The sequence below is a fragment of the Hymenobacter lucidus genome, assembly GCF_020447265.1.
Classification (GTDB): domain Bacteria; phylum Bacteroidota; class Bacteroidia; order Cytophagales; family Hymenobacteraceae; genus Hymenobacter; species Hymenobacter lucidus.
This window is the reverse complement of the sequence record NZ_JAJADR010000005.1, coordinates 173,015-230,685: the sequence shown is the minus strand read 5'-3', so window position 1 is coordinate 230,685 and position 57,671 is coordinate 173,015. Positions and strand designations below refer to the sequence as shown.

35 protein-coding genes (1 of these 35 cut by a window edge) are annotated in these 57,671 nt (G+C 59.7%); 21 read left to right on the top strand and 14 right to left on the bottom strand.

The features are described 5' to 3' along the window. The 6 genes from LGH74_RS17215 to bglX form a co-directional block, all read left to right on the top strand. On the top strand, positions 1-431 hold the 3' portion of the coding sequence (locus LGH74_RS17215; RefSeq protein ID WP_226177545.1) for a FecR family protein. It extends 586 nt beyond the left edge of the window; only the last 431 of its 1,017 coding nucleotides appear in the window; the start codon falls outside the window, past its left edge; its stop codon occupies positions 429-431. Positions 432-597: 166 nt separating this feature from the next. Further along, complete coding sequence (locus LGH74_RS17210; RefSeq protein WP_226177544.1) at positions 598-3,870, top strand: SusC/RagA family TonB-linked outer membrane protein; 3,273 nt, start codon at positions 598-600, stop codon at positions 3,868-3,870. A gap of 12 nt (positions 3,871-3,882) precedes the next feature. Next, on the top strand, positions 3,883-5,424 hold the full coding sequence (locus LGH74_RS17205) for a RagB/SusD family nutrient uptake outer membrane protein (protein WP_226177543.1): 1,542 nt from the start codon (positions 3,883-3,885) through the stop codon (positions 5,422-5,424). A 162-nt stretch (positions 5,425-5,586) separates the two neighbouring features. Beyond that, entirely contained in the window at positions 5,587-6,948 is a 1,362-nt protein-coding gene (locus tag LGH74_RS17200; RefSeq protein ID WP_226177542.1) for a glucoamylase family protein, read from the top strand. 102 nt (positions 6,949-7,050) lie between these two features. Next, positions 7,051-8,811 (top strand): family 43 glycosylhydrolase, encoded by a 1,761-nt coding sequence (locus LGH74_RS17195; RefSeq protein WP_226177541.1) that lies wholly within the window; start codon positions 7,051-7,053, stop codon positions 8,809-8,811. Between the two features lie 91 nt (positions 8,812-8,902). Next, the gene (gene bglX, locus LGH74_RS17190) at positions 8,903-11,224 is read left to right on the top strand and encodes a beta-glucosidase BglX (protein ID WP_226177540.1); all 2,322 of its coding nucleotides are present in this window, start codon (positions 8,903-8,905) and stop codon (positions 11,222-11,224) included. A gap of 96 nt (positions 11,225-11,320) precedes the next feature. Here bglX and LGH74_RS17185 read toward each other — a convergent pair whose 3' ends face one another. Further along, positions 11,321-12,166, bottom strand: coding sequence for an SdiA-regulated domain-containing protein (locus LGH74_RS17185; protein WP_226177539.1), 846 nt, complete (start codon positions 12,164-12,166; stop codon positions 11,321-11,323). Between the two features lie 250 nt (positions 12,167-12,416). Here LGH74_RS17185 and LGH74_RS17180 point away from each other — a divergent pair, with 250 nt between their 5' ends. Then, on the top strand, positions 12,417-13,262 hold the full coding sequence (locus LGH74_RS17180; protein ID WP_226177537.1) for a phosphatase PAP2 family protein: 846 nt from the start codon (positions 12,417-12,419) through the stop codon (positions 13,260-13,262). A 178-nt stretch (positions 13,263-13,440) separates the two neighbouring features. Here the strand turns inward: LGH74_RS17180 and LGH74_RS17175 are convergent, their stop codons facing one another. Continuing rightward, the gene (locus LGH74_RS17175) at positions 13,441-14,580 is read right to left on the bottom strand and encodes a LacI family DNA-binding transcriptional regulator (RefSeq protein ID WP_226177535.1); all 1,140 of its coding nucleotides are present in this window, start codon (positions 14,578-14,580) and stop codon (positions 13,441-13,443) included. A gap of 365 nt (positions 14,581-14,945) precedes the next feature. On the opposite strand from LGH74_RS17175, the gene uxuA reads away from it, so the two are divergent. The 13 genes from uxuA to LGH74_RS17110 all read left to right on the top strand — a co-directional run bounded on the left by uxuA (position 14,946) and on the right by LGH74_RS17110 (position 41,687). Then, positions 14,946-16,196, top strand: coding sequence for a mannonate dehydratase (uxuA, locus tag LGH74_RS17170; protein ID WP_226177534.1), 1,251 nt, complete (start codon positions 14,946-14,948; stop codon positions 16,194-16,196). An 86-nt stretch (positions 16,197-16,282) separates the two neighbouring features. Then, complete coding sequence (locus LGH74_RS17165) at positions 16,283-18,403, top strand: alpha-glucuronidase family glycosyl hydrolase (protein ID WP_226177533.1); 2,121 nt, start codon at positions 16,283-16,285, stop codon at positions 18,401-18,403. A gap of 36 nt (positions 18,404-18,439) precedes the next feature. Continuing rightward, positions 18,440-19,240, top strand: a complete 801-nt coding sequence (locus LGH74_RS17160) for an SDR family NAD(P)-dependent oxidoreductase (RefSeq protein ID WP_226177804.1) — start codon at positions 18,440-18,442, stop codon at positions 19,238-19,240. Positions 19,241-19,280: 40 nt separating this feature from the next. Beyond that, the gene (locus LGH74_RS17155; protein ID WP_226177532.1) at positions 19,281-22,379 is read left to right on the top strand and encodes a SusC/RagA family TonB-linked outer membrane protein; all 3,099 of its coding nucleotides are present in this window, start codon (positions 19,281-19,283) and stop codon (positions 22,377-22,379) included. Between the two features lie 10 nt (positions 22,380-22,389). Further along, positions 22,390-24,351, top strand: coding sequence for a RagB/SusD family nutrient uptake outer membrane protein (locus LGH74_RS17150; protein ID WP_226177531.1), 1,962 nt, complete (start codon positions 22,390-22,392; stop codon positions 24,349-24,351). A 418-nt stretch (positions 24,352-24,769) separates the two neighbouring features. After that, on the top strand, positions 24,770-26,710 hold the full coding sequence (locus tag LGH74_RS17145; protein WP_226177530.1) for a sialate O-acetylesterase: 1,941 nt from the start codon (positions 24,770-24,772) through the stop codon (positions 26,708-26,710). A 44-nt stretch (positions 26,711-26,754) separates the two neighbouring features. Further along, on the top strand, positions 26,755-29,436 hold the full coding sequence (locus LGH74_RS17140; RefSeq protein WP_226177529.1) for a glycoside hydrolase family 3 C-terminal domain-containing protein: 2,682 nt from the start codon (positions 26,755-26,757) through the stop codon (positions 29,434-29,436). 417 nt (positions 29,437-29,853) lie between these two features. Beyond that, entirely contained in the window at positions 29,854-31,377 is a 1,524-nt protein-coding gene (locus tag LGH74_RS17135; RefSeq protein WP_226177528.1) for a xylulokinase, read from the top strand. Then, the gene (gene xylA, locus LGH74_RS17130; RefSeq protein ID WP_226177527.1) at positions 31,355-32,686 is read left to right on the top strand and encodes a xylose isomerase; all 1,332 of its coding nucleotides are present in this window, start codon (positions 31,355-31,357) and stop codon (positions 32,684-32,686) included. The genes LGH74_RS17135 and xylA overlap by 23 nt, the downstream gene beginning before the upstream one ends. A 408-nt stretch (positions 32,687-33,094) precedes the next feature. Beyond that, positions 33,095-35,938, top strand: coding sequence for a bifunctional transaldolase/phosoglucose isomerase (locus LGH74_RS17125; protein WP_226177525.1), 2,844 nt, complete (start codon positions 33,095-33,097; stop codon positions 35,936-35,938). 94 nt (positions 35,939-36,032) lie between these two features. Next, positions 36,033-37,589 (top strand): alpha-N-arabinofuranosidase, encoded by a 1,557-nt coding sequence (locus tag LGH74_RS17120; RefSeq protein ID WP_226177524.1) that lies wholly within the window; start codon positions 36,033-36,035, stop codon positions 37,587-37,589. Positions 37,590-37,749: 160 nt separating this feature from the next. Beyond that, complete coding sequence (locus tag LGH74_RS17115; protein WP_226177523.1) at positions 37,750-38,841, top strand: endo-1,4-beta-xylanase; 1,092 nt, start codon at positions 37,750-37,752, stop codon at positions 38,839-38,841. Positions 38,842-39,020: 179 nt separating this feature from the next. Next, entirely contained in the window at positions 39,021-41,687 is a 2,667-nt protein-coding gene (locus LGH74_RS17110; protein ID WP_226177522.1) for a glycosyl hydrolase 115 family protein, read from the top strand. Positions 41,688-41,818: 131 nt separating this feature from the next. On the opposite strand, the gene LGH74_RS17105 is transcribed toward LGH74_RS17110, so the two are convergent. From LGH74_RS17105 to argH, 10 genes are all read right to left on the bottom strand, one after another. Beyond that, the gene (locus tag LGH74_RS17105) at positions 41,819-42,448 is read right to left on the bottom strand and encodes a DUF1349 domain-containing protein (RefSeq protein ID WP_226177521.1); all 630 of its coding nucleotides are present in this window, start codon (positions 42,446-42,448) and stop codon (positions 41,819-41,821) included. Positions 42,449-42,607: 159 nt separating this feature from the next. Then, a complete protein-coding gene (locus LGH74_RS17100) occupies positions 42,608-43,675 on the bottom strand; it encodes a hypothetical protein (RefSeq protein ID WP_226177520.1) in 1,068 nt (355 codons plus the stop codon). 78 nt (positions 43,676-43,753) lie between these two features. Continuing rightward, positions 43,754-44,278, bottom strand: coding sequence for a thioesterase family protein (locus tag LGH74_RS17095; RefSeq protein WP_226177519.1), 525 nt, complete (start codon positions 44,276-44,278; stop codon positions 43,754-43,756). Between the two features lie 129 nt (positions 44,279-44,407). Next, positions 44,408-46,642 carry a xanthine dehydrogenase family protein molybdopterin-binding subunit gene (locus tag LGH74_RS17090; RefSeq protein WP_226177518.1) on the bottom strand — a complete coding sequence of 745 codons (2,235 nt, stop codon included), beginning with the start codon at positions 46,640-46,642 and terminating at the stop codon, positions 44,408-44,410. Positions 46,643-46,653: 11 nt separating this feature from the next. After that, on the bottom strand, positions 46,654-47,634 hold the full coding sequence (locus LGH74_RS17085; RefSeq protein WP_226177516.1) for an FAD binding domain-containing protein: 981 nt from the start codon (positions 47,632-47,634) through the stop codon (positions 46,654-46,656). Continuing rightward, complete coding sequence (locus LGH74_RS17080) at positions 47,631-48,257, bottom strand: (2Fe-2S)-binding protein (protein ID WP_431357454.1); 627 nt, start codon at positions 48,255-48,257, stop codon at positions 47,631-47,633. Before LGH74_RS17080 ends, LGH74_RS17085 begins: the two co-directional genes overlap by 4 nt. Before the next feature lie 412 nt (positions 48,258-48,669). Further along, the gene (locus LGH74_RS17075) at positions 48,670-52,005 is read right to left on the bottom strand and encodes a UTP--glucose-1-phosphate uridylyltransferase (RefSeq protein ID WP_226177512.1); all 3,336 of its coding nucleotides are present in this window, start codon (positions 52,003-52,005) and stop codon (positions 48,670-48,672) included. Between the two features lie 114 nt (positions 52,006-52,119). Next, the gene (locus LGH74_RS17070) at positions 52,120-53,064 is read right to left on the bottom strand and encodes a UTP--glucose-1-phosphate uridylyltransferase (protein WP_226177510.1); all 945 of its coding nucleotides are present in this window, start codon (positions 53,062-53,064) and stop codon (positions 52,120-52,122) included. Between the two features lie 220 nt (positions 53,065-53,284). Next, positions 53,285-53,689 carry an Imm50 family immunity protein gene (locus tag LGH74_RS17065; protein ID WP_226177508.1) on the bottom strand — a complete coding sequence of 135 codons (405 nt, stop codon included), beginning with the start codon at positions 53,687-53,689 and terminating at the stop codon, positions 53,285-53,287. Positions 53,690-53,770: 81 nt separating this feature from the next. Next, positions 53,771-55,069: an argininosuccinate lyase gene (gene argH, locus LGH74_RS17060; RefSeq protein ID WP_226177506.1), complete on the bottom strand. Its 1,299-nt coding sequence runs from the start codon at positions 55,067-55,069 to the stop codon at positions 53,771-53,773. 185 nt (positions 55,070-55,254) lie between these two features. Here argH and LGH74_RS17055 point away from each other — a divergent pair, with 185 nt between their 5' ends. Then, entirely contained in the window at positions 55,255-55,719 is a 465-nt protein-coding gene (locus LGH74_RS17055; protein ID WP_226177504.1) for a VOC family protein, read from the top strand. Between the two features lie 2 nt (positions 55,720-55,721). Here LGH74_RS17055 and LGH74_RS17050 read toward each other — a convergent pair whose 3' ends face one another. Together LGH74_RS17050 and argB are read right to left on the bottom strand one after the other, a co-directional pair. Continuing rightward, entirely contained in the window at positions 55,722-56,792 is a 1,071-nt protein-coding gene (locus LGH74_RS17050) for a M20 family metallo-hydrolase (protein WP_226177502.1), read from the bottom strand. After that, positions 56,780-57,562: an acetylglutamate kinase gene (gene argB / locus LGH74_RS17045; protein WP_226177500.1), complete on the bottom strand. Its 783-nt coding sequence runs from the start codon at positions 57,560-57,562 to the stop codon at positions 56,780-56,782. The genes LGH74_RS17050 and argB overlap by 13 nt, the downstream gene beginning before the upstream one ends. Positions 57,563-57,671: the final 109 nt, after the last annotated feature.

Genomic DNA, 57,671 nt, shown 5'->3' with positions numbered 1-57,671 from the left:
GTTTTACGGTGCAGGCATTTGCGGGTCAGAAAGAAGCTTTGGTGCTGGTAAAAACCGGCCGAGTACAAGTTACGCCCCGCGCCTCGACGGCGGCTTCCCCGGCCCAAAGCATCATTGTGCTGCCCAACCAGCAGGCCCTCTACCGCGCCGACCGGCAGCAACTCACCCAAGACCTAGCGGCCCGCCCGGCACTGCTCACGCCGCAGTCGTTCGTGTTTGACGACAAGCCGGTGGCCGAAGTGCTGGCCGTGTTGGAAGCTGCTTATGGCGTGCCAATCAAATACGATAAAGCGGCCTTTGCCAATTGCACCGTCACGCTCACGCTCAGTAATGAGCCGCTCTACGACAAGCTGGATATCCTCTGCAAAATACTGGGGGCCTCCTACGAAAAAGACCACACCCACATTCTGCTACGCCCCGGAAAATGCTAAAACGGTCCTGTTATTAACTGGCTTGCCTATGACACAATATACCTGCAAACGTTTGCGGCTTTCTGCCAAGCGGCCGTAAGGCGGCGCCTGAGCCTGGTTTCGGCTTTCATGGCTGAATGTCGGCTGCTTTTGATGCACTTCTCTCCCCAAACCCCACCACTGCCCTATGATTCTCTTTCTACCACCTTCTCCCGTAACGGGCCACCTGCGGCGAATCGCGCTGCTGGTGCTGCTCAGCCTGGCTGTCGGCAGCCGCGCCCAGGCCCGCTCCACCGATTCGGAGCCGCTGCTCACCCAGCCGGTAACCATTCAGGCCCGGGCCGAAACCGTGAAATCGGTGCTCAGCAAGATTGAAACCCAAACCACGGCCCGGTTTCAGTACAGCAGCCGGCTTATCGGGGCCACGCGCCGCGTGTCGGTCGATATTGTGGAACAGCCCCTGGCTACGGCCCTGCACGCGGTGCTCGACCCATTGCGCATCACCTACGAGCTGATTCCGAGCGGGATTATTCTGAGTCCGGCCGCTGCCGTGGTGGATGCCACCGTGACGGGCCGCGTAGTGGATGAGAAAGGCGCGGGGCTGCCCGGCGTGAACGTGACGGTGAAAGGCGGTAGTACCGGCACCCAGACCGATGCCGACGGCCGCTACACCCTGCAGGTGCCTGACAACGCCACGCTGGTGTTCTCCTTTATCGGCTACACTGCCCAGGAAGTGGCCGTGGCCGGCCGCGCTTCCGTGGACGTGGCCTTGGCCCCCGACACCCAGACGCTGAACGAAGTGGTGGTAGTGGGCTACGGTACCCAGCAGCGCCGCGACGTAACCGGCGCAGTAGCCCGCGTGGATGCCGCCGAAATCGTGAACCAGCCGGTGCAAACGCCCACGCAGGCCCTGCAGGGCAAAACGGCCGGCGTGCAGATTACCTCCGACGGCACGCCCAACGCCCAGCCCAAAGTACGCATCCGGGGCACGGGCACGCTGCTGGCCGGGGCCGAGCCGCTCTACGTGGTCGACGGGGTGCAAACTACCGACATCCGCAACCTGAGCAACGCCGACATTGAAAGCATCGATGTGCTAAAAGACGCCTCGGCCGCCGCCATCTACGGGGTGCGCGGGGCCAACGGCGTCATCATTGTAACCACCAAAAAGGGCAAGCAGGGTAAGCCCGTGCTGAGCTATAACACCACTATCGGCTTCAAGCAGGCCGCGCACCTGGTAAAAATGGCCGATGCCGGCCAGTACACCAACTACCTGCGCGACACGTCGCCCACCACTACCATTCCCGACAACCCGGCCGATACCGACTGGTACGACCAGATCCTACGCCGCTCCTCGTTTCAGAACCACAACCTGGCCGTGTCGGGGGCCAATGAGAACGTGCGCTACTACTTCAGCGGCAACCTCTTGCAGGATAACGGAATTGCCATCGGCAACGAGTTTTCGCGGCTGAGCGTGCGGTCCAACACCGACTTTACCCTCTCGCCCAAGTTCAACGTCAACTCCCAGATTTCCTTTAGCCGGGCCAATACCAAGGACGTGAACTTTGCCACGGCCTTCCAGAACGCCTACCGCGCCGCCCCGGTCATTACGCCCAAGGAGGGCAGCCGCTACGGCAACACCTCGGCCTTTGGTAACGTGGGCAACCCGGTGCTGGACATTGAGAAAAACAACAACCGCTCTTTCGAAAACCGCCTCCAGGGCAACGTCGGACTGGATTTTCGACCCATTGAGGCCCTCACACTGCGCTCGGCCATCAACGTGGATCTAAACTTCAACAACCGGCGCGTATACGACTACCAGTACCGCAACGACGAAGTGACCTTCCTCAAAGCCGGCGGCAACCAGCAGAACACGCTCAGCAACCTGAACGTGACCCAGAATAACAGCACCCGCTACCTCTGGGAAAACACGGCCACGTTCCAGAAAGTATTCGCCGAAAAGCACAACCTGACGCTGCTGGCCGGCACGGTGATGGAAGAAGGCAACAGCAGCTCCCTTTCCGGCGGGCGACGCAACGTGCCCGAAGACCCGAACCAGTGGTACCTGAATACTGGCGACCCGAATACGTCGGTAAACGGGGCGCCCACGCTGGGTAAAGACCGGCGCCTCTCGTACCTGGGCCGCATCAACTACGCCTTCGCCGACAAGTACCTGCTCACAACCAACGTGCGCTACGACGGCACCTCCAAATTCAACGCCGACGAGCGGTGGGGCCTGTTTCCGTCCCTGGGTCTGGGCTGGATTCTGACCGAGGAAACCTTTTTGAAAGAGCAGAAGCTGGTGGATTTTCTGAAGCTGCGGGCCAGCTACGGCCAGCTCGGCAACGACCAGATTGACCCCACGGCGTACATCACCACGGCCGAAACCAACATTCCCTACGTCTTCAACAATCAGCCGGTGCTGGGTGCGGTTATTAGCCAGATCAAGGACCGCAACGTGCGCTGGGAAGTAACGACCGAGTACGACGTGGCCCTGGAATTTGCCACCCTCGCCAACCGCTTGAGCGGCGAGGTGACTTACTACAAGAAGAAAACCACCGACGCGCTGATTCCGGTGAACATCCCCGGCCTGTTTGGTGACCCCGACAACCAGTACATCACCAATGCCGCTGACATCAGCAACGAGGGCCTGGAAGCAGCCCTGAACTGGAAGGCCATGGTGGGGGAGAAGCTCAGCTACAACTTTGGGGTGAATGCCACTTTCAACAAGAACCGTATCGAAAACCTGAACGGCGGCCAGGCCCTGTTTGGCGGGGCCAACAACGTGACACGCTCCGACAACGGCGTGGCGGCCGGCTCGTTCTACGTGCTGCAAACCGTGGGCGTGTTCCAGAACCAGGGCGAAATCGACGCCTATCCGAAATACACGCTCTTCACGCCCCAGCCCGGCGACCTGAAATACGCCGACACCGACGGCAACGGCACCATCGACTTGCGCGACCGGGTATACGCGGGCTCCTACCAGCCGCCCATGTACTTCGGCATCAACGGCGGGCTGAACTACGGCGGGGTGGATTTCTCGTTCGTGTTTTCGGGCAATGTGAACAACGAGGTGTATAACCGGAAAAAGCAGGCCACCGGCGCCATTACCGACAACATCGAAGCCGACTTTGCCGCCAACCGCTGGACATTAGCTAACCCCTCGCAGGACAACCCGGCCGCCATTCGCAACAACACGCCCAACTCCACCTACTTCATCGAGTCGGGCTCCTACATCCGGCTCAATAACCTGGTGCTGGGTTACACGCTGCCCGTGGAGCTGACCAAAAAGGCTTATATCTCCTCGCTGCGGGTGTTTGCCACGGCCCAGAACCTGTTTACCATCACCAACTACTCGGGCTTTACGCCCGAGCTGCCGGGCGGCCCGCTCGATTCCGGCATTGAGGCCACCACGTATCCCACCAGCCGCACCCTCGCGCTGGGACTCAACGTCAATTTCTAAGCTCGCCGCCCCATGAAAGCTACTACCACTTCTCTTGCCCGGCGCATTGCCCTGGCCTCGCTTGGCCTCACGCTCACGGCGGCCGCCGTGGGCTGCAAAGATTTCCTGGACGTCGCGCCCCAGGGCCAGCTCACCGAAGACCAGATCCGGACCGACCCGGCCGCGGCCCAGAAGCTGGTCGACGGGGTGTATAACGTGATGTACCTCGGCGGCTTCGACCCCGACACCCACGGCCTGCAGTTCGTAATTCTGACCGACGTGGCCTCCGACGACTCCGACAAAGGCAGCACGCCCACCGACTACGGTCCGGCCGGCGAGGTCGACAACTTCACGCTCAGCCCCAGCAACGGCATCGTCAACAACGTCTGGAAAGGCTATTTCCAGGGTATCAACCGCGCCAACCAAGCGCTGGATAAGATTCCACTGAGCCCCGCGCCCGAGGCTACCAAGAACCGGCTGATCGGGGAAGTCCGGTTTCTGCGCGGCTACTTCTACTTCAACATGGTGCGCTTCTTCGGCGGCCTGCCCAAGCTGGATAGAGTGCCGGCCACGTCGGAAATCAACAACCCGGCGTTGCAGGCGCGGGCTTCGGCCCAGGAAATCTACCAACTCATCATTGATGATCTGCAGTTTGCCGCCGCCAACCTGCCGCTGAAGGGCGCCACCGAAACCGGCCGGGCCACCAAAGCCGCTGCTCAGGCTATGCTGGCCAAAGTGTATCTGTACCAGAAAAACTACCAGCAGGCCTACGACCTCACCAATGAAATCATTACCGGCAAATCGGGCGCGTATGGGCTCTACCCCACGTATGAGAACATCTGGCGGGAAGCGGGGGCCAACAGCGAGGAGTCGATTTTCGAGATTCAGACGGGCGTAAATGCCTCCTGCAACAACTCGGCGGTGAACCTCTACACCGTGAGCCAGGGCCCCCGGGCCGGCGGCCGGGGCGGCTGGGCGGATCTAGGTTTCGGCTTCAACACGCCCACCCAGCAGCTGGCCGATGCCTACGAGCCCGGTGATAAGCGGCGGGCCGGTAGTATCATCTTCATTACCACGGCCCGCACCGGCACGGTGCTCTGGGACGGGTTCCGGATTCCGAGCAAGGACTCGGTGGAAAACTTCCGCTACAGCTACAAGGCCTACCACAGCCGCACCAAGGAGCGCAACTGCGGCAACAACGACTACCTGCCCAAGAATGTGCGCATCATGCGCTACGCCGAGGTGCTGCTGATAAACGCCGAAGCTGGCCTGCAAACCGGGCAGAGCGGCCCCGCCCTGACCCGTGTAAACGACGTGCGCCGCCGCGCCGGCCTGCCCGCCCTGACCAGTGTAACGCTGCCCGCCATTTGGCAGGAGCGCCGCGTGGAGCTGGCCCTGGAGCACGACCGGTTTTTCGACCTGGTGCGCCAGGAAAGCGTGCAGCCCGGCCGCATCGTACCCATTTTTGCGGCCCAGGGCAAAACCTTCGTCAAGGGTAAGCACGAGCTGTTCCCGATTCCACAGGAGCAGATTGACCTCAGCGGCGGGCAGCTGAAGCAGAACCTGGGGTATTAGTGCCGTTGCGTCTCACCCTTAGCCCCTCTCCGAAAAAGGAGAGGGGAACTAGCTTTTAGTTTTCTAATCAACGCCTGCCCAAGTAAAGCCTGGTTCTAAAAATTAGAGCTAGTTCCCCTCTCCTTTTCGCAGAGGGGCTAGGGGTGAGGTGCACCAAGGCCTATGAAAGCAAAAATCCTCCTTCTCCTGTGCTGGTTGCTGCCGCTCGGTCTGCTGGCCCAGCAAAAAACCGCGCCGGCTAAAGATGCTCCGGCCGCCAAGTTTGACCCAAAGCAGCGGCCCCGCAACCTGACCGATGAGCAGCTGCTGGACCTAGTGCAGAAGCAAACCTTCCGCTATTTCTGGGACTTCGGCCACCCCGTGTCGGGCATGGCGCGGGAGCGGAGCAATGTGGCCTACGACTACGGCAACGAGGTGGTAACGACCGGCGGCACGGGCTTCGGCATTATGGCCATCATCGTGGCGGCCGAGCGGAAGTGGATAACCCGGGAGCAGGCGGCGGCCCGCATCTACAAAATCGTGCGGTTTCTGGAGAAGTCCGACTCGTTTCATGGCGTGTACCCGCACTGGCTCAACGGGGCCACGGGCAAGGTGATTCGCTTCAGCCAGAAAGACGACGGCGGCGACCTGGTGGAAACGTCGTTTCTGTTTGAGGGCCTGATCTGCGCCCGGCAGTATTTCACCCAGGAAAACCAGGCCGAGCGGGACTTACGCAACCACATTCTGTGGATGTGGGAGGGCGTGGAGTGGAACTGGCACCAGCAGGGCGGACAAAACGTGCTCTATTGGCACTGGAGCCCGAACAATGGCTGGAGCATGAACCACCAGATTCACGGCTACAACGAGTGCCTGATAACCTATGTGCTGGCCGCCGCCTCGCCCAAGTACAGTATCGACAAGAAGGTGTATGACCAGGGCTGGGCTACCGGCGACTATTTCCGCAACGGCAAAACGTTCTACAACATCAAGCTGCCGCTGGGCTTCGACTACGGCGGGCCGCTGTTTTTCTCCCACTACACCTTCCTGGGCCTCGACCCGCGCGGCCTCAAAGACCAGTACGCCGACTACTGGGAACAGAACCGCAACCACACCCTCATCAACCACGCCTACTGCCTCGACAACCCCAAGAAGTACAAGGGCTACGGCCCCAACAGCTGGGGCCTCACCGCTTCCGACAGCTACCAGGGCTACGCCGCCCACTCGCCTTCCGAAGACTTAGGCGTGATTTCGCCCACGGCCGCGCTGTCGGCTATGCCCTACACGCCGGAGTTTTCGATGCTGGCTTTACGGCACTTCTACAACGACCTGGGCGACAAAATCTGGAGTGAGTACGGCTTTGTGGATGGCTTCAGTGAGCACCACAACTGGTACGCCAAATCTCACCTGGCCATCGACCAGGGCCCCATCGTGGGCATGATTGAAAACCACCGGTCGGGCTTGCTCTGGAAGCTGTTTATGAGCAGCCCCGACGTGCAGCGCGGCCTCACCAAGCTCGGCTTCGAAAGCCCGCAGATCAAGAAGTAGAAGAACGTCATGTCGAGCCCAAGCGAGACATCTCGCGTGCAATGGCAATCCATCATGCTGAGCTTGTCGAAGCATGGCATTCTTTTTAACAACGACCGGCCTATGCTCCGAATTCTGCTCCTGGGCCTTGCCGCTTGGCTCAGCCTTTCCACGGCCCAGGCCCAGCCCACGCGCCGCGCCGGCCAGCTTACCTACTGCAACCCGTTGAACCTGGACTACGGCTATACGCCTATTCCCGACTTCGCCAAGGCCGGCCGGCACCGCGCCACCGCTGATCCGGTCATCACGCTGTTTAAGGGCGAGTATTACCTGTTCAGCACCAACCAGTGGGGCTACTGGCACAGCCCTGATTTGTACAGCTGGCAGTTTGTGGCGCGCTCCTTCCTCAAGCCCGAGCACAAGGTGTACGATGACCTGTGCGCCCCGGCAGTGTTTGTACTAGGCGACACGCTGCTGGTTTTCGGCTCGACCCACGAGAAGAACTTCCCGATCTGGATGAGCACTAACCCCAAGGCCAACGAGTGGAAGGAAGCCGTGGAGCCCTTCCAGATCGGGGCCTGGGACCCGGCTTTCTTCCTCGGCGATGACGGCAAATTGTACCTGTATTGGGGCAGCTCCAATACGCTGCCGCTCTACGGCCAGCAGATCAGCCGGCGCACCTTCCAGCCGATTGGGCAACCTAAGGAGCTTATACGCTTAGATGACACGAAATTTGGGTGGCAGCGCTTCGGTGAATACCTCGATAACACGTTCCTTGACCCTTTTATGGAGGGGGCCTGGATGGCGAAGCACAACGGCCGCTATTACCTGCAGTACGGCGCGCCCGGCACCGAATTCAGCGGCTACGCCGATGGCGTGCAGGTGGGGGACAAGCCGCTGGGCCCGTTTAGCCCGCAACCGCATAACCCCTTTGCCTACAAGCCCGGCGGCTTTGCCCGGGGCGCAGGCCACGGCAACACGTTTCAGGACACTTGGGGCAATTGGTGGCACCTGTCCACGATGGTCGTATCGGTGAAGAACAACTTCGAGCGGCGGCTGGGGCTCTGGCCGGCGGGCTTCGATGCCGACGGTACGCTCTACAGCAACACCACTTTCGGCGACTATCCGCACTACTTGCCCACGAGTGCTGCCGACCACCTCAAAAGCCGTTTTACGGGCTGGATGCTACTCAATTACCAGAAGCCGGTGCAGGTTTCGTCCACGCTCGGCGGCTATTTGCCCAACTACGCCGTCGATGAAAGCATCAAAACCTATTGGAGCGCGGCCACCGGCAACCCCGGCGAGTTTATCCAGACCGACCTGGGCGCCATGAGCACCGTGCGAGCCATCCAGATCAACTATGCCGACCAGGATGCGGAGTTTCTGGGCAAGCAGACGGGCACGTTTCACCAGTACCGGCTGTGGCATTCCGAGAACGGGCGCAAATGGAAGTTGCTGACGGACAAGAGCCAGAATCAAACCGACGTGCCCCACGACTACATTGAGTTGGCGGAGCCGGTAAAAACCCGTTTCTTGAAGCTGGAAAACCGCCACATGCCCACCGGCAAATTTGCCCTTAGCGGCCTGCGCGTTTTCGGCCTGGGCCCCGGTCCGGCCCCCGCGCCCGTCGCCGACCTGGTGGTGCTGCGCACCGAGAAGGACAAGCGCAGCGCCTGGCTGAAATGGACGGCCGCCCCCGGCGCCTACGCCTATAATATCTACACCGGCATTGCCCCCGATAAGCTCTATTCCTGCATCATGGTGCACGGGCAGAGCGAATACTATTTCAAGGGCATGGACCGGGACCGGCCCTACTACTTCAGCATCGAGGCCCTCAACGAAAACGGCGTGTCGGCCCGCAGCCCGGTGCTGACGGTTAAATGACAACCGCAATGGCCCGCTGCCACTCCTGGGGCACAAGTTGCCGGTCGGGAATTTTTCTGTTTCGCTTCCCAATTCTTCCTTTCCTTTTTCCATGAAACGTACTTTCCGTACCGCCGCGCTATTGTCGCTGGGGTTGCTGCTGAGCCCCGCGCTGCACGCCCAGCAAGCCGCCCGTTCCGCCGCTTCCAGCACAACCGACGACCCCAAAATGCAGCGCTTCATCGACGAGCTGATGAGCAAGATGACACTGGAGGAGAAGATCGGCCAGCTCAATCTGATAACCGTGGGCTTCGACGTGACCGGGCCCGTGGTGAGCAAGGACGTGGACGTGAATATCCGCAAAGGCTCAGTCGGCGGCGTGTTCAACACCTACACGCCCATTGCCGCCCGCAAGCTCCAGGAAATGGCCCTCAAGGAAACCCGCCTGCACATTCCGCTTATGTTTGGCTACGACGTGATTCACGGTCACCGCACCATTTTCCCCATTCCGCTGGGCCTCTCGGCTTCCTGGGATATGACGGCCGTTGAGCGCAGCGCCCGGATTGCGGCCGAGGAATCGGCGGCTGATGGGCTGCACTGGGTGTTTTCGCCCATGGTGGATATTGCCCGCGACCCGCGCTGGGGCCGCGTGGCCGAAGGCGCCGGCGAAGACCCCTACCTGGGCTCCCAGGTGGCCCGGGCCATGGTGCGCGGCTACCAGGGCAATGACCTGACGAAGAACAACACCGTTATGGCCTGCCTCAAGCACTTTGCCCTCTACGGAGCTGCCGAGGCCGGCCGCGACTACAATACCACCGACATGAGCCTGGCGCGCATGTACAACGAGTACCTACCGCCCTACAAAGCCGCCATCGACGCCGGCGTGGGCTCGGTGATGTCGTCGTTCAACGACATCAACGGCATTCCGGCCACCGGCAATAAGTGGCTGCTGACCGACCTGTTGCGCAAGCAGTGGGGCTTCAAGGGCTTCGTGGCTACCGATTACACCGCCATCAACGAGATGGTGGCGCACGGCGTGGGCAACGACGCGCAGGTGTCGGCTATGGCCCTCAACGCCGGTGCCGACCAGGATATGGTGGGCGAAATCTACCTCAAAAACGTGGCCCAGAACCTCAAGGACGGCACCGTGTCGCAGGAAGTTATTGACTTGTCCTGCCGCCGGATTCTGGAAGGAAAATACAAACTTGGCCTGTTTAAGGACCCGTACCGGGGCGTGAGTGAGAAGCGGGCAAAGGCCACGCTGATGAAAAAGGAGTTTCTCGACGACGCCCGCGACATTGCCCGCAAGAGCTTCGTGCTGCTCAAAAATGATAAGCAAACCCTGCCCCTGAAAAAGTCCGGTACCATTGCCCTCGTGGGCCCTTTGGCCACCCGGCAACGCGACCTGATCGGCAACTGGAGCGGCGCCGGCGACTGGAAGCAGGCCGTGTCGGTAGAGCAGGGCATCCGCAACGTGGCGGGCAGCAGCGTGAAAATCGTGACGGCGCAAGGAGCCAACTTCACCGACGACCAGCAGATGATTGACCGCCTCAACGCCCACGGCGGCGAGCTGAACGTGGATAAGCGCCCGGCCGAGGAGATGATTCGGGAAGCGGTGCAGGCCGCCCAGGGCGCCGATGTGGTGGTAGCCGTAGTAGGCGAGTCACAGGGCATGTCGGGGGAGGCGGCCAGCCGCTCGGATATTGGCCTGCCCGGCCCGCAGCTGGAATTGCTCAAGGCCTTGAAGAAAACCGGCAAGCCGCTGGTTGTGGTGCTCATGAACGGCCGGCCGCTAACCCTGAGCTGGGAAAATCAGAACGCCGACGCCATTCTGGAAACCTGGTTTGCGGGTACGCAGGGCGGTAATGCCATTGCCGACGTGCTGTTTGGGGCCTACAATCCATCGGGCAAGATAACGGCCACTTTCCCCCAGACCGTGGGCCAGATTCCGCTTTACTATAACCACAAAAGCACCGGCCGCCCCTTCAACGACCAGCCGCTCGACAAGTACAAGTCGCGCTACCTCGACGTGACCAACGACCCGCTCTACCCATTTGGCTACGGTCTGAGCTACACCACTTTCAGCTTTTCCAAGCCCGAGCTGAGTACTGCCACGCTCAGCCCCAGTGGCACCCTGGATGTGCGCGTAACCGTGAAAAACACCGGCAACTACGATGGCGAGGAAGTGGCCCAGCTCTACATCCGCGACGTGGTGGGCTCGGTGTCGCGGCCGGTACGGGAGCTGAAAAGCTTCCAGAAAATGAAGCTCAAAAAAGGGGAGAGCCGCACGCTTACCTTCCGCCTTACCGCCGAGGATCTGAAATTCTACAACAACGACCTGCAGTTTGTAGCCGAGCCCGGCGACTTCCAGGTGTTCGTGGGCCCCAACTCCCGCGACACCCAGGAAGCCTCGTTCAAGCTGACGGGCAACTAAAGCGAAAAGAGAACGTCGTGCTGGTGAGAGTCAGAACCACAAAACAAAAGGGCGCGCTACTGCGGTAGCGCGCCCTTTTTTATGTCAGGCAATAACTCATTTGTTGGCTGCAATAGGCGAGGCACGGAAAAACTGGATAACGCCGGACTTGCCGTTGTCGCCCATTTCGCTGGCAATGTACAGGTCGCCGTTGGGCGCGAAGGCCAGGCCTTCGGGCTGGGGAAACAGCTTGCGCGGCAGCTTCTGCACGGCCAGCAACCCACCCTCGGTGTCCATTTCGACCAAGGCATTGCCACTGGCCGCCAACACGAATATGTGGCGGGTAAGCGGGTGAATGGCCACCGCCGACGGCGCAAATTTATTGATGGTAGTGCCCTGGCCTTGGCGGCGGTCCAACTCGATGATTTCGGCTACATCCAGTAGGTAAGCGGGCTTTGTTTCGGCCTGGTAGGTGGTGGGGTCGAGGCGGTAGATGGCGCGCTTTTGCTCGGGCTGGCCCACGCCGGCCGCACCTTTGCAGGCTACCAGAATGGTGCCGGTGCGTGCATCGTAGGACAGGCCTTCGGGGTTGTTGGCCGCGGTCAGGCCGGTGCTGTAGCTGGCCGCGCTGCCCTGGTCGGAGTACTTAAAGAGCGTCCCGTCGCTGCTCAGCACCAGCCAGCCGTTTTTCAGTCGTGCCAAATCTTCGTAGTCGCCTTTTTTGCCGAAGCGCAGTGTGGACTCAATCTTTTTGGTCGCCAGATTATAGATATGAATGCTGCCGGTCTGGTCTTCGATGCAGCCCAGGCGCTGGCCGGACAGCAGCGCCACGCCAGAAATTTCCTGTAGCTCCTTAGGCAGGGCGTAGGTGGCCGTGGGCTGCTGCCAATCGTAGGTAGTCGGTGCATCGGCGGGGGCTGCGGCCAGCAAGGCGGTGGCCAGGCCAAGGAGTAAGTGTTTCATAGTGAGGGAAAAAGAGGCGGAAACGTTCATCCTTTCAACGTAGGCAAACGGGCTGGGTTGAGTATTTCCCGCCGCCGGCGCAACCGGGGCCGGGCCGGTTCGCGTAAGCGGCTCAGTCTTATCCGTAGTCGGCATCGAAACGGCACAGGAGCGTTAAAAAGTCTGCCGCCTATTGGCTGCTATTCAGGAGACGACTTTTTGAGAACTTTGCCTCCTGCTCCATTCATCTTCTTTGCCTTTTTCCACGTCTATGCCCATTGCTATTGCCCGTCGAGTTGCCGCTTTGGCACTGTGGTTTGGGGCTTTGTCGCCCGCGCTGGCTCAGGTTACCCCTCCGGTTGCTGCTCCCGCCGCCGATACCACCCACAAGTTTGAGAATCCGAGCGGGGTATCTGCCGTAACAAGGGCGCCCTGGTACAAAAGCAAAATCGTGAAGGCCACGGCCGTTCCGGCTCTGCTTATCACCTACGGCGCGCTGCACGTCAATAACCGCGGGTTTTATACGAATGAGCAGGCCAACCGTGACATTCACCGGCTTTTCCCCACCTACCGCACCAAGCTGGACGATATCCTCATTTTTGCGCCCTACGCCGAGCTGGCCGTCGTTACCCTGGCCGGCGTCGAGTCGCGCAGCGACCGGCTGAACACGCTGCTGGTCGTGCTGAAAAGCGAAGCTATTATGCTGACCACGGTTTTCGCCGTCAAAAACCTCGTGCGCGAAGAGCGGCCCGATAAGGAGGATAAGCTCTCCTTTCCCTCGGGGCACACGGCCCAGGCCTTCCTGGCCGCCAGCATCGTACATACCGAGTTCCGCGACAAAAGTCAGTGGTATGGCGTGGGGGCTTACGCCATTGCAACCAGCGTGGCTGCCCTGCGCATGATTAATACCAAGCACTGGCAGAGCGACGTGATAGCCGGGGCGGGTTTCGGCATCCTGTCGGCGCACCTAGGCTACCTCACCCACCGTAACCGCTGGGGACGGAAGCCAAATCTGCCCAAAGGCATGGGGTTTTCGCCCAGCTGGCAAACCGGCTACACGCCCACTGGCAGCCTGGCCGGCGCGCCGGTACTGCGCTTCACCTGGCAACTGCAGTAGCTGGCTATTTGGGAAGAAAAACAGAACGTCATGTCGATCAACGGGAGACATCTCGCGTGCCATGGTAGTGTAATTACTACTGCACACGAGATGTCTCCCGTTGGTCGACACGACGTTTTTTAGGGATTATAGGCGACTATTTGAAAGTACTCAGCAATAGCAGCCGACTTAAACCGCTCTAAATACTCAGCCGGAACAATGGCCCTTTGCCTTTTAGCGACGACTGCCGGATGACCAGGTCGCCGGACAGCACGTAGGTGCGGGGCTTGAAATTCTCCTTAAGCCGCACCTGGTCCAGAAACAGGCGGGCGGCCTGCTGCCCGATGCGGTAGGGGTGCAGGTCGACGGTGGTCAGGGCTGGCTCAATCATGGAGGCCAGAAACTCGTCGCCGTAGCCCACCACCGCAATGTCCTCCGGAATGCGGATGCCCCGCTTTTTCAGGGCCTGAATCACGTCGAGGGCGTTGGTGTAGTTGACGGCGAAAATGGCATCGGGCGGCTCGGGCAAGGCCAGCCATTGGTCGAGGGCCGCCACGGCCGACTCAGACCGGAAGTTGGTGTGAATGCGCAGCTCGTCCTGGGCCTCCATGCCGTAGTGGTGCAACGCGTTGAGGTAGCCCCCAATGCGCTGCTTGCTGATCAGCAACGACTCGGGACCGGCCAGAATGGCAATGCGCTGGCAGCCTTCCAGAATCAGGTGCTCGGTTACGGCAAAGGCCCCGCCCCAGTCGTCGAGCATCACCTGGGCGCTGTTTACCTCGTTGCACACCCTATCGAAATGCACCACCGGAATGCCCCGGCAGGCGTCGGCGCGCACGTGGTCGAAGTTCTCGGTTTCGCGGGAGTGGCAGATCAGTAGCCCATCGACGCGGCTGGCAATCAGGGCCTGCACGTTGCTCACCTCCGTCTGGTACGACTCCTTCGACTGGCAGATCATGACCCGGTAGCCAGACTCGGCCGCCACCTGCTGAATACCGCTGACGGCAGTGGCAAAAAACGGCCGCTCGATGTCGGGAATCAATACCCCGATGGTGTAGGTTTCGCTGCTTTTCAGGCTCTGAGCCAGTAAGTTGGGTTGGTAGTCGAGCTGGCGGGCCACTTCCAGAATGGCCTGGCGAGTGTTGGGGCTGATGTCGCTATGCCCGTTCAGCGCCCGCGACACGGTGGAAGAAGCCACACCCAGGGCCTTGGCCACGTCGCTGATGGTGGTCTGATGGCGGCGGCGCTCGGGCACCAGCGCCGTTTTTTCCTCCGTGAAGTGGTAGTCGCAGGCCTTGCAGAAGAACCGTTGGCGGCCGCGGATGAAGCCGGCTTTCATGACATCGTCAGCCAGCTTGCATTTAACGCACTTTATCATGGCAAATAGTATTTTTTAACAATAAGCCGGGTGGGATGGTAGCAGAGCGGGTGGCTTACCGTTTCATTATTCGAAGATAATGTACGAAATATTTTTTGTGCTATGCTTGGCTAAAGATACCTATCACAAACGTTTCCGGAAACGTTTTCGGTATTTTTATTTCGAAATCAACGAGTTATGGCGGTTTTTAACTTGTTTTTGATAGGTCTACCTACCTTATCTTTAAGCACTGGATCAGCCTATCCGGCAGGTTTCGGCTTGTATCGTTCAGATGCCCGCAAAGGCTGGAAAGATACTGAAAATTGTATTTTTTGCTCCGCTCTGCTATGCTTCACACCATGCGCTGGTTCGGCCCCCACGACCCGGTTTCGCTCTTCGACATTCGCCAGGCTGGTTGTGCCGGCGTGGTCACGGCTTTGCACCAGCTGCCGGTAGGCGCGGTGTGGCCGGTAGAAGAAATCCAGCGCCGCCAGCAGCTCATCGAAGCCGATAACAACAGTTTCTCGCCCCTGCACTGGGCCGTGGTCGAAAGCCTGCCGGTGCACGAAGACATCAAGAAAGGCCGGCCCTCGCGCGCTGCCTATATAGAGAACTATCAAACGTCGCTGCGCAACCTGGCCGCCTGCGGCATCCGCACGGTGTGCTACAATTTCATGCCCGTGCTCGACTGGTCGCGCACTAATCTGAGCTATCAGCTGCCCGACGGCTCGTTGGCGTTGCGCTTCGTGTGGCAGGATTTTGCCCTCTTCGACCTGTGCATCCTCCAGCGTCCCGGCGCCGAAGCCGACTACGAGCCGGCAGTTGCCGAGGCGGCTCGTCAGCAGTTTGCCCGCATGACGCCCGAGCAGCTGGCCGAACTGACCAACACCGTGCTGCTGGGCCTGCCCGGCTCGGAAGAGGCCTTTGAGCTGGCCGGCTTTCAGGCCCTGCTGGATGAGTACGCCAGCATCGACAGTCAGGCCCTGCGCGACAACCTTTACTATTTCATTCGGGAAGTGGGCCCCGTGGCCGAGGAAGTAGGCATCAACCTCTGCATTCACCCCGACGACCCGCCGTATCCGCTGCTGGGTTTGCCCCGGGTAGTAAGCACCGAAGCCGACCTGGCCCAGCTATTGGCCGCCTACGATGCGCCGGCCAACGGCCTTACGTTCTGCACCGGCTCGTTGGGCGTGCGCCCCGATAACGACCTGGCCGGCGTGGTGCGCCGCTTCGGCTCCCGGATTCATTTCGTGCATCTGCGGGCCACCAAGCGCGAGGAAAACCCGCGCAACTTTCATGAGGCCGACCACCTTACCGGCGACGTGGATATGTACAGCGTAGTGCGGGAACTGGTGCTGGAAGAGCAACGCCGGGCCCAAACCGGGGAAAGCGCGGCTCAGCTGCCCATGCGCCCCGACCACGGCCACCAGATGCTCGACGATCTGAAAAAGAAAACCTACCCCGGCTACTCCGCCATTGGCCGCCTGCGCGGGCTGGCCGAGCTGCGCGGCCTGGAGCACGGCATCCGCCACGGCCTGGCCCACGAGGCCCACCTGGCTGCCACGCTCACCACCGAATTTCCGCTAGTGGCCCGCTAGCACCCGCTTTTCCGCCGCCTGCCTTTTCCGCTCCCTGCCTTTTCCGCTCCCTGCCTTTTCCGCTCCCTACCTTTCCCACCCACCCAATGTCACTCCGCTCACTTCTGCTACTTCTGTTCTTCGTGGGGGCCGCGCACCGCAGCCTGGCTGACGATGGCTACCGGCTGTGGCTAAAGTACGACCTGATTTCGGACGCCGGGCTGCGCAAAGACTACCAGAAAGCGGCTGGGGTTATCGTCAGCCAAGGCAGCTCGCCTATCCTGAAAACGGCCGCCGAGGAATTGCAGCAGGGGTTGCAGGGCATGGTGGGCCAAACGGTATCTATCGTGTCGGCGGCGAAAAAGGGGCAGGGTAGCGTTGTTCTTACCGTGGCAACTACCGCAAACGTTTCCGGAAAGCCGCTTGGCCAGGATGGCTACCACATTTCAACCCAGGACGGCAATATTACTATCACTGGGCAAAGCGAATCGGGGGTGCTGTACGGCGTGTTTGCCCTGCTGCGCCAGCTCCAGACGCGCCAGTCGCTGAAAAATATCGACCTCACGAGCAGCCCCCGGATTCAGTACCGCCTGCTCAACCACTGGGACAACCCCAACGGCACCGTGGAGCGCGGCTACGCGGGCTCCAGCATCTGGAAATGGTACGAGCTGCCCGAGCGCCTCGACCCCCGCTACCAGGACTACGCCCGCGCCAACGCCAGCATTGGCATCAATGGCGTGGTGATCAACAACGTGAATGCCAGTGCCCGCTACCTCACGCCCGAGTACCTCGGCAAAGTAGCCGCGTTGGCTTCGGTGATGCGCCCCTACGGCATTCGGGTGTATCTGTCGGTGCTCTGGGCCGCGCCTAAGGTCATCGGCGGCCTGACGACTTCCGACCCGCTCGACCCCAAGGTGCAGCAGTGGTGGAAAAGCAAAACGGACGAGATTTACAAGGCCATTCCTGACTTCGGCGGCTTTCTGGTGAAGGCCAACTCGGAAGGGGAGCCCGGCCCCCAGGACTACGGCCGCGACCATGCCGACGGGGCCAACATGCTGGCCGACGCGCTGGGCAGTCACGACGGGCTGGTAATGTGGCGCGCCTTTGTATACAAAGCCAATTCCAACGGCGACCGGTTCAAGGAAGCTTACCAGGAATTTAAGCCCCTCGACGGCCGCTTCAAGCCAAAAACGCTGGTGCAGGTCAAGAACGGGCCGATTGACTTCCAGGCCCGGGAGCCGTTTCACCCGCTCTTTGGGGCTATGCCCCGCACGCCGCTGGTGCTGGAAGTGCAGCTCACCCAAGAATACCTGGGCTTTGCCACGCACTTGGTGTACTTGGCGCCCATGTTCAAGGAAACCCTCGACGCCGACACCTACGCTGGTGGTAAAGGCTCGACGGTGGCTAAGGTAATCGACGGCTCGGTGGATAACCACGCCATCAGCGGCATTGCCGGCGTAGCCAACATCGGCTCGGACCGCAACTGGACCGGCCACCCCATGGGGCAGGCCAACTGGTACGCCTTCGGCCGCTTGGCCTGGGACTACACGCTTTCCTCCCAAACTATTGCCGAAGAATGGACTCGGCAAACCTTGACCAACGACGCGCCGGCCGTGCGCACCATTGCTGACGTGATGGTGAAGTCGCACGGCATCTACACGCGCTACACCATGCCGCTGGGGTTGCACCACATCATGGGCCAAACCATTCACTACGGCCCCGAGCCCTGGCTGGCCAGCAGCGCCCGGCCCGACTGGACGGCCGTGTACTACCACAAGGCCGACGCCGTGGGCCTGGGCTTCGACCGCACTGCCAAGGGCAGCAATGCTTTAGCGCTCTACAAGCCCGAAGTGCAGCAGCTGTGGAACGACCCCAAAACCTGCCCGCCCAACTACCTGCTCTGGTTTCACCACGTGCCCTGGACGCAGCCGCTCAGCACCGGCCGCACCCTCTGGAACGAGCTGGCCACCCGCTACTACACCGGCGCCGACTCCGTGACCTGGATGCAGCAACAGTGGGCCGCAGTGAAGCCCCAGGTGGATGCCGAAATGCATGCCGATGTAACGGCCCGGCTGCAAACCCAGCGCAAAGAGGCCCTCTGGTGGCGCGACGCCTGCGTGCTCTACTTCCAAAGCTTCGCCAAGCAGCCCATACCCGCGCCCTTCAGCCCCCCGGAGCGCACCCTGGAAGAAATAAAACGCCTGGTGACCATCTACCAGCTTCGCTAACGAGTTGAATACCCAAATGCCATGAACATGAAAACCATGCCGCTGACCGGCCACGCTGTTCATACCAGCAACCTTACCCACCAGACCAGCTTTTCCTTGGAAGGGCGTCTGGCCCTGATTACCGGCGGCGGCACCGGCATCGGGCTGGAAATAGCCCGCTGCATGGCCGATGCCGGGGCCAGCGTCGTCATCACCGGCCGCCGCGAGGAGGTGCTGAAAGAAGCCGTAGAAGCCCTCGGCGACGCAGCCCACTATATCGTCAACGACATCGGCGACCTGGCTTCCATCGAAGATATGGTGGCCCAGCTCGAAGCCACCCACGGTCCGCTGGATATCGTGGTGAACAATGCTGGTATTAACCTCAAAAAACCCGCTTTGCAGGTAACGGACGAGGAATTTAACAACATCCTGCACACCAACCTGAACTCGGTATTCTCCCTGACCCGGGCCTGCGCCAGCCGCATGGTGCAGCGCCAGCGGGGCGTTATTCTGATGATTTCGTCGATGGCTGCCTACTACGGTATCGATAGGGTAGTGGCCTACGCCGCTTCCAAGTCGGCGGTGGAGGGCATGGTGAAAGTGCTGGCCTCCGAGTTTTCGGGCGACAATGTGCGCGTCAATGCCATTGCGCCCGGCTTTATCGAAACCGAGATGAGCCGCAAGGCCATGAACAACGACCCCGACCGCCGCGACCGGGCCATGCGGCGCACGCCCATGGGCAAGTTCGGCCAGCCCCAGGACATCGGCCACGCCGCCGTGTTTCTGGCTTCCGACGCGGCCCGCTACATCACCGGCGCCTCGCTGCCCGTCGATGGGGGCAACTCCATCGGCTTCTGATTCACTGCACACATTCAACACCATAAAACTCCCACACTCCATGTATCAACCAATACGCAAAACGGCCTTCTGCCTGAGCTGGCCGCTATTCGTGGCCTCCGGGCTGCCCCTGGCTGGTGCGGTGCTGCTGCCTTCGCAGGCCTGGGCCCAAGCCACCCAAACGATTTCGGGCAAAATCACCAGTTCCGACAACGGTGAAACCCTGCCCGGCGTGACCGTACTGCAGAAAGGCACCACCAACGGCGTTTCCTCCAATGCCGACGGTTCCTTCACCCTGAGCGCGCCCATCGGTAGCACGCTGGTGCTGAGTGCGGTAGGCTACGTGAGCAAAGAAATTGTGGTGGAAGGCCCCACGATAAACGTAACGCTGGCCGCCGACGTGAAGGCCCTGAGCGAAGTGGTGGTAGTGGGCTACGGCACGCAGCGAGCCGAAGCGGTAACGGGTTCCGTGGCTTCCATCACTGGCGAGACTTTGCGCGAAGTGCCAGCGGCGAACATTTCCCAAGCCTTACAAGGTCGTTTGCCTGGTGTGGAGTTTGCACAATCTTCGTCCCAGCCGGGTGCTGCCACGCAAATCCGGATTCGCGGAACCCGCTCCCTGGGTGCCAGCAATGATCCGTTGGTGGTATTGGATAACATTCCTTTCCCAGGTTCGATTGGCGACATCAACCCCAACGACATTGAGAGTGTAGTTATCCTGAAAGATGCGTCGGCTACGGCTATCTACGGCTCCCGTGGGGCCAATGGCGTTGTCCTGGTAACGACCAGAAGCGGTAAAAAAGGGCAAAAGGCCCAAATAACGTACGATGGGTTTGTGGGCGCAAAAACGCTTTTCGCCAAATATCCCATGATGAACGGGCCGGAGTTTGTTGCGCTTCGCAAAGCGGCCGGTCTGTATAAGAACGCCCTGGATGAGGCCGACGATGTAAATACCGATTGGCAGGATTTGCTGTATAAAACGGGTATCCAGTCCAACCACAACCTAGGGGTTTCGGGTGGCACGGAGAACGGGCGTTATAATTTCAACGCAGGGTATTACAAGGAAGAAGGCGTAGTTCCTACCCAGCAATATACGCGCTACTCCATGCGGGGCACGCTCGACCAGGGAGTGGGTAACTACATCCGGTTGGGCTTCACGACCAACAATACCTATAGCCTCTCTGAGGGCTCCAACGTGGGTATATATGGCATCCTGAACTCTTCGCCAATTGCCAATCCTTACAATGCGGATGGTAGCTTGAAAAGAACCATCCGAATGCCCTTGGATGAGCAATGGGTATATACCAGAGACATCGTAGAAGACCTGAGCGAGCGGTGGTTGAGTGAAACCAACTCTATTGCCACCTACAACACCCTGTTCGCGGAACTGAAAATGCCGGGCGTCGAGGGATTAAAGTATCGGGTAAACCTGGGGCTAAACTACCGCCAGAGCCAGGGCGGTGCCTACACCGGCCAGGGCATCAACGCGGTGAACCCCACCACGCCCTCTACGGCATCGGTTAGCAACCAGGCTACCAGAGACTGGACCATTGAAAACATTCTGTCCTACGACCGCACCTTTGCGGGCAAGCATAATGTGAATATTATCGGCTTGTATTCGGCCTCGGACAACGTGTTCAACCAGACGCGGCTTGCGGCTCGGGATATTCCTTCCGACGCCTTCCAATACTATAATCTGGGCTTTGCCGCCGGCGAAATCACCGTTAACCCCAACGACCAGCCGTACCGGAAATTCGGTCTGTTGTCGTACATGGGTCGCGTGATGTACTCCTATGATGACCGGTATCTGGTATCGGCTACGGTTCGGGCGGACGGCTCCTCCCGACTTTCCCCCGGGAACAAATGGAAAACCTACCCGGCCGTGTCGGTAGGCTGGAATATAGCCAAAGAGTCGTTTATGCAGGGTATCTCTGCCGTAAACCTGTTGAAATTGCGGGCTGGTTACGGCATAACGTCCAACCAATCTATCAACCCCTATGCTACCCTGGGTCTTTTGGCTACCCGGCCCTACAATTTTGGCCCCACCAATTACCAGACGGGTCTGTTCGTGAGCCAGTTGCCAAACGCTGACCTGGGTTGGGAATTCTCTAAAACCTGGAACTACGGCTTGGATTTCGCCGTCCTGAACAGCCGCATTTCGGGTACCGTTGAGTACTACCTCACCAACACCGAGGATGTTCTGCTGCCGTTGCCATTGCCTTCCACGTCGGGCGTAGATAGCTACACGGCCAATATTGGCACCACCCAAAACAAAGGGGTGGAACTGTCTTTGAACGGGATAATCTTAGACAATCTAAACGGCTGGACCTGGGAAGCGGGTTTCAACCTGTATGCCAACCGCAACAAGATTACCTCGCTGGCCGGTGAGCAGCAGCGGGATGAAAACAACTGGTGGTTTGTGGGCAAGCCGATCAACGTCATCTATGACTACGAGAAAGAAGGATTGTGGCAGGAAGGTGACCCCTACAGAAACATCCTGGAGCCCGGCGGAAACGTGGGCATGATCAAGGTAAAATACACCGGCGGCTACAATGCCGATGGTACTCCTACCCGGGCCATTGGCCCACAAGACCGCCAGGTCTTGGATGCGACCCCGAAATTCCAGGGCGGTTTGAACACCCGGGTTGCGTACAAAGGATTTGACTTGAGTGTGGTAGGTGCCTTCCAAAACGGCGGTATTCTCAACAGTACCCTGTATGGCGCATCGGGCTATCTTAACCTGATGAACGGTCGTCGGGGCAACGTGAAAGTGGATTACTGGACGCCGGAAAATACGGGAGCCAAATATCCCAAACCAGGTGGCCTCACGAGTGGCGACAACCCCAAGTACGCCAGTACGCTGGGCTACTTCGATGCCTCTTACCTGAAGGTGCGCACCATTTCGCTGGGCTACAACTTCGATAATAACGCGTGGCTGAAAAGCACTGGCGTTAGCCGCCTACGGGTGTACGCAACGGCCCAGAACCCCTTTGTAATCTTCTCGCCTTACAAGAAAGAATCGGGCATGGACCCGGAGACCAACTCGTACGCCGACCAGAACGTGGCCGTAACGACCGGCGTTCCGAACCGCCTGCTGACCATTGGTACCAACTCGCCGGCAACCCGCACTTACCTGGTAGGTATGAACTTTACCTTCTAAAAAGAGAAAAATGAAAAGCTTCAACATAAAATTCTTTATCGGGGCGGCCCTCATCTCTCTGACCGCCCCGGGTTGTTCCGACCTTTTAGACGAAGAGCCCAGGAGTATTTACACGCCCGATTTCTTCCAAACGGAACGAGGCGTTGCTGGTGGCCTGACTTCCATGTATGCCCACCTGCGCTACATCTACGGCGATGCTTACTTCTACAACGCTACCCTTACGGGTACCGATGAGGTGACCTACGGTAGGGATGCCGACGAGAACTTCCTGGCCATGGACTTCTCGGGCCGGGCGGCGCTCAACCCCACTAACAGCCGGGCAGATAGATTGTGGTCAGCGGCTTTTCCGAATATCAACACGGCCAACGGTATTATCAAGAATGCCAGCGCAGTAGCAAGCATTTCGCCAGCTCTGGTGGCCGAAGCACGGTTTTTCCGCGCCTTCGATTACTTCATGCTGGTTCAGACCTTTGGCGGGGTGCCGCTGGATTTGGGTGCGGGCGAGCTGGAGTTCAACACCAATGCCTACCGAGCCTCGGTTCGCAATACGGTACCGGAGGTGTATACCAAAGCCATTTTCCCTGATTTGTTGCAGGCCGTTGCGGACTTGCCGGCAACTCCACGGGTAATAGGGGGGGCCACTAAAACAGCTGCCCGCCTGTATCTGGCCAAAGCCTACCTGACCTATGCCTGGTGGCTGGAAAATCCAAACAATATTCCAACCTATCCGGCCGCTACCAGAACCGACCCTGCCGGTCATAACGCCCAGTATTATTATCAGCAGGCGTATGACGTAGCCATGGCGGGCATTGAGAGTCCCGGTCCGTTCCGTTTGCAGCCAACGTACTATGATGTACACCTGGCAACCAATGACCGCAACACGGAAATGCTGCTGTTTGCCGACCACACCGAGTCCAGTGAGCTCTACAATGGCGGTAGCCTTACCTTTGGTAGCGGTGGCGCCCCGGATAACTTTGCCGGCTGGATGATGACCTGGAACTATACCAACATCAGAAGCTCCGGAATAGACGACAAAGGGGTGCGCGGGCCTTTCTCTTCGGTACAACGGGAGGCCGTGCAGCAGCTAGGCCGCCCCTGGAACCGGATGGCGCCTACCATTGGTGCAGTGGAAACCACCTTTGCCGACAAGACCAATGACTCGCGCTATGATGGCACTTTTACCACTGTTTATCGTGGTAACTGGCCGAAAGCAGGTGGCACTCTGCCAAAAGAGCCATTGAACGCCAACAATTTGCCAGTAAATCCAGGTGACCCTATCCTGACTTTCCTGGATGCCGAACCGGCTACTGCCATTACGTACACTAGTGGAGGAGGTCCGAGCAATGTAGGCGCAGGAACGCTGCCCGGCCGAGCCGATTACGTAATTTCTCCGCGTGGCATCAGCAGAATTGTGTATCCGGGCCTTTGGAAGCTTGGTCCTTACCGGACCGATAATGGTTCTGGATTGGGCCAACCCAATGCCGCCAGTACGCGTCCGTTCAACATTGCCAAATTCTCGGAACTGTACTTTGTAGCGGCAGAAGCCGCGGTAAAAGGCGCTACTCCCAAAGCGGGTCAGGGTGCCCGGGAATTGATCAATGTTATTCGGGCCCGCGCTGGTAAGTGGCGTTTCGACAATAACGGCAACACCGCCAAAGTGCAGGACAATAGCGCTGCTATGGTTGCAGCCACTCCGGCCACTATCGACATCAACTATATCCTGGCAGAACGCTCACGTGAGTACTATGCCGAAGGGTACCGCTGGTATGACCTAGTGCGTACTCAAAAATGGAATGAGTTAGCGTCTACCTACCGTATTGGAGGAACCAACTACGGAGACCATACGCCTCAAACCGTTACGCGTACCATTGAGCCGCGTCACTACCTGCGTCCTATTCCGCAGGGTCAGCTTGATCGTCTGGATGTAGCAGCAGATGTAAAGGCGGCTTATCAAAACCCCGGCTACCTATAGCCTGGTGGAAAAGGGGGTGAAAAGAATGGGTGCTCGTAGTGAGCACCCATTCTTTTCACCCCCTTTTTTGACGCATTATCTGCACCAAAAAGTAAATGTCCCATTGGTGCCTTCCGGTGGAACGAGTGCAGAAGTACGTATCTGCTTTTGGTCTTATACAGCGTCGCCTACTGGTGGAAACAGCACCTGCGGTTCCAGAGCGGCTATTGACATTCAGCCTGACCATGCTTTGCAGCCCATGCTGCAGCGAGAAACTGACCATGCGAATAGCAGGATAACGCAGCCCCCTGGTTACCTGCGGTAAGTGTAACCGTTGTCGAAATAGCTGAAGTAAGCTGTGGTTTCGCTCTGAAATCACAGCTTATTTATGAGGGGTGTTATACCCCCGTCTGATCAACTCAATGGCTTTAATAATCTCATGATAAATAATGCGTTAAAGGTTTCGTTGCTGCTGACGATGGTTGCCGCGCAGCCGGCCGAAGCCCAGGTGCGCCTCCCCAAACTGGTGAGCGACGGGATGATTCTGCAGCGCAACGCGCCCGTGGCCGTGTGGGGCTGGGCCGCGCCCGGCGAGAAAATAACCGTGGCGCTGGCCGGCAAAACCGCCACCGCTACCACTGCTGCCGATGGTAAGTGGCGCGCCAGCTTGCCCAGCCTCAAAGCTGGCGGGCCCTACGAAATGACTATTGTGGGCTCCAACCGGATTACGCTCAAGGATGTGCTGGTAGGAGACGTGTGGGTGTGCTCGGGCCAGTCGAATATGGAGCTGCCCATGGCTCGGGTGCGCGACAAGTACCCCGACATTGTGGCCCAGGCTACCAACCCCAACATCCGGCAGTTCAACGTGGACATGCGCTACGCTTTCAACGGGCCGAAAGCCGATTTCCCGGCTGGCCGCTGGGAATCGGCCACGCCCCAGAGCGTGCTCAAATTTACGGCCGTGGGCTACTTTTTTGCCCGGGAGCTATACGAGAAATACCACGTGCCCATCGGCCTGATAAAGTCGGCCGTGGGTGGCTCCCCGGCCGAAGCCTGGTTGAGTACCGATGCTCTGAAAGCCTTTCCGGCCTACGCCCAGGCGGCGGAAAAAGTAAAGGATAGTACATTCGTCAAAACCACTATTGCCCAGGATCAGGCCGCTTCCCGGGCCTGGTACTCGAACGTGCGCCGGCAGGACCAGGGCGTGGCCCGGGGCGCTACCCCCTGGTACGCGCCCACGTACGATGCCAGCGGCTGGCAAACCATGAAGGTGCCCGGCTACTGGGCCGACCAGACGCCGCTCGGGCCGGTAAACGGTGTAGTCTGGTTCCGGAAGGAAGTAGAGGTGCCCACCGCCATGGTGGGCCAGCCGGCCCGCCTCGAGCTGGGCACCATCGTCGACAGCGACTCGGTGTATATCAACGGGCAATTTGCGGGCACCACTGGCTACCAGTACCCGCCCCGCAAATACGACTTGCCGGCCACGCTGCTCAAGCCCGGCCGCAACGTCATTGTGGTGCGCGTTATCAGTAATGGGGGCCGGGGCGGGTTTACTTTCGATAAGCAGTACCGCCTGCTGGCCGGCACCCAGACGTTGGATTTGCGCGGCGACTGGCAGTATAAGCTCGGTACTACCAGTCCGCCGGCGCCGGGCTCCACTACGTTCCAGTACCAGCCCGGCGGCCTGTTTAATGGCATGATTGCGCCCCTGCTGCCCTACAGCGTGAAGGGTGTTATCTGGTTTCAGGGCGAGTCCAACGCCGGCCGGCCCGGCGACTACCAGCAGTTGCTCACGGCCCTGATTGCGGATTGGCGTAAGCACTGGCAGCAGGCTGAAATGCCGTTTCTCTACGCGCAGCTGGCCAACTACATGGCCACCAAAGACCAGCCTGGGGAAAGCAGCTGGGCCGCCCTGCGCGAGGCCCAGCGCCGCACGCTAGCCGTGCCCCGCACCGGCATGGCCGTAACCCTGGACTTAGGCGAGTGGAACGATATTCATCCGCTCAACAAGCAGGACGTGGGCAAACGGCTGGCTTTGGCAGCCCAAAAAGTGGCTTACGGCGACCAGAAAATAGTAGCTTCAGGGCCGCTGTTTCAGAGCATGCAGGTAACCGGCAATAAAGCAACCCTCAGCTTCAGTAGCACTGGCAGCGGCCTGGTTTCGAAGGATGGCAAGCCCCTGCGCTACTTTGCCGTGGCCGGCCCGGATAAGAAATTCGTGTGGGCCCAGGCCCGGATTGAAGGCAACAAAGTCGTGGTTTGGCACGACCAAGTGCCCACCCCGGTAGCCGTGCGCTACGCTTGGGCCGACAACCCCGAAGGCGCTAATCTGGCCAACAAGGAAGGCTTGCCGGCTTCCTCATTCCGCACCGACCAATAGCCCGCCGCGTGCAATATTCCGGCAAAAATCAACGCTTATAACGAATGAAGAACCTTTTTGTCGTGCTAGGTCTGGCGGCGCTGCTGGGCAATACCGCCAGTGGCCCGCCCCATGAGCTGCCGGCCACTACGGCCGTAACTTCTGCCGACCTGCTGTTCCGTAACCCCGACCTGCCCATCGACCAGCGGGTGGAGGACCTCGTGGGCCGCCTTACGCTGCCCGAGAAAGTGTCGCAGATGCTGAACGCCTCGCCGGCCATCGACCGGCTCGGTATTCCGGCTTACAACTGGTGGAACGAAGCGCTGCACGGCGTGGCCCGCACCAGCATGAAAACTACGGTGTTTCCCCAGGCCATCGGCATGGCGGCCACGTTCGATGAGGAAGCTATGCTGCGGATGGCCACCATTACCTCCGATGAGGCCCGGGCCGTGCACCACGAGTACGCCCGGCGCGGCGAGCGGGGCATCTACCAGGGCCTCACGTTCTGGACGCCCAACATCAACATCTTCCGCGACCCACGCTGGGGCCGAGGGCAGGAAACCTACGGCGAAGACCCGTACCTGACCGGGCAGCTGGGCGCGGCGTTGGTGAAGGGCTTTCAGGGCGACGACCCCAAGTACCTGAAGATTACGGCCTGCGCCAAGCACTTCGCCGTGCACAGCGGCCCCGAGCCCTCACGCCACGAATTCAATGCCGTAATCAGCGACTTTGACCTCTGGGACACGTATCTGCCGGCTTTCCGTGACCTGATAGTAGACGCCAAAGTAGCCAGCGTGATGTGCGCCTACAACGCCTACGCCGGCCAGCCCTGCTGCGGTAGTGATAAGCTGATGAACGAAATCCTCTACAACAAGTGGAAGTTCAAGGGCTACGTCACCTCCGACTGCGACGGTATCAACGACTTCTGGCAACACCACAAAACTGACCCCGACGCGGCCACCGCCGCCGCCAACGCCGTGATGCACGGCACTGACCTGGAGTGCGGCACTGGTAAGGGTTTCACTTACAAATCGTTGCTGGAGTCGGTGCAGCGCGGGCTGATAACCGAGCAGCAGATCGACGTGTCGGTGAAGCGGCTCTACAAAATCCGGTTTCAACTGGGTATGTTCGACCCTGTGGAGAAGGTGAAATACGCCCAGATTCCGTTGAGCGTGGTGGAAAGCGCCCCACACCAGGCCCATGCCCTGAAGATGGCGCAGGAGTCCATCGTGCTGCTCAAAAACGACAACAACACGCTGCCGCTGCGCAAGGACCTGAAGAAAATAGTGGTGCTGGGCCCCAATGCCGACAACGAAACGGCCCAGCTCGGCAACTACAACGGCTTTCCGACCAACAATGTGACGCCCCTGGAAGGCATCCGGGCCAAAGTGGGAGCCAACGCCCAGGTGACCTACCTGCAGGGCGTCGACTATGCCAGCAACATTGTGTACGAACCCTTCGACCTGAATAAAAGCTTGGTCTACGAAGGCCAGCCGGGCTTTAAGGCCGAGTATTTCCGGGGCACCAACCTGGAAGGCCCACCGGTAGCCACGCGGCAGGAAGCCGGCCTGGACCGTTACCTGGCCAACGTAAAAATGGAACTCGTGCCGGGTCTGCCCTCGGAAAACGTTTCGGCCCGCTACCGCACCACTTACACGCCCACCAAATCGGAAGAAATAGCCCTGCAGATTACCGGCGACGATGGGTACCGCCTCTTCGTGGACAACAAGCTGGTGCTCGACAACTGGAAGGGTAGGGGCGTTTCTACCAATCAGCACACGCTGCAGGTGGAAGCCGGCAAGAAGCTGGACCTGCGGCTGGAGTACTTGCAAACCGACCGGCGCACCATCCTCAAATTCACCGGCGCCCACGTTATTCCGATGAATGCCGCCAACATCCGGGCCCAGGTGCAGGATGCCGATGCCGTAGTATTTGTAGGCGGTATTTCGCCCCGGCTTGAAGGCGAGGAAATGAAGGTGAACGTGGAAGGCTTCAGCGGTGGCGACCGGACCAGCATTGCCCTGCCCAAAGTGCAGACCGAGCTGCTGAAAGTGCTGCACGCCACGGGCAAGCCAGTGGTGTTTGTGATGATGACCGGCAGTGCCATCGGCTGCCCCTGGGAGGCAGCCAACGTGCCGGCCATCGTGAATAGCTGGTACGGCGGGCAGGCCACCGGCACAGCTCTGGCCGATGTGCTTTTCGGCGACTACAACCCCGCTGGCCGCCTGCCGGTCACGTTCTACTCGTCGGAAAGCCAGTTGCCGCCCTTCGATAACTATGACATGGCCGGCCGCACTTACCGCTATTTCCAGGGTACGCCGCTCTTCCCGTTTGGCCACGGCCTGAGCTACACGACTTTCAAGTACAGCAAGTTGAAAGTGAAAAGCACGGCCCAAACGGGCAAACCAGTGCGGGTAAACGTACGGGTCGCAAATACCGGCACCCGGGCCGGCGACGAGGTGGTGCAGCTCTACGTGCGTCATCCCGATGCCCAGGGCCGCGTAGCCTTGCACGCGCTGGCCGGTTTTCGGCGCGTAAGCCTGAAGCCCGGGGAGAAAAAAACCGTTGAATTCACACTCACTCCCCGACAGTTGTCGGTGCTCGATGACAAAGCCCACCGCGCCACGCAGGCCGGCCGCGTGCAGCTTTTCGTCGGTGGCGGCCAGCCGCTGAGTCAAGCCGTAGCCAACGGCAGCGTGCTACAAGCCGACGTAAAGCTCACCGGCAGCAGCGTGGCTATAGAGTAGGAAGTAAAGCTGAGCTCAGGTGGCCGCCTTGGCGAAGGTGGCCACCTGATATAGTATTCTGAGTAAGAAAGCCTGCTATCAACATAGGCTTGGTCAGGCAATACGTTTCACTATTTGGAGAATAAGCGACAGTTATTACGCTAAAAATAATTCTTTGTCACTTACCTATCACAACCGTTTCCGGAAACGGTTTCGGTATTTTTTATTCGAAATTGAGCTTGGAACGAGGTTTTTATATTGGCTTTCCTATCTCAAGTCGTACTATCTTCGAAGAGAAATCCGGTGAATAAACCGGCTACCGCTCTGAATACTACCCGCCGCCCGGCGGGCACGCAAGGATGCTCATTCTTGCATTTTCCTCATAACAATCCCACCCGGTTTCGCTGCTTACGGTAGCGCAAGCCGTATCCAAGCCCCATGAAATACCTCCTCGGCTACGACATTGGCAGCTCGTCTATCAAAGCGTCGCTGCTCAGCATCGAAACCGGTCGGTGCGTGGCTTCGGTCACTTCGCCGAAGAAGGAGATGGAAATAACCGCCCTGCAGCCCGACTGGGCCGAGCAGCGCCCCGAGCGGTGGTGGCAGGAGGTAGTAAACGCCAGCCTGCAGCTGCGCGCCGACCACGACTTTGACCCGGCCCTGATTGCCGGCATCGGCATCACCTACCAGATGCACGGCCTCGTGCTCGTCGACAAGGACGGCGAGGTGCTACGGCCCGCCATTATCTGGTGCGACAGCCGCGCCGTGGATTACGGCAACCAGGCATTCCAAGACCTGGGCCAGGAATATTGCCTGAGCAACTTCCTGAATTCGCCCGGTAACTTCACGGCTTCCAAGCTGAAATGGGTGCGCGAAAACGAGCCCGATATCTACGAGCGGATTCACAAAATCCAGCTGCCCGGCGACTACATTGCCTTTAAGCTTACCGGTGAGCTCCAGACTACCATTTCGGGCCTGTCGGAGGGTGTGTTCTGGAATTTCAAGCAGCAGGCCATTGCCCAGGAGTTGCTCGACTATTACGGCATCAGTTCTGCCCTGCTGCCCGACGTGGTCGACACCTTCTCGGTGCAGGGCCACCTCATGCCCGAAGCCGCCCGGGAACTGGGCCTCACGGCCGGCACGCCCATCAGCTACCGGGCCGGCGACCAGCCCAACAACGCCTTTTCGCTGAATGTGCTGCAGGCTGGCGAAATAGCCGCCACGGCCGGCACCAGCGGCGTAGTGTACGGCATCAACGAAACCATGACCTCGGATTCCCGCTCCCGGGTCAACTCCTTCGTGCATGTGAACAGCACGCCGGAGCAGCCCAAAAACGGGGTGTTGATGTGCATGAACGGCACGGGCATTCTAAACAGCTGGCTGCGCAAAGTCCTCGGCGACATCAGCTACGACGACATGAACCAGCTGGCTGCGCAGGCACCCGTCGGCTCCGATGGACTCACGTTTTTGCCCTTCGGCAACGGGGCCGAGCGAATTCTGGAAAACCGCCAACTCGAAGCCGAATTGCGGGGCCTCAACTTCAACCAGCACGGCCGGGTGCACGTGGCCCGTGCTGCCCAGGAAGGCATCGTCTTCGCCCTGAACTACGGCGTGGACATTATGCGCGAATCCGGGGTGCAGGTGCGCAAGGTGCGGGCCGGCAATGCCAACATGTTTCTGAGCCCAATTTTTCGCGAAGCCTTCGTGAATAGCGCCGGCGTGGAACTGGAGCTGCTGAACACCGACGCGGCCCAGGGCGCGGCCCGCGGCGCGGGTGTCGGGGCCGGCGTGTATGCCAGTACCAATGAGGCTTTCACCGGCCTGGAGCGGATTCTGACGCTGGAACCCACGGCCCGGCTGCAGGAGCAATATCAGACTGCCTATGCCCGCTGGCAAGGCATTTTAACCCAAATCGTACCCTTACCAACCACCCCTCGGCATGTCATCCAACACGCTTTCTAAAACCGAGTATTTCACCGGCATCGACACCATCCGCTTCGAAGGACGCGAGTCGGACAACCCGTTGGCCTTTAAGTGGTACGACGAAAACCGCGTAGTAGCCGGCAAAACCATGAAGGAACACCTGCGCTTCGCGGTTTCCTACTGGCACACCTTCACCGGCACCGGCGGTGACCCGTTCGGCCCCGGCACCAAGCAGTTCGCCTGGGACTCGCACCACGAAATTATCGGCCGCGCCAAAGACAAGATGGACGCCGCCTTCGAGTTCTTCACCAAGCTCGGCACGCCCTACTACTGCTTCCACGACATTGACCTCGTGGACGAAGGCAACTCGCTGGCCGAGTACGAGCGCAACCTGGCGACCATTGTCGACTACGCCAAGAAACACCAGGCCGCTACCGGCGTAAAGCTGCTCTGGGGCACGGCCAACGTGTTTTCGAACCCGCGCTACATGAACGGGGCCAGCACCAATCCCGACTTCCAGGTGGTAGCCCACGCCGCCACCCAGGTAAAAAACGCCATTGACGCTACCATTGCCCTGAACGGTGAGAACTACGTGTTCTGGGGTGGCCGCGAAGGCTACATGACGCTGCTCAATACCAACATGAAGCGCGAGCAGGAGCACATGGGCCGCTTCCTGACCATGGCCCGCGACTACGCCCGCCAGCAGGGCTTCACCGGCAAGTTCTTCATTGAGCCCAAGCCCGCCGAGCCCACCAAGCACCAGTATGACTTCGACGCGGCCACCGTCATCGGCTTTTTAAAGCAGCACGGCCTGGAAAACGACTTCATGCTCAATCTGGAAGTAAACCACGCCACGCTGGCCGGCCACACTTTCGAGCACGAATTACAGGTAGCGGCTGACGCCAATATGCTGGGCTCAATGGACGCCAACCGCGGCGACTACCAGAACGGCTGGGACACCGACCAGTTTCCCAACAACCTCAACGAGCTGACCGAGTCGATGCTCATCATCCTCGAAGCCGGGGGCTTCAAGCATGGCGGCATCAATTTCGACGCCAAAACCCGCCGCAACTCGACCGATCTGGAGGACATCTTCATTGCTCACATTGCCGGCATGGACACCTTTGCCCGGGCTCTGGTGACGGCCGATGCCATCCTGGAAAAGTCGGCTTACCGCAAGTTCCGGCAGGAGCGCTACGCCTCGTTTGATTCGGGTGCCGGCGCCGCCTTCGAGAAAGGCCAGCTGACGCTGGAAGACCTGCGCAAAATAGCCCACGAATCGGGTGAGCCAATGCCGAAAAGCGGCAAGCAGGAGTGGCTCGAAAGCATCATCAACCAGTACATCTAACAGCAAAAAAAGGTGAGTGAGGAAAGCCGGCCGTGCAGGTGCTGCAACGCCTGCCGGCCGACCGGACTTTTCGCCTCAATCCATTTTACTGATGGCCCGGCGCAAGCCTGACCGTCAGCATGTGTGAGAGAAGAGGAAGCAGAAAGAGGCGCACCAGCGCGTAATCCGAATCGAGGGAGAGCTTTTCGGATTGCGTTGGCGGACTGGCTGTCCGCCGGCTGGCGCGCCTCACTGTTGGCTTTTCAGCACTTAGAAACCAGGGTGAGGCCTTCAATTTGGGCCATTTCCCGGATTGCTACCGTAAAATATCTGGTAGAAAATCAGGGATTTATAGCAAAATAAACCGGCTCAGTGGGAGCGCAAAGAAGGAGTTTCCTGATCTTTGGAACGACTTCTAACTGAAACCCTATGAATCCATTAGTTGACATCCGTCAATTCGACCAAAGCATCTGGCTGGACTTTATCCGTCGCAAGATCCTGATCAACGGCGAGTTGCAGCGGCGTATCACCGATGAGGCCCTGCGCGGCGTAACCTCCAACCCAGCCATTTTCGAGAAGGCCATCGGCGGCTCCGACGACTACGACGCGGCCATCCGCAGCCTGGCCCTGCAGGGCAAAACCACCGACGAAATCTACACCGCTCTGGCCGTAGCCGACGTACAGCACGCCTGCGACCTGTTCCGCCCGCTCTACGACCAGGCCAACAACGCCTCCGACGGCTACGTGAGCCTGGAAGTGTCGCCCGCTTTGGTCAACGATACCGAGGGCACGATTGAGGAAGGCATCCGGTTCTGGAAAACCGTGAACCGGCCCAACGTGATGATTAAGGTGCCGGCCACGCTCGAAGGTTTGCCCGCCATTCGTCGCCTCATTGCCGAGGGCATCAACGTCAACGTGACGCTGATTTTTGGCCTGGAGCGCTACCGCCTCGTAGCTGAGTCCTTTATTGCGGGCCTCGAAGACCGAGTGAAAGCCGGCCTGCCTATCACGAACATCGATTCCGTCGCCAGCTTCTTCCTCTCACGCATCGACGTGCTGCTTGACCCGATGCTGGAGAAAATTGCCACCGAAGGTGGTGAGAAAGGCGAACTAGCACAATCGATGGTGGGCGAAGTGGCCTTGGCCAGCGCTAAGCAGGCCTACCAGATCTATAAGGAGATTTTCGCCGGTCCGCGCTGGGAAGCCCTGGCTGCTCAGGGTGCCGATACGCAGCGCCTGTTGTGGGCCAGCACTGGCAACAAAAACCCCAAGTACGACGACCTGAAGTACGTGGAAAACCTCATCGGCCCCAAAACGGTGAATACGGTGCCGGTGGAAACGCTCGACATTTTCCGCGCCAAAGGCCAGCCTACCAACCGCCTCGAAGAAGGCCTCGACAAAGCCGCCGAGGTACTGCGCCGCCTGCCCGAGCTGGGTATCACCCTGGAGGAGCAAACCAACTTCCTGGAAGTGGACGGAGCCAAGAAATTCAACGAGCCCTTCGGCAAGCTGATGGACTCCATCGAGAAGAAGCGCCTGACTTCGCTCGACACCACCGTAGCGCCGGCCACCATGCAACTGGGCCAGTACCAGGCTGCTGTGGATGCCAAAATTGCGGAGCTGAACGCCAAGAGCTTCACCACCGGTTTCTGGGATAAGCAGGCCGATTTGTGGGTGCAGGACGAAGCCGGCCAAAGCAGCATCCGCTCGTTTATGGGCTGGCTGCGCGTGGCTGAAACAATGGTAGGCGCGGTGCCCGAAATCGAGCAGTTCGTAAACGAAGTAAAAGCTGCGGGCTTCAAGCACGTGGTGGTAATGGGCATGGGCGGCAGCACAATGGCGCCGATTGTGTTCAAATCCTCGTTCCCGATGGGTGAGAATGGCCTGCCGATGTCGGTGCTCGACACCACGGACCCCGGCACCGTGCGCCAGATCGAAGAATCGGTGCCGCTGGCGGAAACGCTGTTTATCGTGGCCAGCAAGTCGGGCACGACGGCTGAGCCGCTGGCTTTCGGCGACTATTTCTACGACCGTCTGAAGCAGATTAAGGGCGACAAGGCCGGCGAGAATTTCGTAGCCATTACCGACCCGGGTTCCAAGTTCGTAACGGCCGCCACCGAGCAGGGCTACCGCCGCATCTTCCTGAACTTCGCCGAAGTCGGCGGCCGTTTCTCGGCTTTGTCGTACTTCGGATTGGTGCCCGCCGCTTTGTATGGCCTGCCCATCGGTGAAATTCTGGAGCGCGCCATCCGCATGATGCGCGCCAACGGTGCCTACGGCGCCGTGGAGCAGAATCCGGGTCTGGAACTGGGCGTAGCCCTGGGCGTACTGGCCCAGCAGGGCCGCGACAAACTCACGCTGATTGTGCCCGATTCCCTGGCCGATCTGGGCTTGTGGCTGGAGCAGCTTATTGCCGAAAGCACCGGTAAGGAAGGCAAAGGCATTCTGCCTGTGGCCGGTGAGCCGGCCCGGGAGCCGGAAGTCTACGGTCAGGATCGGGTGTTCGTGTACGTGGGCTACGAAAACGACGCCGACACCGACAATACGGCCAAAATTGCTGCTCTGCAGGCGGCTGGTCACCCCGTCATCAGCGTACGGATGCACGATGCCCTGGACCTCGGCGCCGAGTTCTTCCGCTGGGAAGTGGCTACGGCCGTGGCCAGCGCCGTGCTTGAAATCAACCCCTTCGACCAGCCCAACGTACAGGCCGCCAAAACCGCTACCGACAGCCTGATGAAGGTGGTGCAGGAAAAAGGCAGCCTGCCCGCCGGGGAAGCCGCGAAAGTGACGGAAAACGGCGTGTCGTACTTCTCCGCCGTATCGGGCGGCAGCGCGGCCGAAGTAATCCAGAACTTCTTCGGTCAGGCCAAGGCCGGTGACTTCCTCAACATTCAGGCCTACCTGACGGAATCCGAAGAGTTGAACAAGGGCTTGGCTGAACTGCGCACTCAGGTGCAGGAGCAACTGCACCTAGCCACTACTTCGGGCTACGGGCCGCGCTTTCTGCACTCTACGGGCCAGTACCACAAGGGCGGCCCCGACAAGGGTTTGTTCGTGCAGTTCACCGTGGACCATCCGCAGGACCTGGCGCTGCCCGGCCGTTCGTACTCCTTCGGCACGTTCAAGAACGCCCAGGCTGCCGGTGACTTGCAGGCCCTGCACGACTACAACCGCCGCACGCTGCGCATCCACCTCGGCGACAATGCCGAGCAGGGCCTGCGCACGGTGCTGAGTGCGTTGCAGTCGGCCCCGCTGACGGCTACTACCGCGTAAGAATACGCCCGGGCGGCTGGTTGGGAGGCCGGCCGCCCGGGTTGTTTTTGCGCTTTCTGACCTTTCCCCATCGAAAAATCCCCCAATCCTCTCGATGTTAAACTTAAAGCGCCTCGTGGCGGCAGCTGGCTTCGTGCTGGCCGCTAACCTGACTTTTGCCCAAACGGTAAGCCTGACCGTGCAGCCCGGAGACCCGAAGCTGCGAATCAGCAAAGACATTTACGGGCACTTCGCCGAGCATCTGGGCCGCTGCGTCTACGACGGTATCTGGGTTGACCCGGGCTTGAACGTGCCCAAGCAGGGCCGCATCCGGATGGATATCGTGGAGGCCCTGCGCAAAATCAAAGTGGCCAACCTACGCTGGCCCGGCGGCTGCTACGCCGACGCCTACCACTGGCGCGACGGAGTAGGCCCCACCGCCCAACGCCCCCGCACCATCAATACCTGGTGGGGCGACGCGGTGGAGGACAACTCCTTCGGCACTCACGAATTTCTGGAGCTCTGCAAGCTGCTGGGCACCGAGCCCTACCTGGCCGCCAACGTCGGCAGCGGCACGGTGCAGGAAATGGCGAACTGGATGGAGTATCTGAACTCCAACGCCGACACGCCGCTCACCCAGCAGCGCAAGCAGAACGGCCACCCCGAGCCCTACGGTGTGACTATGTGGGGCATCGGCAACGAAAGCTGGGGCTGCGGCGGCAACATGACCGTGGACTACTACACCGACGTGTACAAGCGCTACGCCACCTTTGCCCACAACTACCCGGGCAGCCCCAAGCTGAAGCGCATCGTGAGCGGGGCCAACGGCGACGACGCCAATTGGACCGAGACGTGCATGAAGAAGATTCCGCTGGACCAGATGTGGGGCCTCACCCTGCACCAGTACACGTTGCCCACCGGCAGCTGGAGCGGCAGCAAAGGCGCGGCCACCGGCTTCGACGAAGCCCAGTACTTCAACACGATGAAGAACTGCCTGAAAATGGAAGCTGTGGTAACCAAGCACGCGGCTATTATGGACAAGTACGACAAGGACAAAAAGGTAGCCTTGCTCGTGGATGAGTGGGGCGTGTGGACCGACGTGGAACCCGGCACTAACCCGGGGTTTCTGTACCAGCAGAACTCCCTGCGCGACGCGCTGGTGGCCGGCACTACGCTCAATATCTTCAACAACCACTGCGACCGGGTGCGCGGAGCCAACCTAGCCCAGGCCGTCAACGTGCTGCAGGCCCTGGTGCTCACCGACAAGGAGCGGATGCTGCTAACGCCCACCTACCACGTCTTCGACCTCTATCAGGTGCACCAGGATGCGCAGTATCTGCCCCTGCAGTTTACCAGCCCGGAGTACACGCTGAACGGTGACAAGCTGCCGGCCCTGAATGCTTCGGCTTCGAAAGACGCCAGCGGCGCGGTGCATATTTCCCTGGTCAACCTTGACACAAAAAAGGCCCAGAAGCTAGAAACCGCGCTGCCCGGCGTGACGTGGAAAACCGTGTCGGGCCGCATTCTGACTTCGGCCAAAGTCAACGACTACAACACCTTCGATAACCCCAATAAGGTGAAGCTGGCTGGCTTCTCGGGCGCTAAAAAGCGCGGTGGAAATCTGGCCGTGGAGCTGCCACCGCAGTCGGTGGTGGTGCTGGAGCTGCGGTAACCCCACCCAACCCCTCCCCTCCGGGAGAGGGGCTTATTTTACTTTGGCAGCAACATCCTTAGAAGTCATTGTAATGGTGACGTAAGCCCCTCTCCCAGCGGGGAGGGGTTGGGGTGGGGCTATGCTCACCTGGCATCCGAACTTGATAAAATCAATCCAAATGAAACTCACCTTCACCTTCCGCAAACTCACCGCTGCCGGCCTGCTGCTCACGGGCCTGGCCGTGCTCAGCAGTCAGCAGAAAGCCCCCGAAAAGGGCCTGAAAGATTATTACAAGGACTACTTTCTGGTAGGCGTGGCTGTGTCGCCGGCGGGCCTGAAGGGCGCGGAAGGGGAGCTGATTAAGCAGCACTTCAACAGCATTACGCCGGAAAACGCCATGAAGATGGGCCCGATTCATCCGGAGGAAAACCGTTATGAGTGGAAGGCCTCCGACGAAATCGTGCAGTTTGCCCAGGATAATAAGCTGCGGGTGCGGGGCCACAACCTGCTCTGGCACGAGCAAACGCCCAAGTGGCTCTTCAAGGATGCCAACGGCAAGCAGGTGAGCAAGGAAGTACTGCTCAAGCGCCTGCACGACCATATTTTCACTGTCGTGAAGCGCTACAAGGGCAAAATCTACGCCTGGGACGTGGTGAACGAAGCGATTTCCGACAACCCCCAGGAATTTCTGCGCAACTCGGAGTGGTACCAGATCTGCGGGGAGGATTTCATTGCCAAAGCCTTTGAGTACGCCCACGAAGCCGATCCTAAAGCGGTACTTTTCTACAACGACTACAACACTGAGCGGCCCGAGAAGCGGGAGCGAATCTTTAAGCTACTTAAGAAGCTCAAGGATGCTAAAGTGCCCATCGATGCCGTGGGCCTGCAGGGCCACTGGTCGTTGCAGGAACCCACGGAAGCTGAGCTGCGCCAGGCTCTGGACCAGTATTCGTCGTTGGGCCTGAAGGTGCAGATTACCGAGCTTGACGTGTCGATTTACCCTTGGGAAAAGGAAAAGCGTGAGAAGCGCCCCGGCGAGTCGGATGCCTACACGCCCGAGCTGGAGCAGAAGCAGGCCGAGCAATACAAAATGTTCTTCAAAGTGTTCCGCGACTACAAGAAGGTGCTAACCGGCGTCACGTTCTGGAACATCTCCGACAAGTACACCTGGCTGGATACGTACCCCGTGGCCGGCCGCAAAAACTACCCGCTGCTCTTCGATCAGAACCAGAAGCCCAAAAAGGCTTACTGGGAAGTGGTGAAGTTCTAGCTATCCATGTAAACAGGGTGTCTTTCCGAGCAGAGCGAAGAAGCTCGCGGGCCAATGTTCGCAAACTAACTGTTGTGCTTCGGCTCCGCTCAGTATGGTAGTTACTATTGCCCGCGAGATGTCTCGCGAAGGCTCGACATGACGGTCAAATACGCCGCCCGCTTTTCCACCCGATTCCAATGAAACTCTTGTCTTCTCATCCTGCCCGCACCGCTGGCCGAGTCTGGCTGGTGCTGCTGGCAATGCTGACCGCCTTCACGGCTCAGGCCCAAAAAACAGCTGGCCAGTTCACGCCTACCTACGTCTCGGCTGATAAAGGCAAGAACGGCTTTCCGCTGGCCGCCGCCGGCAAAACGGCGGCGCTATACGCCAGTAACTCGGACTGGCCGGGCGTGCTGCGGGCCGCCCGGGATTTGCAGGCCGACATCAACCGCGTGACCAAGCTGACGCCGACATTCACGACCGACAAAGCGCCCACAGGCAAGGAGGTCGTACTGATTGGCACAATTGGTAAAAGTCCGCTGATTGATGGGCTGGTGAAGGCCGGAAAGCTCGACGTGGCGCAGGTGGCGGGCAAGTGGGAAACCTTCGTGCTGCAGGTGGTGGAAAAGCCGCTGCCGGGCGTGGAGCGGGCCCTAGTTATTGCCGGCAGCGACAAGCGCGGCACCATTTACGGCATTTACGACCTGTCGCAGCAGATCGGGGTGTCGCCGTGGTACTGGTGGGCCGATGTGCCCACCAAGCCGCAAAAGGCGCTCTACGTAGCGTCCGGCCGCCATTCGCAGGGCACGCCCCAGGTGAAGTACCGGGGTATTTTCCTCAACGACGAAGCGCCGGCGCTGACGGGTTGGGCCAAGGAGAAGTTCGGTGGTATCAACTCGAAGATGTACGTGCACGTGTTTGAGCTGATTTTGCGGCTCAAGGGCAATTACCTCTGGCCCGCTATGTGGGGCAACGCCTTTAACGACGACGACAAGCAGAGCCCGGTGCTGGCCGATGAATACGGCATCGTGATGGGCACCTCGCACCACGAGCCCATGGTTCGGTCGCAGCAGGAGTGGAAGCGCTTTGGCTCCGGCCCCTGGAACTACCAGACCAACGAAAAGACCCTCCAGGACTTCTGGCGGCAGGGTATCAAGAACATGGGCACCAAGGAAAGCATCGTGACGCTGGCCATGCGCGGCGACGGCGACGAGCCCATGAGTGAGGGCAGCAACATTACCCTCCTCGAAAAAATAGTGGCCGACCAGCGCAAAATCATTGCCGAGGAAACCGGCAAGCCCGCCGAGCAGACGCCCCAGCTTTGGGCCCTCTACAAGGAAGTGCAGGACTACTACGACAAAGGTATGCGCGTGCCCGACGATGTGACGCTGCTGCTCTGCGACGACAACTGGGGCAACATCCGCAAGCTGCCCAAAGTGGGGGAGAAGCCCCGTGCCGGTGGTTACGGCATCTATTACCACTTCGACTACGTGGGCGGTCCGCGCAACTACAAGTGGCTCAATACGAACCCGCTGCCGCGTATCTGGGAACAAATGCATCTGGCCCACGAGTACGGCGCCAACCAGATCTGGATTGTGAACGTGGGGGATTTGAAGCCCATGGAATTCCCCATCAGCTTCTTTCTGGACTACGCCTGGAACCCCGACCGAATCGGGGCCGAGCAAGTGGACGACTACTCGCGCAACTGGGCCGCCCGGCAGTTTGGCCCCAAACACGCGGCCGGCATTGCCGATATTCTGGCCAAATACGCCAAGTACAACGCCCGCCGCAAGCCCGAGTTGCTCGATGCCAACACTTATAGCCTGACCAATTACCAGGAGTGGGCCACCGTGGTAGCCGACTATAATCAGCTTCTGACCCGGGCCGAGGCCATCAACCAGCAGCTGCCCGCCGAATACCGCGACGCCTACTACCAGCTGGTGCTGCACCCAGTGCAGGCCTGCGCCAATTTGAACGAGCTGTACTACACGGTGGCCCAGAACCGCGAAGCCGCCAAAAACGGTCAGGCTACTGCCAACGCCCTGGCCGAAAAAGCCAAGGAACTCTACGCCAAAGACGCCGAAATAACCCGGCGCTACCACGCCCTGGCCAGTGGTAAGTGGAACCACATGATGGACCAGACCCACATTGGCTACACCTACTGGCAGCAGCCCGAGCAGAATGCCATGCCTGCCGTACAGACTCTGACTCAGCCCACCACTGCTACGGAACCAAGCCCGCCGACGCCCGCCAAAAAGCCGCAGTCAGTAGCCAAGGGACCGGGCTTTATCGAAGCCGATGGTTACGTTTCTATCGAAGCAGAGCACTACACCAAAGCCGTGGATGGCGGCGCTGTGAAGTGGCACACCATTCCCGACCTGGGCCGCACGCTCTCGGGCGTCACCACTTTTCCCACCACTGCCCCCAGTCAGAACCCGGCCAGTAGCTCGGCACATCTGGAGTACCAGGTGCAGCTTATGGGCAGCGGCTCCGTAACGGTACAGGCGTACCTGGCTCCGACCCTGAATTTCCTTGGCGGGCAGGGCCTGCGCTACGCCGTATCGTTCGATGATGAAGCCCCGCAAATTATCAACCTTCACACCGGGCTGGTGGCGGACAATGGCAACCGGCCCTGGGAAAAAGCAGTAGCTGAGAATATCCTCGTCAAAACCTCCAAGCATACTTTAGCCAAGCCCGGCGCCCACGTCCTCAAGTTCTGGCGCGTAGACCCTGGCGTTGTGCTCGAAAAGCTGGTGGTAGACCTGGGCGGCGTGCAGCCCAGCTACCTGGGGCCCCCGGAAAGCGCCTCGGGCACGGCAGCGCCCAAAGCCGCTGAGTCCAAAGGCAGCGTGGGACAACGCTAGTACAGCCTTTGCAGCCGTCATCCTTCGCTCAGGCTCAGAATGCCGGCTTTTGATAAGCTACTTATGCCTTTGGGGAAACAGTAGCTCACGAGCACAAAAAAGGCGCCGCATCGGGCGCCTTTTTTGTGCTTTTACTTCGTGCCGGCCGGCACGGGGCTGATAGTAAACTCCTCGAATTCCACTGGAAAACCCTTGCCGTCGGGAGCAGCGCACATCAAGCCAATCTGAACCTTTTTACCGGGGGTGGGTGGAAAGTAGGCCAGGCGCAGCATCTTGAAATCCTTATTGTCAAATGAATACTGAATTTCCACGTAGTCGCCCTTGCGAAGCAGCGTGAGCCACACGGCCTTGGGGCTGTCCTGGCGGGGTACTACCGACCAATCCGACACCTCCCGCGTCACCACAGCACTGACGTTTTGCACGCCCTTCACGTACTCGATACCGGTCTTAATCCAGTTCTTCTCATCCAGCCGAATCATCAAACCCGCTTGGTCATAGAGCTCCTGGTACTGGCCTACCACTTTGACTTTCGCCACGAAGTCGCCTTCCCGTTCCTGATAGTAAAAGTGGCCATTGTCGCGGATGAAGCCGTAGTGCGTCACGCGCCAGAAGTCGGTGCCGCCGTCCACTTGCACCCGCACTTTGCTGGCTGTAACAGTGGACTGCTTCGGAGCGTTTTGCCAGTGCATCGTTGTAAAAGTTTGGGCTGAGGCCGTAAGAATACCCAAAGTGAGGGCAGTGGAGAGAAGTAGCTTTTTCATCTAAAACCAGGAAGTACCAAGTCGTAATTGCAGCAAAGGCACCTTTGCTGACCAGAGCCACATCGAACCGTTGGGCAGGTTGCCCGAAAGCAGACCGGCCAAAAACGAGCCGCTCAGGGTTCATCTTTGGCCGGTCAAGTACAAGTAAATGCTAGAGTTCTAACTGCGGTCCGCGTCGTTGTCGCGGCCGGCGTTGCGGCGGGGTGCGCTGTAGTCGGCACCGTCTTCGTGTGGTGGTACGGGCGCGTTGTTCTGCGCGTCACGGCTATAGTCGTCCTTAGTTGGGGAGTTGGCCCCGGCGGTTGGGTTCATGGGCGTGTTGGGGTCGTTGTAGGAGCCGCCTTTCGAGCCGATTCCCTCACCGCTATTACCCTGGTAGCTGGCTTCGCCCTCAGTACGAGTATAACCGGTCCGGAAATCGGAGCCATTGGCCGTAGCGGGTTCCTGATTAGGGCCGGGCTCGTTCAGGCCGTTTAGCTCGCCGGTGCGGCCGTGCACCGTGGGCTGCGGATTGTAGGTGGTGCCTAGCTGCTCGTCGCGCGCATTGCCTTGCGAGGGAATGTAGTCGTAGCCGGGGCTTTGATTACGCTCCGGGCCGGGGGCGGCGGAGGTGCTGGCGTTGCTGCCCACTAGGGAAGAATGACCGTAGTCGTCGCTGAAACCCGAATCCGGGGCTTTGGGCGAGGCATTGTCGTTGCGGTACTGCGGGTCTACGGTAGTGCCGGCCAGGGGCGTGGCGGGCTCGTGCCCGAAGCTGCTGCCCTGCGGGTTGTACTCGTCAGTACCGGTGTTGTTTTCGGAGCGGCCACCGATGTAGCCGCCGGAGCTCACCGGCTGGGTGCCCAGCTGCGCGCCGTACACGTCGTCGGCCCGGTATTGGTTGCCGTGGCCGCCGTGGGTGCCGCCCGTGCCCTGAGGGCCAAACTCGCCGCGGCCGGGGCTGGCCAGTTGGTTTTCGAGCCGGTCCGCGTCGTGGTAAATGTTCTGCACGCTGTTGCCGAAGTTGCCGCCCCAATCCGCTTTCGGGGTTTCATCCGCCGGAGTTGGATTGCGGCGTACGGCTTGCCGGTCGGCTTCTTTGTTTTCCTGCTCGTCGCCGGGCTGGGCGTTCAAAGCGCCCTGGCCCACGCTCATTTCCGAGTCGGCCAGAGACTGGCTCGACGTGCTCGGGTTGGCCTGGTGCTTTTTATCGTCGGTATTGGCGGTAGTATCCTGTTCAGTAGCCATGATGCAGTGGGTTTTAGGGGCCGGCAACAAGTGCCGGCCCTAAAACCATACGCACCTCCTACGGCAGAGTTTTCGCGCTCAAGCCGCTCGTAGGTCGCGCATGTTCCGGCTCCAGGCCTGCACCCATTCCGGCAGCTCCGGCGACTCAGTTGGTTCACCAGCGTGGCGCAGCACTTCTACCGGGTCGGCGGTGCCGCCCTTGCGCTTCACGAAGCGCAGACTCACCACGGCCGTGGCAATTACCTCTTCACCGCGTACAAACCGCTGCTGCAGATACAGCAGCCGATGGTCCCAGCCCAGCGCCTGGGTTTCGATTTCGAAGCTCTGAAATGGCTCCAGTGAGCGGCTGAACTGAATGGTTTCGGCCGCTACCACGGCCATTGGGGCAAAGTCCTTGATTTTGGCCAGCAGCCCCGAGCGAATTAAAATATCCATCCGGGCCAGGTCGCACAGAATCAGGTACTGCCCGTTGTTCATGTGGCGCAGCACGTCGAGGTCGGTGGGCCATACCCGGAAGCGGGTGCGGCACGGGCCCAGTACCGCCACCTTGGGCTGAAAACGGGCCGTGAGCAGCAGCCAGAGCAGGCGAAAATAAAGCTTCATAATCGGGTAAAAATACGCCCCGACCAGTTTGCGAAACGGTCGGGGCGTAGCGGGTTTTACTGGTAGTTAGAACGACGTCGGCAAAACGTCATTTGTATCGGAATGACGTTCTAATGAAAAAAACGCGCCTCAGATCAGCTTATCGGGCGTAATCGGCAATTCCCGCACCCGCTTGCCGGTGGCGTTGAACACGGCGTTGGCAATGGCCGGGGCCACGCCGATGGTGGCAATTTCGCCAATGCCTTTCGTGCCCAGCGCGTTTACGTGTGGGTCGGGCTGGTTCACGAAAGCCACCTGCACGTCGGGCGAGTCGGCATGCACGGGTACGTGGTAGTCAGCAAAGTCCTTGGTGACGTAGCGCCCGAACCGGTCGTCGATGTGGGCCGCTTCCATCAGGGCCATACCGATGCCGCCCACCGCGCCGCCTTTCATCTGGTTGCCGGCAGTTTTCTCGTTGATGATCGTACCCGCGTCGGCACAGGAAACCAGCTTGCTCACCCGCACCTCGCCGGTCAACTCATGTACCCGCACCTCGGCAAAATGCACCGAAAACGAGTACATCGAGTACTTCTGGCCTTCCCCGCCAGGCTTGGCTTCCACGGTCACGGCTTTGTCGCCGCCCTGCTTTATCAGGTCGGCATAGGAAACTTTGGCCGCCGCGTTGCTGCTCAGCGTGAGGTAGCCATCGGCCAGCGTCACGTCTTCTTTTTTGGCCGAGGCAAAGGCCGCGTTGCCGGCGCCGGCCAGGGTGCGTAACTTATCTTTCAAAGCCAGACAGGCTTCCTGCGTAGCCGGGCCCACGCTGTTCACGGTGGAGGAGCCGCCCTGGGTGCCTGCCTTCGGAAACGAGGAGTTGCCCAGCTCAAAGCGGATTCTTTTCGGGTCAATGCCCAGCGCGTCGGCCGCAATCTGGGTCATGGCCGTGCCAGTGCCAGGGCCGATATCGGTGGTAGCGCACTGCAACAGCACGGTGCCATCGGGCAGCAGCTGGGCACCCACGGTAGCCGCGCCCCGGTGCGCCCCGAAAGTGCCCACGCCCATGCCGTAACCAATCAGCCACTCTCCGTCGCGCAGGCTGCCGGGCTTGAGCTGCCGCTTGTTCCAGCCCACGCGCTCAGCGCCCAGCTGGTAGCATTCCTTGAGGAACTTGGTGCTCCAGGGCTTGCCGTTTTCGGGGTCTTTATCGGTGTAGTTGCGCAGCCGGAACTCCAGCGGGTCGAGGTTCAGCATAAATGCCATTTCGTCCATGGCCGATTCCAGGGCAAACGCGCCGGTAGCTTCGCCGGGCCCACGCATCCAGATGGGGGAGCCGATGTCGAGGGCGGCCAGGCGGTAGCGCGTCGTCACATTCGGCGACTGGTACATCATGCGCGTCTGGGCTAGCGTCGATTCGGTGAACTCCTCGTAGGTGGACGTCTGCCCGATGCTTTCGTGGGTAATGGCCGTTATTTTGCCGTCGGGGGTGGCGCTCATGCCCAGCTTTTGCCAGGTGTAGGGTCGGTAGCCCACCATCGTAAACATCTGCTCCCGGGTCAGCATCAGCTTCACGGGCCGGTTTACCACTTTGGCCGCAATGATGGCCGCCGACTCGTGGGGCCAGCTGTGCAGGGCGTTGCCAAACGCGCCGCCCACGAAGGTGGCAATGACTTTCACGTTTTCTTCGGGCAGATTCCACTCCCGGGCGAAGTCGCGCCGGGTGGCCATCGTGCCCTGGGTCTTGTCGTAAATCGTGAGCCGGTCGGGGGCTTCCCAGTGGGCCGTAATGGCCTGTAATTCCATCGGATGATGCACTTCCGTGGGAATCACATACTCACTTTCCAGCTTGATGGCGCCCGTTTTGTAGGCATCGGCCTGGCCCCGCTGGTAGTCGTTCATCGGGTGCTTCGGGTTCTTCTTGGCCGCCGTGGGCAAAAAGGCTTCCGAAGCACTGGCTTCGAGATTGGTTTTGTGCTTTTCCGGGGCGTACTGAGCCTTTACAAGCCGGGCCGCAAACCGGGCCCGCTCCCACGAGTCGGCCACGACCACCGCAATCGGCTGGTCGTTGAAGCGGATTTTATCGTCCTTGAAAATCTTGATGGGCCCACCCGCCGTGGCCGGCTGGCTGGGGTCTTTGCCGGCCGTGTCGAAGCCGGGCACCTTGGGCGAATTGAAGTGGCTGATGACGGCCAGCACGCCCGGTGCCTTCTCGGCGGCCTTGGCGTCGATGCTCGTGATGCGGCCCCGGGCAATGGTGCTGCCCACCAGCACGGCGTAGGCTATGTTGGGCAGCTCGTACTCGGCCGAATACTTAGCCGCGCCGGTTACCTTCAGGTGGCCGTCCACGCGGTTCATGGGGGCCCCGATCTGCTTGTCTTGTGCTTTCATAGGAATCGGAATTAAGCAGCTGCCGCCGTTTTCAGGGCCTGAATAATGGTGTTGGGAGCCAGCTTGAGCTTGTAGGCATTGTGCTTGAATGCCTTGGCACCCTGCATGGCCACGGCCGCCGCCTGCCGGAAGGTTTCCTCGGTAGCGGGCTTTCCTACCAGGCTTTGCTCGGCCGCCGTCAGCCGCCAGGGCTTATGGGCCACGCCGCCCATGGCCAGCCGCGCCGCCTTGATGGTGTTGTTCTCGATATCCAGCGCGGCAGCCACCGACAGCAGCGCAAAGGCGTAGCTGGCTCGCTCGCGCACCTTCTGGTAATGCACGTGCTTGGTAAAAGGCCCGTCGGGCACGTCCACGGCCGTTATCAGCTCACCACGCTCCAGATTGGTATCCTTTTCGGGCGTGTCGCCGGGCAGACGGTGGAAGTCGGCGAAGGGAATGCGCCGCTCGCCTTTGGGACCCGTCACGAGCACCGTGGCATCGAGGGCCACCAGGGCCACGCTCATGTCGGAGGGGTGCACGGCAATGCACTTATCGGAAAAGCCGAAGATGGCGTGCATCCGGTTGATGCCTTCCAGCGCGCCGCAGCCGGTACCCGGCTCCCGCTTGTTGCAGGGCATGGTGAGGTCGTAGAAATAGGCGCAGCGGGTGCGCTGCAGCATGTTGCCGCCCACGGTAGCCATGTTGCGCAGCTGGGCTGAAGCTCCGGCATTCAGCGCCAAAGCCAGCAGCGGCTGCTTTTCGCGCACCTGCTTGTCGTCGGCCACGGCCGAGTTCAATGCTAATGCGCCGATGCGCAGACCGTTGTTCTCCCGCTCAATCTTAGTCAGGGGCAGGCGGTTGATGTCAACCAACTTCTGGGGCGTGGCAATACCGCGCTTCATCAGGTCCACGAGGTTGGTGCCGCCCGCAATAAAGGTGGCGTTGGCATCCTTGGCAACGGCCTCAATGGCGGCCTGCGCCTTGCTGGGCCGCACGTATTGGAACTGGTTCATACCTTCTGTCCTCCGTTTTTCACTTCCTGAATGGCCGCTACAATATTCGAGTACGCCCCGCACCGGCAGATATTCCCGCTCATGTACTCCCGGATTTCCGCGTCGGAACCGGCGTGGCCCTCGCGCACGCAGGCCACGGCGCTCATAATCTGTCCCGGAGTGCAATAGCCGCACTGAAACCCGTCGTGCTTCACGAAGGCTTCCTGCATGGGGTGCAGCTTGTCGCCGTCGGCCAGGCCCTCGATAGTCGTGACTTTGCGGCCGTCGTGCATCACGGCAAAGCTCAGGCAGCTGTTTACCCGCTGCCCGTCTACGTGCACGGTGCAGGCCCCGCACTGGCCGTAATCACAGCCTTTCTTGGTGCCGGTTAGGTTCAATTCCTCGCGTAGCAAATCGAGCAGGGTGGTGCGCGGCTCCACGGCGAGCTTGTATTTTTTGCCATTCACTTCCAGCTTCAGCGGCACTTTCTCGATGGCACCGGCTACTTTCTCGTCGAGGTTGGCGGCGGCGGCATCTACCACCGGGGCGGGCACAAAGGCCAGGGCCGTGAGCAGCGACGACTGCTTGAGGAAGGTGCGCCGGGCCTCGTCGTGGCCGGCCGGCGCGTCGTGTTCAGGATTCATAGCCATTGGAAAGGAGCGGTTGGAAGTTTAAAAACAGGCTGCCAGGCAGCATAGGCCACAGCCTTCTACGCAATTGAGTACGGCCAGGACCGTTATTGGCAGAAAAGAAACACCCCGGCCGCCACTGGCTGCACCGGGGTGTGCTACACAACAAGTTTGTCAGGAAATTGTGTGGCAGAAAGTGTCACACTTTTGCCCTGTCACAAATTGTTTTGTGACAAAAGCTTTTGTGACAGGATGTGTCACAAGATTGTCACTTTTCGAAATTTTTGTGACGAACGAAAATTGCCATAAAAAAGCACGTCATGCTGAGCTTGTCGAAGCACTTCTACTGCCACAGTAAAATCAATTACTACTGCGGTAGAAGTGCTTTGACAAGCTCAGCATGACGTGCTGATTGCTTCGGATTTAGTTACTCGAAAACCCCCAGCGACTCGACGTGGGCCTTGCTGCCGTCCGTCACCCAGGCGTCGAGCTGGGCGGGGTCCTTCATCTGCTGGCCCCGGCTGCGGGGCACCACGATGTAGCCGCACCGCACGTCGGGCAGGGCCGACATATCACTCCACAGCTTCTCAATCTGGGCCACGGGGTAGATGTCTTCCTGACCGTGGCCCCAGCGGAACTTCACGTCCTTGGTCGTCACGTAGGTCGGGATGCGCTGGGCCACCGCGCGCACCGCCCGGGCTAGCTGGGTGTCGTCGGCGGCTTGCAGCTCGGCGCGGGTGAGGCCAAAGAGCTGGAGCAGCGGATCAACCTCAATCCAGGTGGTCATCGAGTTGTAGTAGCTCAACGCCAGTTCGTCCTCTTCCCGGGGCTGGGCCAGGCCTTCCAGCAGACGCACCTGCCCGTTCACGCGGGCCAGTCCGCCGCCGCGGTCCTCGATGCGGCGCGGAATGACTTCGAAGGTCAGCGCGTTGCCGGAGGCGCGGTGGTAGCCCAGGGCCGCGGCGTGCACGTCGGCCCCCAGCGTGTCGATGTTGTGGAGCATGATGGTTTCCACGGCCGGGTTTTCGCGCAGCAGGCGGGCCAAGGTGCCGTTGCGCAAGAGGTTCGACACCTCGTACCAGTGGCCGAGCGGGGAGAAGCGCTGGGCGGCAATGTTGTCGACGTAGTCGGTGCCTTCGCCTTTGCTTTTGGCCCAGCCAATCATGGTATTGCGCACCGCCTCGCGCACTTTCTGCTTGTTTTCGTCGAGGGTTTCCTGGGGCATTTCTTCCCACATAAAGCGCAAATCACGCTCCATGGGCACGAAACGCTGCCCAATCGAGCGGCCTTCCGACAGGTACACTGCGCCGTCGTAGCCATAGTTGCGGGTCTGCGCCAGCGTCTGCCGGATCGGCTCGTGGGTTAGGTAGCTGGTGGCTACAATGTGCGGAATTTGGGCCCCGTATTGCCGGGCCACGCGGCGGGTTTTGGCCAAATGGATTTCCAGGAAGCTGCGGTGCCGCCCGTTGATTTCCACAAAGGGATTCAGGGCCTTGATAACGCCCGCACCCTTGGTCCAGCGACTGCCCACGCCAGCTGCCAAGCTTAGCACAGCCACCTTACCGGCGCGAATGGCGTCTGCGCCGAGCTGCTCCACATCCTGCAAGTCGGCAAACTGCACCACGTCGGCGGCCTGCACGTCGTCGATGGCCGTTTCGGCTGGCAGGCGGTTGCGGGAAAGGCCGATTAGCCCTTTTTGCAGCTCTTCCCGGATGTCCTCGTGCTGAATGTAGTCGAAGCCATTGTCGCGCTTGATCTGCTCGGCCTTGTCATTTTCCACGCTGCGGTTGCCCTGGCTCGTGGGGTCCGACACCTTGAACAGGTTGCTGACAATGGTGCGCAGCAGCGGATACGCCAGGTTATTCTGCTCGCAGTAGGTCGTGAAATAGTCGATTTCGGCCCGGCGCAAGTAGGAAATGGATTCCGGGTCCTGCTTGACCAGCCCCGAAACGTGAATGGCGTAGTACTGCTCCGGCATCAGGGCCTCGTTGCCTTCGTGCAACGTGCTCCAGGTGCCGCGCTTATTGATGCTCCAATTGTAGACCACCGGCTCCATGGCGAAGGGCAGCGCGGCCGAGAGTTCCTGCTTGGTCGTGCGCAAGAGGTCCAGCACGCGCACCTTGTAGTCTTCGTACTTGTCGGGGTTCACGAACATGCCCATGCCCCCGCCCGACATGCCGCCCAGCATTAGGAAGCCGTAGTAGTCGGCCCCGAATTCTTGCTTGGCTTTGGTAATAATCTGCTCGGTGAAGTAAGTCGAAGCCCAGGGAATGATGGTTTTGATGGGGCCCTCAAAGTTGCGGGCCGTGTTGGCGCCCAGCTTCTGAATGTCGCCTTCCTTGATGGAGGCCAGGATGTTGTCGAAGATTTCGTTGGTCTGCTGCCGGGCGGCCGTTTCCTGCGCGCCACGCAGCAGGTACTTCTCGGTCACCATCTCCAGAATCGGGCCCACGTTGGACGCCATGCCGCCGTGCATCAGCACCAGCGACTTCATGATTCGCTCCCCGATTTCGGGGTGCACGTCCTCGCCTTCCAGCACCCGGTGCCGCGGCAGCAAAGTGCCCCGGCTGATGTCGTATTCCGGGTCGCCGGGCTGGGCGAAGGTGCCCTGAATGGCCTTGATGCCGGGCCACACGCCGCCCGAATCCTGCCAGCCGCCCCCGGAGCCGCCAATCCATTCGCCCAGAATAGCCCGCGACGCCACCAGGCGCCTCTCGTTTTCGTCGAGGCCGCCAGTCAGGTTCTTGGTCTGGCCCGTGGCCCGCATCAGCAGGCTGATAATGGAACCCAGCAGATTGGTGGAAACCGCGAAACGGGAGCCTTTGGGAATATCATTCACCTTGGTCACCAGCTCGATGCCCATGCCCGGGGCCACGATGCGCGCCAGAATTTCAGTCAGGCTCTGGTTGGTACCTTCGAAGGACGGGGGAATTAGACCCGAAGCAATAACCCCGGCTTTTACCAAGCTCAGGTAGTCGTTGCCGAAGTTGAACAAGTCGGCCAGGTCCGTCACGTCCTTGGTCGTGTTCAGGTCGATGCTGGTCAGGCGCAGCACGGGCTCCGGAATGACGCGCACGTAGCTGTGCAGCGGGGGCCGAATGTCTTTGTCGCGCCCGAACATGCCCAGGTCAATCGAGAGGTTCACGACCCGCGCGCCTTCGGGGTAATCCATGCCCAGGAAGAAGATATCCGACCAGCCGCTGTGGGTAAGGTCCATGCGCACGGAGGTGTGCTCGTGCAGCACGGGGTAGAACAACGACGAATCGGAGCGCTGCAACAGGGCCGGGTGAATCCGGATGGGGTGCTCGTCCTGGTGGCCCACGCGGAACATCCACTGGTTGCCCTTGCTGGAGCGCACACTCTTGCGCACCTGGTCGGCCAGAATCTGGAAGGAGAGGTGGTGGTAGGCGTCCGCCAGGGCGCTGAAGAGCGTAGCGTTGGGGCCGTGTTGGTCCAGCTCCCGCAAAAACGTGCTGATGGCCTGCTCGAAGCGGCGGCTCAGCAAATCCTCGAAGCCGTGGTACGGAATCTTGCCCACGGCCGGCATTTCGGGCGTTTCCTGAAGGAAAAACCGGAAGCCGGCGTACAAGAACAGGATGGCCCGCACCTTGTCATACAAGTTGGGCGTGGCCTTACGGAACTCGTCCAGCTCCCGCAGGCTGCGCAACAGCTCCCGGGCCGAGAGGCCGCGGCTCAGGGCGTAAAAGTCCCGGTTCCGCTTCTCGGGCTCGGTAGCGGTAATCGTTTCAACGAAAATATTCATGGGTGGCATCGTATGGCTGATGGCACGCAGTAACGCGAACTTTATAGTTCGCGTAGCCCGCGCCGTTAGAGTCGTTCTGGTACGCGAACTACAAAGTTCGCGCTACTCCAAAACCTACTTGCGGGTATTGGCTTCAGCCAGCAGCTCGACCATGGTCGTCAGGGTTTCGTCGTGGGCCTCACCGGCCAGGCCCAGGGCCAGCTGGGCGCGCAGCAGACCGTGGCGGCGGCTGAGGTCGTAGCGGTTACCGCGCACTTCCAAGGCCAGGTACTTCTCGGTTTCGGCCAGCTCCTGCAAGGCAGGCGTCAGCAGCACGTTGGTGGTGCCGGCGTCGAGCTGCTTTTGTAGAATCGGGAAGATGCTGGGCGTCAGCACGTGCATGCCGAAGAAGCACAGATAATAGCCCGCCCGCAGCCCCGGCGTCTGTAGTTCCAGCTCGGCGGTGCTCAACGAGGGTTTTTCGATGATTTTGTCAATCTGGTAGACGCCGGCCTGGCCGGCCACGTGTTTGCCCGTGAGCGTGCCGTAGCGGCTGATCTGGTGCTCAATGGTCGGGTTTACGGCGGCTACGGCGCATTCTTGCTGGGTGGCCAGCTCAAGCACCTGGGCAGCGCAGCGTTTCCCGGCCACATCGGATACATAGAGGTAGTCGCCGAGCAGGAGCAAAAATGGCTCGTTGCCGACAAACTCCCGGGCGCAGTATACCGCGTGGCCGTAGCCCAGGGCCTCGGTTTGCTCGGCAAATTGCAGGCGGCTGAGCAGGTGGTCGATTTTGTCGGCCTGCTGCCGGGCCCAGTCGACGTTCTGGTAAGTTTTAATTAGGTTATCACGCAGGGAAGTGAAGGCGGCCACGTACCGCGGCCCGTCGCCGGGAGCGCACACCACGCACAGCTCCTCGATGCCGCTGCCAAAGGCTTCCTCGGCAATAATCTGGATGGTGGGCTTGTGCAACCCGTCCACGTCTACCACCGGCAGCATGGCCTTCTGAATGGTGTCGGCCACCGGGTACAACCGTTGGCCGCGGGCGGCGGCAGTAATCACTGCTTTTTTGATCTTCATGGGCATTGTTTGGGTATTCACTCAGGAAAATGCCGGGAGAGAGGCGGGGTTAAGAAAAGGAGAACAGCAACTCAGCAGTGGTGGCGAATCAGCGGCTGAGCAGAGGGTATTGATGATTTATCGTTTGTGCAAAAAAAACGTCATGCTGAGCTTGTTGAGAAATTTCGCGTACTGACGTTGTTGGGAAAGGAACGTCATGCTGAGCAAAGTCGAAGCATCTCTACTGCTTGGTAGGAGTGAGGCTTTTTACAATAACCTTTTCAGCAACTATAAACGCATCCTTAGCTGAAGAACCAATAAAGCACTCTATGAAACCGCCGCTTTCTTCAAAAGATAAATCGAAGATGACCGGTTGATGATCGAAGCTGCACACCATTTTCTGGATACCCACAAATTGAAGTTTTATCTCACAATGCTTCACCTGTTTGTAGTATCCTGCTTCAACTTCATTGAGTGTTTCACAGCTTTCTATCAGAAAGGTAGCTGTTGGTAGAGATGGAGAATTTACCTTAAAAATCGTTTCGGTAATTACTGCGTCATGAAAATTCGGCCAGTAGCCGAAATGCTTCCGAACAATCTCATGGCCGATTATTCGGCTAACCGCAGGATTTTCAAGTCTGGCCATAGCAAACGATAATGTCTGTAACGAAGCGGTAGAGATGCTTCGGCGAGCTCAGCATGACGTTCTGAAAGAAAGCAACAGGGGCTAAAATAGCTTACTACTCTGCTTCAACCGCTCCACTTTCGCCCGGATTTCCTCTAAACCCAAATTGTGGATACTGCCCAGGTGCGTGGTCTGGAATTCCTTGTGGGGCACGTAGGAGCCATCTTCCACCGCCAGGCCCACTTGCTTGTACGCCGTGCGGAAGGGCGTGCCGCTTTGAATCAGCTGGTTGATGTTTTCCACCGTGAAGGTCGCGTCATACTTGGCCTGGTTGAGCAGGTCCGGCTTGATTTTCAGCTGGGGCAGGGCAAAGAGCACGATGTCGAGAATGTCCAGAAACTGCGTGAGCGGCTCGAATAGCAGCTCCTTGAGAATCTGGAAGTCGCGGTGGTAGCCGCTGGGCAGGTTGCTGATAGTGAGCGTAATCGTGTTAGGCAAGGCCTGCAACGAGTTGCACCGGGCCCGGATGAGCTCAAACACGTCGGGGTTTTTCTTGTGGGGCATGATGCTGGAGCCAGTCGTAAACTCCTTGGGCAGCTCCACGAAAGCCAGATCCTGCGAGTTATACATCACCAAGTCGTAGGCCATTTTAGCCAGCGTGGCGGCCATGCCGGCCACGGCAAAAGCCACGGTTTTCTCGGTTTTGCCCCGCAGCATTTGGGCACCCACGCTGCTCACGGCCACGTGGCCGAAGCCCATCTGCCGGGTCGTCAGCTGCCGGTCGATGGGGAAGGAGCTGCCGAAACCCGCGCCCGAGCCCAGCGGGTTCTGGTCGGCCACGGTGTGAGCGGCTTCGAACAAGGCCAGATCCAGCAGCATATGCTCGGCATAGGCCGAAAACCACAGCCCGAACGAGCTGGGCATGGCGGCCTGGAAGTGCGTGTAGCCCGGCATCAGGTCGGCTTGGTGCGCGTCGGCTTTCTGCAGCAGTACGTTTACCAGTTCCAGGGTTTTGCCCGCTATTCGCTCGGTGTAGTCTTTCAGGAAAAGCTGAATGGCGGTTAGTACCTGGTCGTTGCGGGAGCGGGCGGTGTGGATTTTCTTGCCCGCGTCGCCGAACTTCTCGGTCAGGTAGTACTCGATTTTGGAGTGCACATCCTCAAACTCGGCCTCAATGGTAAAGCTGCCCGCGACAATCTGCTGAGCTAGCTCCCCGAGACCCTGCTGGAGCTGTTCGTTTTCCTGCTCAGAAATCAGGCCGGCCTGGGTGAGCATTGTGGCCTGGGCCTGGGAGGCCTGCACGTCGAACTGCGCCAGGTACATATCCAGCTCCCGGTCTTTACCCACCGTGAACTGCTCGATCTTCTTATCAACGGCAATGCCCTTGTCCCAAATTTTCATGTTCAATTCGCTAGAGAAGCCCGACTGTCGGCGCTTCCCGGTACTACGTGTTAGGGCCGGGTTCGGCCCAGGAAAGCCAAGAAGTCGGCGTGTCGTAAACTACCCGGTATTTGTCGTTTTTACACTGCCTGGGCCACTGGTTGGCGCTTTACATTTACGTATCCATCCCACCAGCTTTCAGCGCCATGCAGAAAATAACCACCTTCCTGACCTTCAACGACCAGGCCGAGGAAGCCGCGAAACTCTATACCAGCCTTTTCCCGGATTCAGCCATTCAGCACACCACCCGCTACCCGCAAGGTACCTACATGGTCGCCGGCAGCGTGATGACGGTGGAGTTTACGTTGGCCGGACAAAAGTACGTGGCCCTGAACGGCGGACCGCACTTTACGTTTACAACCGGCATTTCGCTGTCGGTAAGCTGCCAGGATCAGGCTGAAATTGACAGTCTCTGGGACAAGCTCACGGCCGACGGTGGAGAGCCGGGCGACTGTGGCTGGCTGAAAGACCGGTTTGGCGTATCCTGGCAGATTACGCCGGCCAATCTGGTCCAGCTCCTGAGCAGCCCCGATTCGGCCCGGGCCCAGCGCAAAATGGCTGCCATGATGCAGATGCACAAACTCGACATTGCCGCCCTGGAAAACGCCTAGGCCTAGAGCTGTAGCCCTTCCAGCAGCTCGATATACGCCTTGATACCACCCCGGATTTCGTACAAATAAATGTACTCGTCGGGCGTGTGGGAGCGGGCCGAGTCGCCGGGGCCCATCTTCACCGTGGAAAATGGCATCAGCGCCTGATCCGACATGGTGGCCGAGCCGTAGGTTTTGCGGCCCAACGCTACGCCCTTGCGCACCAACACATGGTCGGGGTCGATGCGCGAGGAGTTGAGCCGCACCGAGCGGGGCACTACTTCCGACTTTAGGTGTGCCTGCACCGTGCGCACTACTTCCTCATTGGAGTAAAACTCGTTGGTGCGCACGTCCACCACGAAGCGGCAGGTATCAGGCACCACATTGTGCTGGGTGCCGGCCTGAATCTGGGTTACGGTCATCTTCACCGGCCCCAGTAGCTCCGAGGAGTTTGGAAACCGGTACTGCTGTAGCCACTGAATGTCGGACAGGGCTTTGTACAGCGCGTTTTCGCCTTCATTGCGGGCCGCGTGGCCGGTCTGGCCGTGGGCGGTGCAGTCGAGCACCACCAGGCCCTTTTCAGCAATGGCCATGTCCATCTGGGTCGGCTCGCCCACGATGCCCACGTCAATTTTGCCCAGCCGGGGCAGCAGGCTGCTGATGCCGTTGGCGCCGGAAATTTCCTCCTCGGCCGTAATGGCGCAGATCAGGTTGAAGGGCAAATCCGGCCGCTCATAGAAATACAGAAACGTAGCCAGTAAGCTCACGGCGCAGCCGCCCGCGTCATTAGAACCCAGTCCGATAAGCTTTTCGTCTTCCACTACGGCCCCAAACGGGTCGTAGGTCCAGGTGGTGCCGGGCTTCACCGTATCGTGGTGGGAGTTGAGCAGCACGGTGGGTTTGGCGGCATCGAAGTGCTTGTTTACGGCCCACACGTTGTTGCCTTCACGCTGCGGCTGGGCGCCGTGGCTTTGCAAAAAGTCCGCAATCAACTCCGCTGTGGCCGTTTCTTCCCGCGAAAAGGAAGGTGTTTTGATGAGGCGAATCAGCAATTCAATAGCTTCTTTCGTCAACCGCTCCGTTAGCTCCGGCATAAAATTGTCTTTACGGGCTCGTTGATCTTCAGCGCGTTTTCAATAACGACCCGCTCCACGCCGGCTTCCAATGCGGCAAAGGCGTTGTCGAGCTTGGGCACCATGCCGGCAGCAATTACGCCGCTGGCTTTCAGGCTTTGGTACTGCCCGGGCGTTATCTGCGCAATGACCGAATTTTCGTCGTTTACATCGGCCAGCACGCCGTCTTTTTCAAAGCAGAAATGTAGTTCGACCTGGTAAAACGGCGCCAAAGCGCGGGCCAGGGAGCTGGCAATGGTATCGGCGTTGGTATTGAGCAGCTGGCCCTGACCGTCGTGGGTGATGGCGCAAAAAACTGGCGTCAGGCCCGCGCGGAGGAGGTTTTGCAGCAATCCGGTTTCTACGCTGTGCTCGTCGATGTCGCCCACAAAGCCGTAGTCAACGTCCTTAACGGGCCGCTTCGTGGCGCGAATCACGTTGCCATCGGCACCGCTTAACCCCAATGCATTCACACCGTTTTGCTGAAGCAATGCTACCACCTGCTTGTTGGTTTTGCCAGCGTAAAACATTGTCACGATGTCGAGCGTGGCCGCGTCGGTGATGCGGCGGCCCTGCACCATTTGGGGCTCAATACCCAGGTTTTGCAGCATCTGGCTGGCCCCTTTGCCGCCGCCATGCACCACTATCTTGCGCTCCGGCACCCGGGCTAGCTCGGTCAGAAACTGACTTAGCTGGGCCGTATCGTCGATGATACCGCCGCCAATCTTAAATATTTTCAGGACTTCGCTCATAGCTACGGAAAAGAGTAAATGGGCCGCTCAGGGTGCCGTCAGGGCTTCATACGGGGCACAGTTCCCAATTGGTGAGGCAGGCCCCAAGCCGGCGCCGCTGATTTTTTTC

Excerpts from the sequence above, each read along its gene's own strand:
- LGH74_RS17140 (WP_226177529.1), top strand. The coding sequence starts at position 26,755 with ATGAAGAACCTTTTTGTCGTGCTAGGTCTGGCGGCGCTGCTGGGCAAT.
- xylA (WP_226177527.1), top strand. The coding sequence starts at position 31,355 with ATGTCATCCAACACGCTTTCTAAAACCGAGTATTTCACCGGCATCGAC.
- LGH74_RS17080 (WP_431357454.1), bottom strand. The coding sequence starts at position 48,257 with ATGAATCCTGAACACGACGCGCCGGCCGGCCACGACGAGGCCCGGCGC.
- LGH74_RS17165 (WP_226177533.1), top strand. The coding sequence starts at position 16,283 with ATGTCACTCCGCTCACTTCTGCTACTTCTGTTCTTCGTGGGGGCCGCG.
- LGH74_RS17100 (WP_226177520.1), bottom strand. The coding sequence starts at position 43,675 with ATGGCTACTGAACAGGATACTACCGCCAATACCGACGATAAAAAGCAC.
- LGH74_RS17210 (WP_226177544.1), top strand. The coding sequence starts at position 598 with ATGATTCTCTTTCTACCACCTTCTCCCGTAACGGGCCACCTGCGGCGA.
- LGH74_RS17205 (WP_226177543.1), top strand. The coding sequence starts at position 3,883 with ATGAAAGCTACTACCACTTCTCTTGCCCGGCGCATTGCCCTGGCCTCG.
- bglX (WP_226177540.1), top strand. The coding sequence starts at position 8,903 with ATGAAACGTACTTTCCGTACCGCCGCGCTATTGTCGCTGGGGTTGCTG.
- LGH74_RS17160 (WP_226177804.1), top strand. The coding sequence starts at position 18,440 with ATGCCGCTGACCGGCCACGCTGTTCATACCAGCAACCTTACCCACCAG.
- LGH74_RS17070 (WP_226177510.1), bottom strand. The coding sequence starts at position 53,064 with ATGAAGATCAAAAAAGCAGTGATTACTGCCGCCGCCCGCGGCCAACGG.
- LGH74_RS17050 (WP_226177502.1), bottom strand. The coding sequence starts at position 56,792 with ATGCCGGAGCTAACGGAGCGGTTGACGAAAGAAGCTATTGAATTGCTG.
- LGH74_RS17115 (WP_226177523.1), top strand. The coding sequence starts at position 37,750 with ATGAAACTCACCTTCACCTTCCGCAAACTCACCGCTGCCGGCCTGCTG.
- LGH74_RS17175 (WP_226177535.1), bottom strand. The coding sequence starts at position 14,580 with ATGAAAGCCGGCTTCATCCGCGGCCGCCAACGGTTCTTCTGCAAGGCC.
- LGH74_RS17195 (WP_226177541.1), top strand. The coding sequence starts at position 7,051 with ATGCTCCGAATTCTGCTCCTGGGCCTTGCCGCTTGGCTCAGCCTTTCC.
- uxuA (WP_226177534.1), top strand. The coding sequence starts at position 14,946 with ATGCTTCACACCATGCGCTGGTTCGGCCCCCACGACCCGGTTTCGCTC.
- LGH74_RS17065 (WP_226177508.1), bottom strand. The coding sequence starts at position 53,689 with ATGGCCAGACTTGAAAATCCTGCGGTTAGCCGAATAATCGGCCATGAG.
- LGH74_RS17085 (WP_226177516.1), bottom strand. The coding sequence starts at position 47,634 with ATGAACCAGTTCCAATACGTGCGGCCCAGCAAGGCGCAGGCCGCCATT.
- LGH74_RS17090 (WP_226177518.1), bottom strand. The coding sequence starts at position 46,642 with ATGAAAGCACAAGACAAGCAGATCGGGGCCCCCATGAACCGCGTGGAC.
- LGH74_RS17110 (WP_226177522.1), top strand. The coding sequence starts at position 39,021 with ATGAAACTCTTGTCTTCTCATCCTGCCCGCACCGCTGGCCGAGTCTGG.
- LGH74_RS17095 (WP_226177519.1), bottom strand. The coding sequence starts at position 44,278 with ATGAAGCTTTATTTTCGCCTGCTCTGGCTGCTGCTCACGGCCCGTTTT.
- LGH74_RS17145 (WP_226177530.1), top strand. The coding sequence starts at position 24,770 with ATGATAAATAATGCGTTAAAGGTTTCGTTGCTGCTGACGATGGTTGCC.
- LGH74_RS17075 (WP_226177512.1), bottom strand. The coding sequence starts at position 52,005 with ATGAATATTTTCGTTGAAACGATTACCGCTACCGAGCCCGAGAAGCGG.
- LGH74_RS17200 (WP_226177542.1), top strand. The coding sequence starts at position 5,587 with ATGAAAGCAAAAATCCTCCTTCTCCTGTGCTGGTTGCTGCCGCTCGGT.
- LGH74_RS17105 (WP_226177521.1), bottom strand. The coding sequence starts at position 42,448 with ATGAAAAAGCTACTTCTCTCCACTGCCCTCACTTTGGGTATTCTTACG.
- LGH74_RS17120 (WP_226177524.1), top strand. The coding sequence starts at position 36,033 with ATGTTAAACTTAAAGCGCCTCGTGGCGGCAGCTGGCTTCGTGCTGGCC.
- LGH74_RS17055 (WP_226177504.1), top strand. The coding sequence starts at position 55,255 with ATGCAGAAAATAACCACCTTCCTGACCTTCAACGACCAGGCCGAGGAA.
- argH (WP_226177506.1), bottom strand. The coding sequence starts at position 55,069 with ATGAAAATTTGGGACAAGGGCATTGCCGTTGATAAGAAGATCGAGCAG.
- LGH74_RS17125 (WP_226177525.1), top strand. The coding sequence starts at position 33,095 with ATGAATCCATTAGTTGACATCCGTCAATTCGACCAAAGCATCTGGCTG.
- LGH74_RS17135 (WP_226177528.1), top strand. The coding sequence starts at position 29,854 with ATGAAATACCTCCTCGGCTACGACATTGGCAGCTCGTCTATCAAAGCG.
- LGH74_RS17150 (WP_226177531.1), top strand. The coding sequence starts at position 22,390 with ATGAAAAGCTTCAACATAAAATTCTTTATCGGGGCGGCCCTCATCTCT.
- LGH74_RS17180 (WP_226177537.1), top strand. The coding sequence starts at position 12,417 with ATGCCCATTGCTATTGCCCGTCGAGTTGCCGCTTTGGCACTGTGGTTT.
- LGH74_RS17155 (WP_226177532.1), top strand. The coding sequence starts at position 19,281 with ATGTATCAACCAATACGCAAAACGGCCTTCTGCCTGAGCTGGCCGCTA.
- LGH74_RS17185 (WP_226177539.1), bottom strand. The coding sequence starts at position 12,166 with ATGAAACACTTACTCCTTGGCCTGGCCACCGCCTTGCTGGCCGCAGCC.
- argB (WP_226177500.1), bottom strand. The coding sequence starts at position 57,562 with ATGAGCGAAGTCCTGAAAATATTTAAGATTGGCGGCGGTATCATCGAC.